The organism is Glaciimonas immobilis, from assembly GCF_011947285.1.
Classification (GTDB): Bacteria; Pseudomonadota; Gammaproteobacteria; order Burkholderiales; family Burkholderiaceae_D; genus Glaciimonas; species Glaciimonas immobilis.
Window position 1 is genome coordinate 57,672 of the sequence record NZ_JAAOZT010000013.1, and the last position, 57,671, is coordinate 115,342.

Annotated in this window: 44 protein-coding genes (2 of these 44 cut by a window edge); 17 read left to right on the forward strand and 27 right to left on the reverse strand. The window is 51.8% G+C overall.

What is annotated here, in order from left to right; translation table 11 throughout:
- Positions 1–918, forward strand: partial view of an ATP-binding protein gene (locus tag HAV38_RS19175; protein ID WP_245182464.1) — the 3' portion only. 411 nt of this gene lie to the left of the window's left edge; the window shows 918 of its 1,329 coding nt (coding positions 412–1,329); its start codon lies beyond the left edge, outside the window; its stop codon occupies positions 916–918.
- Entirely contained in the window at positions 908–1,444 is a 537-nt protein-coding gene (locus HAV38_RS19180; protein ID WP_168057012.1) for a response regulator transcription factor, read from the forward strand. The genes HAV38_RS19175 and HAV38_RS19180 overlap by 11 nt, the downstream gene beginning before the upstream one ends.
- Before the next feature lie 33 nt (positions 1,445–1,477).
- Here HAV38_RS19180 and HAV38_RS19185 read toward each other — a convergent pair whose 3' ends face one another.
- Positions 1,478–2,179, reverse strand: a complete 702-nt coding sequence (locus HAV38_RS19185; protein WP_168057013.1) for an SDR family NAD(P)-dependent oxidoreductase — start codon at positions 2,177–2,179, stop codon at positions 1,478–1,480.
- 315 nt (positions 2,180–2,494) lie between these two features.
- Here HAV38_RS19185 and HAV38_RS19190 point away from each other — a divergent pair, with 315 nt between their 5' ends.
- The 3 genes from HAV38_RS19190 (at position 2,495) to HAV38_RS19200 (ending at position 7,062) form a co-directional block, all read left to right on the forward strand.
- Positions 2,495–3,355 (forward strand): fumarylacetoacetate hydrolase family protein, encoded by an 861-nt coding sequence (locus tag HAV38_RS19190; RefSeq protein WP_168057014.1) that lies wholly within the window; start codon positions 2,495–2,497, stop codon positions 3,353–3,355.
- A 672-nt stretch (positions 3,356–4,027) separates the two neighbouring features.
- Positions 4,028–5,386, forward strand: a complete 1,359-nt coding sequence (locus HAV38_RS19195; RefSeq protein ID WP_168057015.1) for a carbohydrate porin — start codon at positions 4,028–4,030, stop codon at positions 5,384–5,386.
- Between the two features lie 11 nt (positions 5,387–5,397).
- Positions 5,398–7,062: an NRAMP family divalent metal transporter gene (locus tag HAV38_RS19200; RefSeq protein ID WP_168057016.1), complete on the forward strand. Its 1,665-nt coding sequence runs from the start codon at positions 5,398–5,400 to the stop codon at positions 7,060–7,062.
- 267 nt (positions 7,063–7,329) lie between these two features.
- On the opposite strand, the gene HAV38_RS19205 is transcribed toward HAV38_RS19200, so the two are convergent.
- The 6 genes from HAV38_RS19205 to HAV38_RS19230 form a co-directional block, all read right to left on the reverse strand.
- Positions 7,330–9,219, reverse strand: a complete 1,890-nt coding sequence (locus HAV38_RS19205; RefSeq protein WP_168057017.1) for a potassium transporter Kup — start codon at positions 9,217–9,219, stop codon at positions 7,330–7,332.
- Between the two features lie 409 nt (positions 9,220–9,628).
- Positions 9,629–9,940 carry a PepSY domain-containing protein gene (locus HAV38_RS19210; protein WP_168057018.1) on the reverse strand — a complete coding sequence of 104 codons (312 nt, stop codon included), beginning with the start codon at positions 9,938–9,940 and terminating at the stop codon, positions 9,629–9,631.
- Positions 9,941–10,281: 341 nt separating this feature from the next.
- Positions 10,282–10,797 carry a DedA family protein gene (locus HAV38_RS19215; RefSeq protein ID WP_168057019.1) on the reverse strand — a complete coding sequence of 172 codons (516 nt, stop codon included), beginning with the start codon at positions 10,795–10,797 and terminating at the stop codon, positions 10,282–10,284.
- Positions 10,790–13,882: an efflux RND transporter permease subunit gene (locus HAV38_RS19220; protein ID WP_168057020.1), complete on the reverse strand. Its 3,093-nt coding sequence runs from the start codon at positions 13,880–13,882 to the stop codon at positions 10,790–10,792. The genes HAV38_RS19215 and HAV38_RS19220 overlap by 8 nt, the downstream gene beginning before the upstream one ends.
- Positions 13,883–13,965: 83 nt before the next feature.
- Complete coding sequence (locus tag HAV38_RS19225) at positions 13,966–15,072, reverse strand: efflux RND transporter periplasmic adaptor subunit (protein ID WP_168057021.1); 1,107 nt, start codon at positions 15,070–15,072, stop codon at positions 13,966–13,968.
- Positions 15,069–16,403 carry a TolC family protein gene (locus HAV38_RS19230; protein ID WP_245182459.1) on the reverse strand — a complete coding sequence of 445 codons (1,335 nt, stop codon included), beginning with the start codon at positions 16,401–16,403 and terminating at the stop codon, positions 15,069–15,071. The genes HAV38_RS19225 and HAV38_RS19230 overlap by 4 nt, the downstream gene beginning before the upstream one ends.
- A 378-nt stretch (positions 16,404–16,781) precedes the next feature.
- Between HAV38_RS19230 and HAV38_RS19235 the strand changes: the two genes are divergently transcribed.
- The 3 genes from HAV38_RS19235 (at position 16,782) to HAV38_RS19245 (ending at position 20,073) form a co-directional block, all read left to right on the forward strand.
- Complete coding sequence (locus tag HAV38_RS19235) at positions 16,782–17,444, forward strand: response regulator (protein WP_168057023.1); 663 nt, start codon at positions 16,782–16,784, stop codon at positions 17,442–17,444.
- Entirely contained in the window at positions 17,441–18,781 is a 1,341-nt protein-coding gene (locus HAV38_RS19240) for an ATP-binding protein (protein ID WP_245182460.1), read from the forward strand. Before HAV38_RS19235 ends, HAV38_RS19240 begins: the two co-directional genes overlap by 4 nt.
- Before the next feature lie 167 nt (positions 18,782–18,948).
- On the forward strand, positions 18,949–20,073 hold the full coding sequence (locus HAV38_RS19245) for an MFS transporter (RefSeq protein ID WP_245182465.1): 1,125 nt from the start codon (positions 18,949–18,951) through the stop codon (positions 20,071–20,073).
- A gap of 258 nt (positions 20,074–20,331) precedes the next feature.
- Here the strand turns inward: HAV38_RS19245 and HAV38_RS19250 are convergent, their stop codons facing one another.
- From HAV38_RS19250 to HAV38_RS19270, 5 genes are all read right to left on the reverse strand, one after another.
- A complete protein-coding gene (locus tag HAV38_RS19250; RefSeq protein WP_168057025.1) occupies positions 20,332–25,950 on the reverse strand; it encodes an autotransporter domain-containing protein in 5,619 nt (1,872 codons plus the stop codon).
- A 754-nt stretch (positions 25,951–26,704) separates the two neighbouring features.
- A complete protein-coding gene (locus tag HAV38_RS19255; protein ID WP_168057026.1) occupies positions 26,705–27,001 on the reverse strand; it encodes a hypothetical protein in 297 nt (98 codons plus the stop codon).
- A 231-nt stretch (positions 27,002–27,232) separates the two neighbouring features.
- Positions 27,233–28,732 carry a DegQ family serine endoprotease gene (locus tag HAV38_RS19260; protein WP_168057027.1) on the reverse strand — a complete coding sequence of 500 codons (1,500 nt, stop codon included), beginning with the start codon at positions 28,730–28,732 and terminating at the stop codon, positions 27,233–27,235.
- A gap of 204 nt (positions 28,733–28,936) precedes the next feature.
- Positions 28,937–30,361 (reverse strand): sensor histidine kinase, encoded by a 1,425-nt coding sequence (locus HAV38_RS19265; RefSeq protein ID WP_168057028.1) that lies wholly within the window; start codon positions 30,359–30,361, stop codon positions 28,937–28,939.
- Positions 30,362–30,368: 7 nt separating this feature from the next.
- On the reverse strand, positions 30,369–31,025 hold the full coding sequence (locus HAV38_RS19270; RefSeq protein WP_168057029.1) for a response regulator: 657 nt from the start codon (positions 31,023–31,025) through the stop codon (positions 30,369–30,371).
- A 782-nt stretch (positions 31,026–31,807) separates the two neighbouring features.
- Between HAV38_RS19270 and HAV38_RS19275 the strand changes: the two genes are divergently transcribed.
- Positions 31,808–34,042, forward strand: a complete 2,235-nt coding sequence (locus HAV38_RS19275) for an NADP-dependent isocitrate dehydrogenase (RefSeq protein WP_168057030.1) — start codon at positions 31,808–31,810, stop codon at positions 34,040–34,042.
- A gap of 162 nt (positions 34,043–34,204) precedes the next feature.
- On the opposite strand, the gene HAV38_RS19280 is transcribed toward HAV38_RS19275, so the two are convergent.
- From HAV38_RS19280 to pcaH, 11 genes are all read right to left on the reverse strand, one after another.
- Positions 34,205–34,759 carry a DUF2380 domain-containing protein gene (locus tag HAV38_RS19280; protein WP_209216819.1) on the reverse strand — a complete coding sequence of 185 codons (555 nt, stop codon included), beginning with the start codon at positions 34,757–34,759 and terminating at the stop codon, positions 34,205–34,207.
- A gap of 102 nt (positions 34,760–34,861) precedes the next feature.
- A complete protein-coding gene (locus tag HAV38_RS19285) occupies positions 34,862–35,248 on the reverse strand; it encodes a DUF4405 domain-containing protein (RefSeq protein ID WP_245182461.1) in 387 nt (128 codons plus the stop codon).
- A gap of 108 nt (positions 35,249–35,356) precedes the next feature.
- Positions 35,357–36,196, reverse strand: coding sequence for an FAD:protein FMN transferase (locus HAV38_RS19290; RefSeq protein ID WP_168057032.1), 840 nt, complete (start codon positions 36,194–36,196; stop codon positions 35,357–35,359).
- Positions 36,193–36,729 carry an FMN-binding protein gene (locus HAV38_RS19295; protein WP_168057033.1) on the reverse strand — a complete coding sequence of 179 codons (537 nt, stop codon included), beginning with the start codon at positions 36,727–36,729 and terminating at the stop codon, positions 36,193–36,195. The genes HAV38_RS19290 and HAV38_RS19295 overlap by 4 nt, the downstream gene beginning before the upstream one ends.
- 15 nt (positions 36,730–36,744) lie before the next feature.
- Positions 36,745–38,034: a hypothetical protein gene (locus HAV38_RS19300; protein WP_168057034.1), complete on the reverse strand. Its 1,290-nt coding sequence runs from the start codon at positions 38,032–38,034 to the stop codon at positions 36,745–36,747.
- A gap of 503 nt (positions 38,035–38,537) precedes the next feature.
- Positions 38,538–40,670, reverse strand: coding sequence for an EAL domain-containing protein (locus HAV38_RS19305; protein WP_245182462.1), 2,133 nt, complete (start codon positions 40,668–40,670; stop codon positions 38,538–38,540).
- A gap of 1,092 nt (positions 40,671–41,762) precedes the next feature.
- Complete coding sequence (locus HAV38_RS19310; RefSeq protein WP_168057035.1) at positions 41,763–42,029, reverse strand: hypothetical protein; 267 nt, start codon at positions 42,027–42,029, stop codon at positions 41,763–41,765.
- Between the two features lie 62 nt (positions 42,030–42,091).
- Complete coding sequence (pcaCD, locus tag HAV38_RS19315) at positions 42,092–43,354, reverse strand: bifunctional 4-carboxymuconolactone decarboxylase/3-oxoadipate enol-lactonase PcaCD (protein ID WP_168057036.1); 1,263 nt, start codon at positions 43,352–43,354, stop codon at positions 42,092–42,094.
- Positions 43,351–44,763, reverse strand: coding sequence for a lyase family protein (locus HAV38_RS19320; protein ID WP_168057037.1), 1,413 nt, complete (start codon positions 44,761–44,763; stop codon positions 43,351–43,353). Before HAV38_RS19320 ends, pcaCD begins: the two co-directional genes overlap by 4 nt.
- A 36-nt stretch (positions 44,764–44,799) precedes the next feature.
- Entirely contained in the window at positions 44,800–45,318 is a 519-nt protein-coding gene (locus tag HAV38_RS19325; protein WP_168057038.1) for a peptidase associated/transthyretin-like domain-containing protein, read from the reverse strand.
- A 10-nt stretch (positions 45,319–45,328) separates the two neighbouring features.
- Positions 45,329–46,021 carry a protocatechuate 3,4-dioxygenase subunit beta gene (gene pcaH, locus HAV38_RS19330; protein WP_168057039.1) on the reverse strand — a complete coding sequence of 231 codons (693 nt, stop codon included), beginning with the start codon at positions 46,019–46,021 and terminating at the stop codon, positions 45,329–45,331.
- A gap of 375 nt (positions 46,022–46,396) precedes the next feature.
- Here pcaH and HAV38_RS19335 point away from each other — a divergent pair, with 375 nt between their 5' ends.
- Complete coding sequence (locus HAV38_RS19335) at positions 46,397–47,134, forward strand: IclR family transcriptional regulator domain-containing protein (RefSeq protein WP_184013474.1); 738 nt, start codon at positions 46,397–46,399, stop codon at positions 47,132–47,134.
- A 90-nt stretch (positions 47,135–47,224) separates the two neighbouring features.
- Here the strand turns inward: HAV38_RS19335 and HAV38_RS19340 are convergent, their stop codons facing one another.
- Positions 47,225–48,007: an IclR family transcriptional regulator domain-containing protein gene (locus HAV38_RS19340; RefSeq protein WP_168057040.1), complete on the reverse strand. Its 783-nt coding sequence runs from the start codon at positions 48,005–48,007 to the stop codon at positions 47,225–47,227.
- A gap of 130 nt (positions 48,008–48,137) precedes the next feature.
- Between HAV38_RS19340 and HAV38_RS19345 the strand changes: the two genes are divergently transcribed.
- The 6 genes from HAV38_RS19345 to HAV38_RS19370 all read left to right on the forward strand — a co-directional run bounded on the left by HAV38_RS19345 (position 48,138) and on the right by HAV38_RS19370 (position 54,010).
- Positions 48,138–49,022, forward strand: coding sequence for a 4-hydroxyphenylpyruvate dioxygenase (locus HAV38_RS19345; protein ID WP_184013469.1), 885 nt, complete (start codon positions 48,138–48,140; stop codon positions 49,020–49,022).
- Positions 49,015–49,863, forward strand: coding sequence for a shikimate dehydrogenase family protein (locus tag HAV38_RS19350; RefSeq protein ID WP_168057041.1), 849 nt, complete (start codon positions 49,015–49,017; stop codon positions 49,861–49,863). The genes HAV38_RS19345 and HAV38_RS19350 overlap by 8 nt, the downstream gene beginning before the upstream one ends.
- The gene (locus HAV38_RS19355) at positions 49,860–50,747 is read left to right on the forward strand and encodes a sugar phosphate isomerase/epimerase family protein (protein ID WP_168057042.1); all 888 of its coding nucleotides are present in this window, start codon (positions 49,860–49,862) and stop codon (positions 50,745–50,747) included. The genes HAV38_RS19350 and HAV38_RS19355 overlap by 4 nt, the downstream gene beginning before the upstream one ends.
- 74 nt (positions 50,748–50,821) lie before the next feature.
- Positions 50,822–51,289 carry a type II 3-dehydroquinate dehydratase gene (aroQ, locus tag HAV38_RS19360; RefSeq protein ID WP_168057043.1) on the forward strand — a complete coding sequence of 156 codons (468 nt, stop codon included), beginning with the start codon at positions 50,822–50,824 and terminating at the stop codon, positions 51,287–51,289.
- A 179-nt stretch (positions 51,290–51,468) separates the two neighbouring features.
- Positions 51,469–52,590 (forward strand): porin, encoded by a 1,122-nt coding sequence (locus tag HAV38_RS19365; RefSeq protein WP_168057044.1) that lies wholly within the window; start codon positions 51,469–51,471, stop codon positions 52,588–52,590.
- A 76-nt stretch (positions 52,591–52,666) separates the two neighbouring features.
- Complete coding sequence (locus HAV38_RS19370; RefSeq protein WP_168057045.1) at positions 52,667–54,010, forward strand: MFS transporter; 1,344 nt, start codon at positions 52,667–52,669, stop codon at positions 54,008–54,010.
- A gap of 159 nt (positions 54,011–54,169) precedes the next feature.
- Here the strand turns inward: HAV38_RS19370 and HAV38_RS19375 are convergent, their stop codons facing one another.
- The 3 genes from HAV38_RS19375 to HAV38_RS19385 form a co-directional block, all read right to left on the reverse strand.
- A complete protein-coding gene (locus tag HAV38_RS19375) occupies positions 54,170–55,432 on the reverse strand; it encodes an extracellular catalytic domain type 1 short-chain-length polyhydroxyalkanoate depolymerase (protein ID WP_245182463.1) in 1,263 nt (420 codons plus the stop codon).
- A gap of 24 nt (positions 55,433–55,456) precedes the next feature.
- Entirely contained in the window at positions 55,457–55,870 is a 414-nt protein-coding gene (locus HAV38_RS19380; protein ID WP_168057046.1) for a CopG family transcriptional regulator, read from the reverse strand.
- Between the two features lie 124 nt (positions 55,871–55,994).
- Positions 55,995–56,720: an alpha/beta fold hydrolase gene (locus HAV38_RS19385; protein WP_168057047.1), complete on the reverse strand. Its 726-nt coding sequence runs from the start codon at positions 56,718–56,720 to the stop codon at positions 55,995–55,997.
- Between the two features lie 347 nt (positions 56,721–57,067).
- Between HAV38_RS19385 and mdeB the strand changes: the two genes are divergently transcribed.
- Positions 57,068–57,671: the 5' end (the start) of an alpha-ketoglutarate dehydrogenase gene (gene mdeB, locus HAV38_RS19390; RefSeq protein ID WP_184013470.1), read on the forward strand. Its footprint extends 2,081 nt past the window's final position; only the first 604 of its 2,685 coding nucleotides appear in the window; the start codon lies at positions 57,068–57,070; its stop codon lies off the right edge, out of view.

Genomic DNA, 57,671 nt, shown 5'->3' on the forward strand with positions numbered 1-57,671 from the left:
GTTGCTATCACGATTGCGTGTCTGGCAGCTTTGTCGCTATTTTCCGCGCCCTTGACGTTGCCGCCACAGCATGGCAATGGGTTTTCTAATCTTTATGAAGAGGGAATGCTTATTTGCTTTGCGTTGATCGCGGCATTGCTGGTGATCTTTATCACGCGCATCAGTCGCAATCTGCGTTCTGGTTATGCTCAACTGTCCGACTTACGTCAACGCGCAGCAGAGGAAGATCACATCGTGCGGATGGGTTTGCTAGCCTCGGGTGCCGCGCATGAGTTGGGGACGCCGCTCGCGACCCTCTCGGTGATTCTTGGTGATTGGAAAAGAATGCCTGAGTTCAGCCAAAATGCGGAATTACTGGAGGAAATTAGTGAAATGCAGACGCAGTTAACGCGCTGCAAAACCATCGTAAGCGGCATTTTGCTGTCTGCTGGCGAGGCCCGCGGAGAGTCATCGGTAAAGACGACGATCAGCACTTTTTTAAATGATCTCGTCAAAGATTTTCGCGCCACCCGACCGGTCGTAACGTTTATATATAAAAATCATATTGAACACGATATGCCAGTGGTGTTTGATTCTGCACTTAAGCAAATGATTTGTAACGTGCTTGATAATGCGCTGGAGGCATCGCCGCAATGGGTGTGTCTGGAGGCAACGCGTGAAGCCGACGCATTAACGCTATTGGTAACCGATACGGGCCCCGGTTTTGTTCCCGGGATGTTATCGCATATCGGCAAACCTTATCAATCCAGTAAGGGGCGTCCGGGAGGTGGCCTGGGATTGTTCTTCGTCGTAAATGTTGCCCGAAAGTTAGGCGGCACCGTCGATGCCCGCAATCGGGAGGGCGGTGGCGCAGCGGTGCAGCTTACGCTGCCGCTTGCCGCGATCAGTCTGGAAGAGGTTGCCGAACATGTCCAATGAGCGTCTGTTATTGATCATCGAAGATGACGCTGCGTTTGCCCGAACTCTGGCACGCTCGTTTGAACGGCGTGGCTATACGGTGTTGGTGGCAGCCCATCTGACCGACGCCATCGAATTATTGCATCACAAATCGCCCGGTTACGCAGTAGTGGATCTGAAGCTCAGTAACAGCACGTCCGGCCTGGTCTGCGTGCAAATGCTGCATAAGCACGATCCTGCCATGTTGATTGTCGTGCTGACCGGCTTTGCCAGCCTCGCCACAGCGGTGGAAGCCATCAAGCTCGGCGCCTGCCAATACTTGGCCAAGCCGTCTAACACCGACGATATCGAAGCAGCCTTTGGGCATGTCGCAGGCAGTACGGACGTCGCATTGCCTAATCGGGTGACCTCTATTAAAACGCTTGAATGGGAACGTATCCATGAAGTATTGGTGGAGACAGACTTCAACATTTCTGAAACCGCGCGTCGCCTCGGGATGCATCGGCGCACTCTGGCGCGCAAATTGGAAAAGCAACGCATTAAATAACTTGTTTCTTCCTATCACCCTCTGCAAATAACGTCACCAGGGGAGTTTGCTTCCATTGTAGGAGTAAAACTGCCCCGTGTCGTCTGGCCTTAATTGATCAATGACACTCAGCATATCCGTGACCGCTACGTCCGGCGTGCGGCCAATCTGTGCTCCACGAAAAGGCTGGGACAAGCGGGAATTGACCGTTCCCGGATGAAGTGCAATTAACGCTACATTCGGCTTAGTTCTCTTAAGTTCGATGGCGGCAGTTTTTATAAACATGTTCAAGGCTGCCTTTGACGCCCGGTAGCTATACCATCCACCAAGGCGATTGTCCTCGATACTGCCGACTTTGGCAGACAGAATCGCCATCACCCCGCGTTCCCTATCCAGTAATTGGGAAAAATGGCGAATAAGTATTGCCGGGCCAAAGGCGTTTGCCCGGAACGTCTCCATCATTTGGTCGTATTGCAAATCGCCCAGCTTCTTTTCCGGCATGAATTTCGGCGTATGCAGCATTCCCGCCGCATTGATGATCAGATGGAACGGTCCCATGGACGATAGCGTATCGACGGCTTCTGCAATACTGCTTTCATCATCGAAATCAATAGCTGGTTGCGAATGACGATGCAAGGATTCGACCAGAGCGCAATGTGGTTCAGATTCCAGCGCAGCGACAAATGCTGATCCTAATGCACCCGAGCCACCAATGATAATGGCTTTAAAATTTGGTGGAAAGGACTGCATTTTCATGTGTGCTCCATAGGCCTGATACGTAGGTGGGGACTAGTACGAATATTGCTGAAAAGCGGTGAGTGCGTCTCACACTGAGGACGCAAAGAAGCAAGCCAGCCTCGAGTAAGTGTTTTACAACCCATGTAAATATAATAACAGCGTTATTAAAGTTGGGTGTCGGTCGAATAATTGAAACTAAGCAACGTTAATTAAGCTCACATTTAACCAGTATTCTGCTTTGCGATAAGCATCAGCCTCATTTAAGCTTCACTGTTTTTGTACATTAAACAAACGTAGACAAACTTTTTTGCGTCATCCAAACAGGAGATTATTTTGAAATTATTACGTCACGGTCAAAAGGGTCAGGAAAAACCAGCAGTGATGGATGCAAACGGTAAAATTCGCGATCTGTCATCGATCATTAGCGATATCAACCCGGAAGTATTGTCCCCGGCTAACCTGAAAAAATTACAGGCCATCGACCTGTCCACGTTGCCGGAGGTGCCAACGCCGGAGCGCTTTGGAACACCATTTACAGGCCTCGGTAAATTCATCTGCGTTGGACTCAATTATAGTGATCATGCGGCCGAATCCGGCTTGCCGGTTCCTGCCGAACCAGTGCTATTCAATAAATGGACCAGCTGTTTTGGCGGCCCTAACGATCCGATCGTTATGCCTAAAAATTCGGTCAAGACCGATTGGGAAGTTGAACTAGGCGTTATCATCGGCAGCAAAGCGCGTTACGTGACAATAGAAGATGCACTGCGTCACGTTGCTGGCTATACAGTGATTAACGACGTATCCGAGCGTGAATATCAAATTGAGCGCAGCGGCACGTGGGACAAGGGCAAAGGTTGTGATACTTTTGGACCGGTTGGCCCTTGGCTGGTCACAGCCGATGAGGTCGGCGATCCGCAAAATCTTTCCATGTGGCTAGACGTTAATGGCAAACGCTATCAGCACGGCAGCACCAGCACGATGGTTTTTAACGTCGCATTTTTGGTGCATTACATCAGTCAATTCACTACGCTTTACCCAGGTGACATTATCTCAACCGGCACGCCACCTGGCGTGGGTATGGGACAAAAGCCGCCGGTTTTCCTTAAGAACGGCGACGTCGTGAAGCTAGGTATCGAAAAACTGGGTGAGCAACAGCAAACTGTCCATACATGGAACGAAACTCTGCTCGACTAATAATCTGGCTGTCTCTGCGCTCGTGGACGCGTGGAGGTGCCGTTCCCGCCTGTTTTCGACTGGTTCTCGGCGCAGGACTGATCAAGCAGAAATTTACGTCACTAAGATTTGCACGGGCTGTTCAGAAACCGTAGCTCTCCCCGATAGTTGGTTCAGGCTTTAGATTCAGAAATAGGGTAGGAAGACACGCAATAAATGTAGGGCGCGATGTCGAATTGGGAGATTTTTTAGATAAGACGCAGTGGCGGGATTTCCACAATTTATAAAGCTTGACACAACTAAATTGCAGGATTAAAGTTTCGCTGTTTTCATTTTAAGGAGTCCCCGCGTGGGCGCTTGTTCAGATTATTGTAGTTGCCAAACATTCATTTTGGCTCTGTCCCGGTAAGATCACGCAAGAACTCTCTTGCCATCATCTTGCCGCAGGCGGATGGTGGTATCCCGATGTTGACGATACTCGTCGTCAACACTCTGTTTGGCCTCCACTACATATTATTGATTGCTGATTTTTCGATCTATTGGTCGCAGCTTCTGCATGACTCAGCTTTGATACTTCACCGGCATGTGTGATCGCCAGTGTGGATCGTGATGCGGCAAACGCCGCAGGCACGGCTTAGAGCTGCCTGAACAGACGCCCACGCTTGGTTCTTCACTACCATTGCTGAGGTTTCCATGTTTAAAAACCAGAAAAAAATTGTCATCGGATGCCTGTTTGGACCGGTTATTGGTCTGCCAATGATGGCGCACGCTCAAGAAGAAAAAAGTGCGTTAGAGCCAGAAAAAAATATCCCTCAGGAAATGTTGAATGCCAAATTTCAGACGACCTATATCTGGCAACGGAAACCATCATTAAATGCACCATACAGCGGTACCAACAGCCTCTTAACCGAGCGAGAAAAAGCTTACTCTCTTACCGCCACCGGGTATTTTGGTCTCCGGGCATGGGAAGGGGCAGAGCTTTATTTTGATCCGGAAATGGTTCAGGCCGTTCCCTTATCAAACCTGCGCGGTTTGGGAGGATTGACCAACAGCGAACAACAAAAAACCAGTGGAGCCAGTCCAACATTTTATCGGGCACGTTTGTTCCTGAGACAGACGTTTGGTTTTGGTGGCGGCAGCGATACCGTAGAGTCGGGGCCGAACCAACTTGCCGGCATGGCAGATAAGCGGCGTCTCGTTGTCACCTTGGGCAATGTGGGAGTTATCGATATTTTCGATAACAACGCCTATGCCCATGACGCTCGGACCCAGTTCACCAACTGGACATTTCTAACCCACGGCGCGTTCGATTATGTCGGCGACGCGCGGGGTTACACCTGGGGTGCTGCGGCAGAATATTACTATGATGACTGGGTGGTGCGCGCTGGGCGATTCATGGGTCCGGATGAATCAAACGGATTGCGCCTTGATACACGTCTGACCCAGCACTACGGGGATCAGGTCGAAGTAGAGCACGCACACCTCATCGCCGGTCAAGTTGGGAAGGTCAAATTATTAGCTTTTCGCAACCGGGAAGTCATGGGAGGTTTCGGCGACGCGATAGCATATGCGCGCCTAAATGGCGGTACACCGGACGTAGCCAACGTGCGCAAAGAAAGTGCCAAACTTGGTTATGGCATCAGCCTGGAACAAAGCCTTCGATCCGATGTAGGGCTGTTTGCCCGCGCTAGCTGGGCCGACGGCAAAACCGAGACCTATTCATTCACCGAGATAGAAAATTCGATCTCTACCGGCGTAGTGGTAAAAGGTGAACGTTGGGGCAGGGCAAAAGATACCTTTGGCCTGGCTGTGGCCCAAAACGGTCTTAACAAGACGCATCGTGATTATCTGGCGCTGGGAGGGTTAGGGGCATTCATCGGTGACGGCAAAATCAATTATCGGCCGGAAAGGATCATCGAAGCTTATTACAACATGAACGTCTTCCAGCAAACCTCTGTGATGGTCGGATTTCAGCACATTGTTAATCCTGCTTACAACGCCGATCGCGGCCCGGTGAACGTTGTCACGCTACGCGCTCATACTGAATTCTGAGGAGAACACCCATGTCCAGCAACCCAACTTTATCGATAGTTCCTGCTGAACGCGGTGCCGCGCTGGATGCCGAGCACGTCGGTGACATTCACGGCGCTTTTGGATCGATCAGTGCCAACGATCATGCGCCCCGCCATACTTTATGGAGTAAGGTAAAAACCTTGCTTGCGATTATGGGGCCCGGCCTGATTGTCATGGTCGGCGATAATGATGCCGGTGCCTTTGGCACCTATACACAAGCAGGTCAGAACTACGGCACCACTTTGTTGTGGACGCTACTGATGCTGGTGCCCGTGCTGTATATCAATCAGGAAATGGTGCTGCGCCTGGGGGCGGTCACCGGCGTGGGGCACGCGCGTTTGATCTTTGAGCGATTCGGCAAGTTCTGGGGTGCCTTCAGCGTGATTGATTTATTCATCCTCAATGCGCTGACCATCGTCACTGAATTCATCGGCATTAGCCTTGGACTTGATTATTTGGGGGTCTCCAAAATGTGGGGACTGGCAGCGGCAGCCATCATCATCATGGCGGTGGCGACCACGGGTAATTTTCGCAGGTTTGAACGGTTTGCCATGCTGCTCGTTCTCGGCAGTTTGTTCATTGTGCCGGTGGTGATCATGATCCATCCTCCTATGGGCCAGATTGCACATAACTTCTTGATACCAGGCCTGCCAGTCGGCAGCAAGCTCAGTGAAGTGATGCTGTTGATCATCGCCATTGTCGGTACTACTGTCGCGCCGTGGCAATTATTTTTTCAGCAAAGTTATGTCATCGACAAACGCATTACGCCGCGCTTTATTAAGTATGAGCGCATTGACTTATGGCTCGGCATCATCATTGTGGTGGTTGGTGCGGTGGCGATGATGGCTTTTTGCGCGCAGACCTTTGGAGGAAAACCAGAGTTCGGTAATTTCGTGGATGCCGGAGCGGTCGCCAGCGGTATTGAAAAATATTATGGTCGCCTGCCGGGCATCCTGTTTGCGGTGGCGTTAATTGACGCCAGCATTATTGGCGCATCCGCGGTTTCGTTGTCGACGGCATATGCACTGGGAGATGTCCTGGCATTAAAACATTCATTACATCGCAAGGCCAGTGACGCGAAGGGTTTTTACGCGGTCTACTGTGGTCTGATCGCCGTCGCGGCGGCATTGGTGTTGACACCGGGTGTACCGTTAGGCTTGTTGACCAATTTGGTACAGACGCTTGCTGGTGTGTTGCTTCCTAGCGCAACCGTGTTTCTGCTGCTGCTTTGCAATGACAAAGATGTGCTGGGTCCTTGGGTGAACTCACGGCTGGTAAATTATTTGGCCGGTGCCGTTGTTGCAGTGCTGGTAATGATGTCGATAATCCTTACCGCATCGGTTTTATTTCCGAATATTACGGAAGTGCAGATTCTGTGGATTTTGGCGATAGGTGTGCTGGCGACGGTTTTGTCGGCAGTTGGAGTGAAATGGGTTGAACGCGGGCGCGGAACCAACAACGTTGCGAACGTCGCGATCAGCAAGACCTTGCGTGATACGTGGCGCATGCCACCGATCAGCGAACTCCCGCCAGCGAAAATTAGCTTGCTCAATCGGCTCTGGATGATTGTGCTACGTGGTTATCTGGTAGTGGCAGCCGGCATGTTGATTTTTAAGATGGTCCAACTTGCCATTGGCCGAACCACCGGAGTCTAAACGCTTTAGTAATAAGGCACATTGCCCCCCGAATATCCACTGCGTCGCAAGCTCCATCGATAAACTGACCTGCTGTCGGCTTTTGGGGGACGGTCAGTTGCCATGTTCCTGGTTGTCCTTAATAGAATACAGTGGGCGGTTGAATGCCGGTCGAATTTGTCTTTGGTTACAGGGGATAGATGCATTTTTTCTAGGTTGAGAAAGTCTGTGAATGCTGCGTCTAATTGAAATGCAGGGCACTTCAATCTCCGTGAATCTCACCCGCAATCAAATCGCGATCTGTCGCCCGATCAAAATGACGCTGTCTTTAGGCAACCGAAAGAAATCGCTGACATGCATCGAATTGCGCTCCATCAGCGCAAAAACACTTTGTTCCCACGCTGCAAGTCCTTGACCGTCTTCGCGCGGGACCACCTCGATATGGCCCACATAATAGACAGCATCGTCAAAATCCAGCTGATTATTTTGGCGCGAAGCCTGCTGCAACAACGCAGGAATATCAGCCTTCTCCATAAAGCCGAATCGCGCCGTTGCGCACCAGAAATGGGGCTGCACCTCGGTGACCGCCATACGTTCCGATTCTTTAATCCAGGGTATGGACTCCGTCATGGCGTTCACCACGAACAGATTTTCATGCAACGCCCGGTTGTGCTTGACATCCCAAATCATCACCGCCGGTGTACCGCTACTGGTTCTGGATAGAAATACACCAGTGCCGGGTACTCGGGGAATGTTCTGAGACTTGATCGAAGTCATGAACGCATCAATCGGAACCGTCTGTTGATCGAGGTTTTGAATCACTGCGCTGGACCCGCGATGCCATATCAACATCGCCCCATAGACCAGGCTCGCCAGCAATAGCGGGACATAACCGCCATCGGCAACCTTAGAGAGATTGGCGAGGAAAAAGGCTGCGTCGATACAGATAAAAGCGCCCGCAAAAACACCGCTCCTGAGCAATCCCCATCCCCAGATATCGCGCATCGCGATGAAAAGTAATCCGGACGTGAGCAACATGGTCGCTGCGACTGCAATACCGTAAGCAGAAGCCAAATTATCAGACTTGCGGAATGCGAGCGTTAGCGCAACCGTCACGATCATCAGGAGCCAATTGACCACGCCCACATAAATTTGGCCATAGCCTTCTTCTGACGTTTGCCTGATCCGCAATCTGGGTAGCCACCCCAACTGAATTGCCTGGCGAGTCATCGAAAATGCGCCGGTAATAATCGATTGGCTGGCGATGATGGTCGCGATTGTGGCGAGGACTACAAACGGAATCAATAGAAAATCAGGGCATAGCCTAAAGAAAATATTATCGGTCGTTGGGGTACCCTCAAGCACCATGGCGGTCTGACCGCCATAGTTCAGCAGAAGGCTGGGCAGCACCACGCCCGACCAGGCGAAGCGAATCGGGCGTGAGCCAAAATGACCCATGTCGGCATAAAGCGCTTCCGCTCCGGTGACACAGAGAAAAACGCCACCCAAAATCAGAAAGCTCGTATAACCGTTCGAAAAAAGGTAACGTACACCGTAGAGCGGGTTCAAGGCTACCAGCACCGCAGGATGGCGCGAAATGCCGATGATCCCTAGCACTGCAATCGCAACAAACCATAGCAGCATGATGGGGCCAAAGGTTTTACCGATACGCGCGGTGCCAAGCGGCTGGATCGCGAATAAAACAATAAGTATCGCTACTGCAGCCGGCAATATATAAGGCTCGACTGCCGGCGTGGCGATTTTGAGTCCTTCGAGCGCGGAGAGGACCGAAATGGCTGGCGTAATTGCGCCGTCTCCATAGATCAGTGCGGCGCCGAACAGTCCCAACGCCACGATGACGGGCCGCTGATGCTTTTTTACGCCAAGCAAGGACATCAAGGCAAGAATGCCGCCTTCGCCATCATTGTCGATGCTCATCGCAAATGTGACATATTTGACCGAAGTGATAATAATCAGCGTCCAGACGATGAGCGAAAGTACGCCAAGCACAACATCATGAGTCGGCGCGCCGCCGGTCATTCCTAGCACCGTCTTGAGCGTATACAACGGACTTGTACCAATGTCGCCGAAAACAATACCCAGTGCGGATAAGCCTAAAGCGGACAAGCCTGATTTGGGAGGTGAAATATTGGAATCGTTTTGTGGGGTTTCGTTCATAGCGTCAAATTCTTCTTTTAAGAAATGGCCAGTTCAACTAGATACCCCAACGGTCTAATCGTAAACGAGCAATTCATCACGTGCTGCGTGGCAAAAAAGATTTGTGCAGTGTGCTAAATCGCTGGCCCCAAATTTCCCGTAAGTAGCGCTTAATAGTTATAGAGGATGGGCATAACGCAGTGTCAATAACAGCTTGAATAGATATTCTAATAATAAATCAATTTATTGCGTTATTTCGCTTGAGTGACAACAGCAAGAACAGTGAGAACAGCAAGAACAGTGAGAACAACAAGAACAGTGAGAGCGGTGCTTTCATGGCACCGAGCCCACCAGAAGTCGGTGGGCACTTTATGCTTTTAAGCAGAGGCCATTCCTTCTGAGAAAGAAACAGGTTGTATGAGCCTACAGATTAGTCTGGATTCGGGCCTTCGGGAGCATTTTCCAGCAACTTGCCGGTCTTCGCGTCGATTCCGACTTCTTGTGTGACCTTGCCATTCTTAATGTCAAAAGAATAGCGCAGATTGCTGCCTCCTTTCTCCTTTTCCAACTCCTCGTCAGTAATTTTTCCGGGATAGGTCTTAAGGGCAATAGCGCGCGCCTGTTCGATGGTGATTTTGGTTTCACCGGCCAAATTCTGACCGGTGTAGGCGAGTGCATTGACCGCGGCCACGCTCAGTACTAGGCCTATAGATGCTATGGCGTGTTTCTTAAATGATGACATGATGGAACTCCTGGCGAATGATTGATATCCGAAAGGCGCATTCGTGCCTACCGTAATGCTTAAGTTACGCCGTAAAAGTTAGCGCATAATTAGCGCCCGTCTGGACTTGATTTGATGGCCGTGGGGATTGAGCATCGAGAACAAAATTTGATTGAATGTTGATAGATTTGAGATTCCTCTAACAGCAAAAGGGATGCAAGCGAGACGAGATTTTTCATGATAAGTTTTAGAAAAATTGACCGCGTCCGAACCTTCTGGTCCTCCGGCAGAACCAGGACAACCTGCCGCAACTGGCCGTTCTGCGCGACCGGGAGCACTACGGTTTGCGTGCCCGCCGGGAGTTAATCGGAAATTGCCGATGCGCTGGGGAAACTGAGCGTAGTGGCGAGCGTGAAAAGATGCCATGGTCGTAGTAATTTCTCCTCATGAAGCGCGTCATACCAGAGCGTGGCGCTGCCCTGATGGACAAAATCTTCCAGCAGATAATCAGACCGCCGCAGTATTAGTATCATCCGGGACTTAGGTCGGGTCAGATCGAAAGCAACCTTGAGTGAAGCTCTTCTTTTGACGGGCACGACTGGGCGTGCCGGCGCGAAGAACCGTGCGAACAAAATCCTTTTGCCACCGTGTCGTTGCAAAAATTGTTCTCCGCGATCAATCATGGCGACGCTGACAAATTGCCAGGTTCTGATGCGCTTGTCATAGTAACGACCCACTTCGTAACTCAGCCCGTCGCCAGCCACGGCGCCAAGTGCCGCGATAACCAGCGTGAGCCAAACATTAGATGCCCGGTGCCAACCAACGCACCCGCCATAAACATCACGATCCCTGCTGGGACAAACGTGCCAATTACGCATGGCGGGCAATTCCGAATTGCCCGAAGCGTAGCGAGAGTGTGGGAAGCACAATCAGATTGAGTAACGTGGATGTCACTAATCCGCCGAGAATAACTATCGCCATGGGTCCTTCGATTTCGTTGCCGGGCTCTCCGCTCGATAGCGCCAAGGGCAACAACGCTAAAGCGGTGACCAATGCAGTCATCAGGATGGGGATCAAGCGCTCAGCAGCGCCTTGCACTGCGGTCTCAAGATTCCAGGGCCTTCCTTCTACATGGACCAGATTTTCGTAATGACTGATGAGCATGATCGAATTACGCAGAGAAATGCCAAATAGTGTAACGAAACCGACCATGCTACCAATAGTAAGCCTGCCGCCAGTCAGCGCGACGATCAACACGCCGCCGACTAAAGCGAAGGGCAGATTTGCTAACACCAGCGCCACCCCCCGTTGACTCTTGAGCGCCATGAACAGCAGTAGCACGATGCCGAACCCGGCCATTGCGCCATAGACCAAAAGATCTCGCTGCGACTGAATCCGAGCCGCATCTTCACCAGAAAACAGCGCATAGGTTCCCGCAGGCATGACGATATCCCGGTTGACGCGGGTCTGGGCCGCGCTGACGAAATCACTGATAGCGCGTCCTGCTACATTGATTGAGACGGTTTGCATACGCTGGCCGCTGTTATGCGTAATCTGATAGCGCCCTGAGGTTTGAACGATACTCGCCAGGGCAGATAGTGGCACCATCATGCCATCCAGATTGCGCAGCGGCAGCGCACCGATCTGGCTGATATTCGCTCGTGCGCCAGGGCTTAGCATCACCGCTATATCGAATATTCGGTTGTCTTGATACGCTTGCGCGACGGATATCCCTTGGTAGGCGCTTTGGATGGCATCCAATACGTCCACTGGCTTAAACCCCCACCGGCTCAACTGTTCTAATTTTAGCTTTACCGTCAGCGCTGGCGCACCTGGCGGTGCCTCCAGACGCACGTTCGCCGCGCCAGGAATTGTCCTGACTAGCTGGGCTATTTCTTGGGCCTTTCTGTCAATGACATCAAGGTTATCGCCGAACACATTGATCACCACCGGTGCGGTATTACCGGAAATTGTCTCGTTAATGCGCTCGGTCAGAAAAGTGTTGACGGAACTGGAGATTCCCGGAAATTTGGCTAACGTGGAAAGGATCCCTTGTAAGGTAATATTTTGTTCGCGTCCGCTCATCGGCTTAAGATCGATCTCAAATTCACTGCTATTTACGCCGGTAGGGTCGACCACTTCGCTGGCCCGACCCGTATGCTGCGCGACCATGCGAACCCCGGGAACGTCCATCAGCGCCTTGGAGATTGCCGTCCCAATGCGCATCGACTCGGTCAGCGACGAGCCGGGTGCCAACACCATATGAGCGATGTAGTGCCCCTCCTTGAGCTCAGGAATGAAGTTGCTGCTAAAAAATGGCAAGGTCGCCAGAGCACCGATTGACATGATTCCAATAACGACAATGATCAGGCGAGAGCGACGTTCAACAGCCGACAGGAGGCCAATATAGCACCCCTTAATTGACGTTATGAGCCGCGGCTCTTTGGCGTCAGGAAGGGCGGAATTCAGCAAAGCCAGCGCCATTGCCGGCGTCACTGTTAGTGCCACACCCAGCGAGGCTAATACCGCCAGAATGTAAGCCATGCCGAGTGGCGCGAATAGTTTGCCACTCACCCCGGACAACGATAAGATCGGCAGAAACATCAGAACCACAATAAAAGTTGCATACACGACCGCGCTGCGCACCTCAATCGAGGCGCGCAAGACAACTTTGAACGCCGGTAACGGTTGCGGCAGATGACGATTTTGCCGCAATCTTCTTAGTATGTTCTCCACATCAATAATGGCGTCGTCGACAACTTCGCCCAGCGCAATGGCCAGCCCGCCCAAGGTCATGGTGTTGAGCGTGACGTTAAAGGCATGCAACACGATCACTGCGACCAAGAGCGAAAGCGGGATCGCTACAGCGGAAATAATGGCCGTTCTGATATTTTGGAGGAATAGGAACAGTACAATAACCACTAATGCTGCGCCGATCAACAAAGCGGTGCGTAAATGATTGATCGCGGCATCCACAAAACTTGCCGGGCGGAATATGTCGGCATGCAATTCAATACCTTGCCTGGCGAGTATGGGCTTCAACGCAGCCAATTTATCTTCCAGCGCCTTCGTCACGGACTGTGTATTGGTGCCGTACTGACTCTCCAGCATGAGGAGCACGCCCGGTCTTCCCAGAATGGATGCCGCCCCTACCGCTGGCGCTGCTGCAAAGGTGACGGTAGCAACGTCGCCCAGGCGTATGCCGACACCGTTACGCCATTTTAAAAGGACGCCAGCCAGAGCTTCCGGTGTTGCGGCCTGGCCGTCGGTATTGAGTACGATACGTTGATTAGTATTCTCGACGAAGCCAGCGCCGCGCACGCCAGTAGAAGACCGGGCTGCAGTGACCACATCCTGAATCGACAGACCGTAACGTGTCAGCTTTTGAGGATCGATCTGGATTTGCAGCTGCCGGACATCACCCCCAAATACAATCGCGTCAGCAACGCCAGAAATACTCAACAGTTGCGGCCTTACTGTCCATTGGGCTGCGTCGGTTACTGCCATCAACGGCTGGGTGTTGGAGGTCAAACCAATGACGAGGGCGTTACTGGTCGCCGTTGTCAGGGGCAATAATTTGGGTGCCTGCACGCCCTGTGGCAGGGTAGCTGCAACCACGTATACGCGCTCGCTCACCAGTTGACGCGCTTGATAAAGGCTCGAATTATCGCTAAATACAAGCGTTACGACAGACAATCCTTGCAGTGACTTTGAGCGCATGGACTGTATGCCCAAGGTGCCATTCAAGGCGTTTTCTATCGGCTGTGTGACTAGTGTTTCGACCTGTTCGCTGGAAAGGCCGGGCGCCTCGGTCTGGACCACTGCCATCGGGGGAGCGAACTCGGGAAATACATCAAGCTTTGCGTGGGTCAGGGTATAGAACCCATAGGCTGCGACAATGATAGCCAACGAAAAAATAACCCCGCGGAAGCGGAGCGAAAAACGGACGATTGCATTTAGCATGGGCAATAGTTTTTAGATGGTGTAGTGACAGTGGCGCAGTGACAGCGGATTTGTAAAGGTGGCACGTCGCGTAGATCCATTCGTCAGTCATCACATTCCGGTGGGTCCTTGCATTGCTGAGCGGCAATACCTTGCGGACGTAGTTCTTCGGAAAGCAATAACTGCGCGCCACTGATCACAACTTCATCGCCCCTATGAAAACCTTCGGTCGCGACGCGTACGCGCTGCGTTGTCGACGCTACAGGTACCAGCCGCCGCGTAAAGTGATCGATAGTGGTCTTGATGTAGGCCCATGATTGCCCGCCGTACCAAACGATTGCCGTATCAGGGATACTAAAACCGGGTGCTGTTGATTTATTTTTTTCGCGTAACGGCACATGGGCCAGGGTATGTGTGCCAACCGGTAGAACGCTATCGGCGAAGTACAAATACGAATCGCCCTGCATTGCAGGATCAACTACCGGTGATGGCGATAATTTGTTAGCGACGATCATCTGGTCATCGCTGCCCTCTATCGTTATCTGCTCGGGCGCGGGTGTTACGCCGCCGACGGGCAGCGTGACCCGCACTACAGTGGCATGCCCGTTGAGCAAACGGTCTGAAAGCGCGGAGTGGGGCGCCACTACCGCAGTCGCGAGCGCATTGCCGTATTGCTGGCGCAACGCGCTATCGAGACCGCCCAAGGTCGCCTCAACGGCCTGCAATTTGGCCTCATCTGTTTGCTTTATCACTTGGGCGTCCTGGAGGCTCTTCTCGGATACGTTGCGATCATCCAGAAACAAGACATGGGTCCGGTTATATTGCAGTCGCGAAGCGTCGGCATGCGCGCGCGCGCTCTCACGCTCGGCCCGCGCTACGGCATGACGATTGCGCAAGTCGAACAACGGTTGCAGATCAACGACTGTGGCGTAGGCTGTGACTTCTGGGTGGTCCGTTGCCACCGTAACCGGTTGTGTGATGATCTGACTGGCGCGCTGGGCGGCAACGCTTACCGTCACCACTGTTTCCCCATTTATAACTTGGACGCGCTGCAGGTCCTGAGATGGTGGGGTAGCCGTGAACGTAGCAGGGGCGGTAGCAGGGGCGGCAACAGGGGCGGCAACAGGGGCGCGCATTGTGCGATAGCCATACCATCCAGCCCCGGACAGCAGCGCGGCGACAACGGCAAGTATTATTATTTTGGTCTTCATCGTGAGATTTCTTCTTGGGTGTCTACCCGATTAAGGAGATTCGGCAAATTCGTCACTACAAAAGGTCGTTGCATTGCGTCCTCCAACGCACCGACTGCTCGCTGTACCGCCACCACACCATTGAGGTGATCGATCTGGCTGAGATCAAAATCTGCCTGATACCGGGTCAACGTCAGACGGTCGATAGCGCCGATACGAAAACTGTTTGTCTGGTTTTTTAGCTGTTTCTGCGCAAGAGCGAGGCGCGTGGAGGATAAATTCAAAGCCTCTAGACTGGTTTCATAACCGCCCAGCGCATGGTCGAGCGCGTTAATGATCGTGTCTTGCAGTGCGACGGTTCTGGCTGCCGCCTCGGTGCGTTTCGCCTCTGCCAGCGCAATTCCTCCCTGATTTTGATCGAAGAGTGGCAGCGTAATGCCGGGTATGCCTAAGCCAAATTTGTTGGTGCCGACGTCATAGGTATAGCCCAGACCGATATGAAGATCCGGATATTGTTTGGCGATTTCAAGTTGCAGTGCCGCCTGCGTGGCCTCATATTCCGCCAGTGAACTTTGCAGGTCTGCGCGACTATAAATCGCCATCCGACGTACTTCAAACGAAGAAGGGACTGTAACAGTGAGCGCAAATTCGTCAAAATCCAGTTGTATGGACGACAAAGCGCTCAGGGGAAGACCGATCACGTTTGCCAGTTGCGTACTCGCGTCTTTCAATGCTCCCTGCGCGGTGATCAAATCGTTTTGTGCTTGTGTCAGGGCAATTTCTACCAGATGTACGTCCGGCCCCGATGCATCGCCAACTGCCAGGCGCTTCTGCGTCATAGCGAATATCTGCTGTTGTGCAGTGACTTTTTGCGTGAGAAATGTAATCCGCTCACGTGCGTCATACATGCTGAGCGTTGCATCGCGCACCTGGCTCCGCACTTTCCATGTTGCCGTCGCGATGTTCAAACGCGCCGCATCGGACAGGCGTGCGCTTTGATCTACCCGGTAACCGCGTTTGTGCGCGGTTTCAATCGGGATATCGAGCGCCAGGCCGGTCGTATACGGGCGACCTGTTCCTGCCGCGTTGGCGCTGTATTCAAACGGTAGTTGTAATACCGGATTTGGTATGGCACGCGCGACATCAACCCCTGCTTTAGCAGTTCCCCATTGCGCCCGTGCGATATCCAACGCCGGACTGTAATAGAACGCGGCAAGCGTGAGCATGTCACGGTTCCAGCGGTGCAGCGGCCAGGCTAATGTGTTATCGCCTGACTGCTTGAGAAGATAGGCGTGCAACGCGTCACTATCTAGCGACCGCGCTTCAAAAGTTGCTGCTAGTGCCGCTGGCATGATTGGCCGGGGTTGATAAGTCGCGCAACCAGCGAGAAAAACACAAATTAGGCTAGCGAAAGTAATGTTTTTTTGCATATTTTTTGATTAATCGTCGTATTACTCAACGCTGACGCCAGCCTTTATGTAAATAAATAACCAATACAAATTTACAACTGTGGACATACTATCCTGACATAGATGAAGTTTTGCTTAAGGCTGCGGTATTCGAGAGTAGATCACGCAAGACGTACCTGCCTGTAGTGCCGTCTCTTAAGCAAGTTTTAAGCGAAAGTGATCTAATCTCGTCCATACTCCTCCATAACACCCTAATGGATACGATTTGGCTATGTGAGAAAATCCGGGGTTGATGGGTCCCGCTAAAAGGTAAAAAACACGATGCGTTTATTGTTGGCGGAAGACGACTTTTTGATCGGGCAGGGATTGCAACAAGGACTGCGCCAGGAAGGCTTTACGGTGGACTGGGTGCAGGATGGCAACGCAGCTGGGCTGGCGTTGGAGACTACGCCTTACGCAGCGTTATTACTCGATCTCGGCTTGCCACGACAAGACGGCATGACACTGCTTAAAACGTTACGGCAACGCGATAACCCTATGGCAGTAATCATCATCACTGCGCGCGACGCGTTAGCGGACAGACTCCATGGTTTAGACAGCGGGGCAGATGACTACCTAGTGAAACCCTTTGCGTTAGAAGAACTTGTTTCACGGATTCGCGCGGTGAGCCGCCGCCAGACCAAAAATGTACAGCCTGAACTTGCCGCGGGCGCCTTGCGACTTGACCCCATCCGCCATCTTGTTTGGTTGCGAGATGAAGTCATCTCGGTCTCTCCTAAAGAATTCGCATTACTGTATGCGTTGATGTGGGAACCAGACGCCGTCGTTTCACGCGAACAGCTTGAGGATCGCCTATATGGATGGGACGAAGAAATTTCCAGCAACGCGGTAGAAGTTCATATCTATAACCTGCGTAAAAAAATTGGCGCTGAAGTCATTCGGACAATCCGTGGCGTCGGATATCGGATTGGAGACGACGCGTGAAGTCGCTTCGCCGTCGGCTGTTGCTGTGGCTGCTGCCAGCTACTTTCCTGATTGGTGTATTGGCCAGCGTGGGAACCTACTGGGGTGCGTTGATTGAATTAAGTGATTTGCTCAACGATCAAATGCGGTATATCACCGAACAAATTAATGTGGACGGCGAAGGTAAGGTATCTCTCCAGCCCCCGTCAAAACGTATGATGGACCCTTTCGCTGAAGACAATAGTGACGAAGTGCTTCTACAGGTGTGGCGTAACGGAAAAGTGGAATACACCACGAATTCCTCCCTGATTTTGCCGCCGCCAGAGAAATCCGGATTACACGACGTTCTGGCAGGCGACCAGATTTGGCATACGATGTCAAGTCAGCGGGGCGATCGATGGGTGCGGGTTGCACAAGCCAGAGACACGCGCTGGGAGGCGCTGGCAAAGGTATCTGTGCATCTTTTATGGCCAGTAATATCGCTGATTCCAATCGTAGCGTTATTTCTGTGGTACGGCATCGGTTATGGATTAAAGCCATTGCGGCAAATCAAGAACGAGTTGGATCGACGTCACGCCAATAGTATGGAACCTATTGATGCTGTATCAGTACCAAGCGAACTTGCGCCTTTTGCAGGGGCCGTGAATAATTTACTATTGCGCTTAGAGCAGGCTTTCACGATGCAAAAGAATTTTATAGGGGACGCTGCCCATGAATTGCGCACGCCTATTATGGGATTGCGCATTCAGGCCCAACTGGCAGAGCGCGCCACCAATGACGAAGAGCGAAAAACCGCACAAATTCAACTACAAACAGGGATTGATCGACTAGCCCACATAGCCGGGCAATTGCTGGCACTAGCCAGACTCGATCCTCATGAAAATATCGCGCCGCAGCCGGTTGAGCTGGCCGCATTATGCAAGTCGGTGATTATCGATCAGGCCCGCCTGGCAGATATTAAACACATTGACTTGGGGTTGGCTGAGCAAACGCCTGTTCAAATACAGGGAAATATCGATAATCTCCGGATTTTACTTAACAACCTGGTGGATAACGCGATTCGTTACGCTGGCCTCGGAGCGCGCGTTGATATTTCTGTGCGCCAAACATCGCAGGGCGTCGTGTTGGAAGTTTGCGACGATGGTCCAGGCATTCCGGAAGCGGAACGAGCACATGTTACAGAACGATTTTATCGGGGCGGTAATTCCGTCGAATCTGGCAGCGGATTGGGACTGTCTATCGTCAAACGCATTGCTGACCAACACGGCGCACGGGTATTGCTGGGTCCCGGCCCACACAGCAGAGGACTTAACGTTCAGGTGTGGTTTCCACTTGATACCATGGCAGACGCAGTATAAAAAATATTACTCCCTCCGATATGCGTTGAATATTAATGCCGACATCGATTAATCAGAATAGTTTAAGTTTTTATTTTTATTGGAGCAATCAATTGCAGGTTACAGACAAGCCAAAAAGTATCCTGGGTCAAATTCCTGCTGGAGTATGGATACTGGGATGCGTCAGCATGATGATGGATATTTCTTCGGAAATGATCCATAGCTTGCTACCGCTGTTTATGGTGACCACACTCGGCGCCAGTGCCCTGGCTGTCGGACTGGTGGAAGGATTAGCGGAATCGACGGCGCTCATCGTTAAAGTTTTCTCGGGAACATTAAGTGATTACCTTGGCAAGCGCAAAGGTTTGGCTGTCTTTGGGTATGCGTTGGGAGCTTTAAGCAAGCCGCTGTTTGCGATCGCGCCAACGATAGGCCTCGTGCTATCGGCCCGTCTGGTAGATCGCGTCGGCAAAGGCGTGCGTGGTGCGCCAAGAGATGCATTGGTCGCCGACATTACCCCTGCACATTTGCGTGGCGCGGCATTCGGGCTGCGCCAGTCGCTGGATACAGTTGGCGCGTTTCTTGGCCCTTTGCTGGCGGTTGGATTGATGCTCCTTTGGGCGAACGATTTTCGGGCCGTATTTTGGGTAGCCGTGATTCCGGGTGTGATGGCGGTCATGCTGCTACTGGTAGGCTTGCGCGAACCAAAACATGCGCACACCATAAAGCGCATCAATCCGATCAGCCGTGAAAACCTGAAACGGCTTAGTGGTTCTTACTGGGGTGTGGTCAGCATCGGCGCAGTGTTTACATTGGCGCGGTTTAGCGAAGCATTTCTGGTTCTGCGTGCGCAGCAGAGTGGTATTCCGCTAGCGTTAGTGCCGCTCGTCATGGTGGCGATGAATCTCATTTATGCTGTGTCAGCATACCCGTTCGGTAAACTCTCTGACAGAATGAGTCATAGACGGCTACTGGCATTCGGCTTGGTGGTCTTGATCGTGGCCGATCTGGTGTTGGCCGCCAGCAGTCATTGGGGTGTGGTACTGGCAGGTGTCGTACTTTGGGGCCTGCACATGGGTATGACGCAAGGCCTGCTTGCCACGATGGTCGCGCAGACAGCGCCGCCAGATTTGCGCGGTACCGCATATGGCTTCTTTAATCTGGTCAGTGGACTGGCCATGTTGCTGGCAAGCTTAGTCGCTGGTTTGTTATGGGATCGGCTTGGGGCTTCCTTCACCTTTTATGCGGGTGCGGTATTTTGTGCGATAGCGCTTGCAGGTCTTGCCAGGACCGCGAATCGTAGCAACGTTTAGCCCGGACAAATAGCAATGCCGGACATCTCAGGCGACGATAAAATTGTATAGGACGATGCTGTGGTTTGCTATTTTGCAGGCCTTAAATACCAGACTACTCAGCGCCAGCAGATGTCTCAGCCAAAGGAAGGGACAGGGGAACTCCTTAGGGATTGACGCAAGCGGTAAAACTTGCGATCACTCATTGATCATCGGCCACATCGGCCCGAGAGTATTGTTGAGGTCAATTTCAACAGATACGTCGGGCGGCACAATCTGTTAAAAACTAGTTTTCAATCCGATTGATCCTTCAATTGATGACCTGACCTGCGCTTCATCACTGCTGCCCAGCTTGAATAATTTTCCAATTTCACCATACAAGCTGGTCGTCCGAGCAAGCTGCAAGGTTAATCCGAACGCTGTTTCAGTTGAGGTGTAACCGACACTGGTTGATATTGGGGTTATCGCAGCAGGACTCACAAAAGTGGTTATGTCCTCCCCAGAGAACCCATGCCATATATTAACCCGTGCATAAGGCTGTAAATGTCCGATGGACGTTGCCACATCCGTCGTCACACGAACTCCCACACGGCCAAGCGCCTTTGGATTTGCATTCTGCTCAACGGTGGTGCCGGAGATATTTACACTATCTAACTTGATACTGTTATAAATCAACTGCGCCTGAGGCTCCAGCATCCAGCCATGCCCCAGCGGAAAGCTTTTGCCAATTTCAATCGACGCCATGGTGCTGAATCCATCACTGTTCGATTGCGTGGCCGGTGCGGTGACGGAAAGTCGATGAATGCCATACTGGAACACTAAGTCAGTATAAAAGCCGTCGTCCAGATAAGTACCATAAGCACCAATAAACTTACTATCCGAGCGCATTCTGCCAGCGCTTCCAAAAGCGCCACCGACGTTTCCGTTAACACTACCGTCTAGCTCCAGTGCACCCACGTATGCGCCGATGCCCCAGTTGTGACCCGCATAGATATCAACTCCGCTCTGAAAGCCGCCCATGTTGGCATGACTGTTGACGCTGGCTTCGCCTGCCTGAACCATATTGATGTTGCCTCCGACAGCACGTCCCCAGCCACGACGATTTGCATTTATCCAACCGGTATCACTGTCGTCGTCCACCGCAGTCTGCCGATTTTCATCGCCAACACGCCGGTGCAGGGTTGACAACATCGCCAAATCCCCTTGTCGTATGATATTGGGCAGCGCGGCGTATAGGGCCACCTCATTACGATAGGCAGGATTTGGTACGAGGTTAGTGACGGGATCGGGAAGCGCTGCAAAAGTGGTCAGATAACGTGTGCCAGCGGCGCTGGTCAGATGGTACTGATAAGCACCCGCATCGATATGGCCACCAGCGTTTGCAAGCGCAAATGTTCCGACATCCGCTGTCGCTCCATTTTGTACCAGTACCACCGGAATGCCGCTACCGGTGGTCAACGCACCGAGTCCGCCCCGGTTCACGATAAGCAAGTTTGTCGTTCCTTGTGCGATGGCAGCAACGCCACTTAACACTAACGCGTCGGTAGGACTGCTATCGGAGCCCAGCTGAGAGCCTAAAAGTACGGTGCCGCCGTCACCAGCTATCGGGCCGGTGATGGTGAGTTGGGTACCCGTTAGCACTGCGCTATTCGTAGAAAACAGACGCACAGTACCTGCATTATTGAGGCCGCCGATGCTTTGGTCATAACCGCCTAAATCCAGCATCGCCCCTTTATTAACGTTATGCGAGGATGCAGCACTGAAGGTATTGCTGGCGCCAGCGGCCAGCGTCCCCCCAAGGATGGTGGTAGTCCCGCTGTAAGTGTTTGCACCGGTCAGGGTAGTAATGCCGGTCAGATCCCGCGTTATATTACCGCTGCCACTGATCGCACCGCTGTAAGTTTGGCTATCGAGATTATCGAATACGACATTGCCGTTATCCGTAATGTTACGGTTCACTATGCTGCCTGCGGTGGCATCACTACCTCCGACGCGCAATATGGAGGCCGCATCGGCCACCGTCAGGGTAGAAGCGGCATTTTGCATCGCCAGATCGCCAATAATGCGCATATCTGCGCCGTTTGCCAGGGTAATGGCGTTAAAGCTATTGCCGACATTTAGACCACGCGTCATATCGTCGGTAGCAAACGAGCCAAAGCCGCGGCCTGCGCTTTGGGTGCCGGCAAATTTAAGTGTGTTTCCCGTTGTCCCGGCACCTGCTGTGACATGGTTCGTCGTTGAAATATCGACAGCACCAATCAACGCGTGGTTGTTATTTCCTGCGCCCAGGTTGATTTCACCCTTAAGCGTGCCACCGGTCCAGTTAACGGTGTTGGTGCCAGAACCGCCATTAACTTTACCGGTTACTGCTCCGCCCAGAAGATTAATAGTGTCACCGCCATCGCCTCCCAGAATCGCAACGTTTGCGTTGCTTGCTGCGGTTATGATGCCGGAGTTGATAATCGTCTTAGCGGTGTTGCCAGAAGCATCAATGACACCCACTGAACTGATACTCGCCGACGACAGGCTTCCGGTATTGTTGATTGTCGTAGCATGATGGGCCACTAGCGCAGCACCGCCGCTGGTACTGCTGACTGTAATCAGCCCTCCGGTAGTGACATTGCCGGTGGTGTTGGCCCGAACGCCAGTACCATTCGCACCAGATACATTGATCGTGTAGTGTGGGCCGACGACCAGATTGCTGGCAACATCAGCGCCGGTACCATACTGCTGGAACGCAATCCCTGTGCCGCTTCCCAATACGTTCAGTGTAACGATGGAGGTCGGATCAAAGCTGGTGGCTGTGCGAATTGCCGGACCGTTACCGGTATTGATCGTTACATTGCTGAGCTTGACTGCGCCGATTTCAGCCTTATTCTCAATACCTGCACCCGTTCCATTGGCTGTTAAAGTCAGATTGCTCGCGTCGAGCGAAGCGGCATTGGTATCAAGCAGTACGCCATTGGCGGTGCCTGAGGTGGTGATACTGTTATTTGTGCCCGTCAATGTCAAAGCCGCACCATTCAACAATTGCACACCAGCCACTCCGGTATTAACAATCACCGTGCCGAGGTTGGAAATTTTTGCGTCGTTGCCCGAAGCCCGGACGCCTACACCGCCGCCCACGGTGATGGTTCCCGTGTTATTTAACCGTCCGCCCTGCTGGACATCAATTCCAATACTATCGTTACCGGTGAATGCGATGTCACCACTGTTATCCAACTGCCCCAGATTGCGGGTAATATAGCCAACGATATTGTCCATACTGCCGGTAAGCGCTTTTGCGGTAGTGAGTTTGGTAGTCGCGTTGGGGGCTCCCACCAAAGCCCCCGTCAAACTATGCTGCTGTCCATCAACTATGCCACCGATGGCACCCGCGCTATTCAGGCTGATGTTAGTCAGCGCGCTAATGTCGCCAGTTGCACCGCCTTCAATCAGTACAGCAGTGGCACCCGCATTGTTGACGTTAACCGTCGCGTTATTAATTTTGATCGCAGTCCCTGAGCCGGTGCCTAACACCGCAGTACTATTAATCCCGCTAGCGGTCATGGTCAATCCCTGACCATTAAAATTGGCACCATCAGCAATTCGAAACAGCGTCGATCGATCGGTGTTGACATTCAGATTGGCGGCCGCGACATTTATTTTGGCATTAGTCCCATCAATAAAAAATCCGATCTCATCCGTATTTCCAAAATTTCGTAATACGTCAGTACCGACATTAATCACCGCGTTTCCACGCGCCAGCACACCGATAGCGCCCACGCCCGTTAAGCTGATCACAGAATCAATATTTGCCGTGGCAACACCGCTGCCGGTTCCTTCTGCCCAGACACCATAATTGCGCGTCCCGGAGGTCGGATCAATACCGCCGCTTACCGCAATACTGCCCGCGGTCGTGGAGGTTACGACAGACCCGAAGCTGCCGGTATCGATCACCTTAATTCCGACATTATTCGCGCCGACCACTGAAATTGCACCATTGTTGATCGCGCCCGTGCCCGTACCCACAGTCGAGTCCAGCACAAGAATACCGACATTTTGTAGGGGCGCAGCCAAGCCAGCGCCACCGTTGACGTCAATCGCGCCATTATTAGTAACGCTAAAATTAGTCGCACCGAGCAGAGCTATTCCCGCGGCATCCTGGACTAGCGACCCGAGTATTAACGTGCCGTTATTCACGATGGAAGCGCCTGAACCGTTCGCCACAATGGCACCGTTAATCCCATTACCGTTATTAATGGCGACGTCGGCAACCACATCCCCTGCGTGGACCTGCGGTGCGCGCCCGACATAAATAGTACCGCTTGCCTGATTAACAAAGCTGGCCGTTCCCTGCAACAGAACGCCGAAGGCCTGACCATTTACGGAAGATGCATACGTACTCCCCCAACTATCGCTGATATTAATAATCCCGCTGTTGCTGGCAGTAGCACCGCCCTCATTTAGAAATACCCCGATTGTTTGGGCTGGACCGCCTTCTAACGCTGCATTAATGATGCCTGTATTCGTGAAGGCGCCATTGTTGGTCACTTGTACACCATAGCTTTGATACAGATTGCCTTGCGAGAGCGCCCCTTGCTGCACTTTGGTACCGTCGGCATTCAACCATGCTCCGGACGTCACGACGCCACTGTTGAGTGCAGTACTGCCAGCTCCGTCAATCATCATCGCGATTGCCGGAAGCGTGCTGCCACTAGATTGCAACACAGATAGCATCCCATTATTAATTATATGACCGCCTGCATCAGCACGTAACGCACCGTCCGCCGAGCCCGCCACTTCCAATACGCCGCTACTTGTTAGTTTAGCGGTGGCATTGGAACCAGACGCGTGCATCACACTCAGATACTTGACATCTATTGCAGCAGGGTCCGTCGGATTAGCCTGTCCGTTGGTCCACTGAGAGACGTTCACCGTAAACGGTGTCTCCATTCCTAAGGCCTGATTAAAGGCGGCATTGTAGGCCGCCTGAGTGAGGCCGAATGCACCGGTCACCAGGCTGATAAGATAGGCATTGTAAGTTTGCAGGGCCACCGGGTTTGTTACGGTAAACAACTTACCGTCTGGCGCGGTGAGGTTACCTCCAAACTGGGTGGCGACACCCTGGAGTGTCGTCGTCGCAACCGGCGCGATGACGGCCGTGCTATCAAAAATAATACGATTTTTTGACGTCCAGTTGATGTTACTGGCAGCGCTACCCGTGCCATCGGCAAAGGTAATGTCGGTTTGTCTCGCAGCAATACTTAACGCATTTCCAGTGTCTGTCGTATTAATGTTATCGCCAATGTTGACGTTAAGTGTGCCGCCTGTTTTATCGACGTTCGCCATTCCGGCCTGAATATATAAGTTCGCAGTGCCGGGCGTTGCGACCAGAAAAGTAAAATTATTCGCATCACCGATTGTGGAATAGTTGAGGCTACCGTTGGTGTATACCGAAACGGTCCGGTTCACTTTTGTGACCGGATCCACCTGTGTAACCGATCCCTCCTGATTGGTCGGCATAACTGACCAATAATTGTTAAGATTCGACAGAAATGCCGAGGGATTGGTCTGAAGGTTGGGCAGATTTGCTGCATTAGCCGCATTGAGTGAATAGCTATTGGAAATTGCGCCATTTCCTGCCACCGCGCTCGCATTGAACGGGGTGGTGAAGGCTGTGATATTTCCATTGCTTACGGTTGTTACTGTCTGGCTGTAGCTGTTGGTCGGGGGGGCGGCATAAGTTTGGGCGAAACTATTTAAAACCGGAACGCCCATCAGCGTAAAAGCAGCGATCGATAAAATAGCCGACCTTTTATTGCTTCTGCTGTTTTTGACTCTCCCTTTACCGTTCTCAGAGACTGCCACCCAGGAAGCGTTAGATGCATTCCATACCGATTTATAAATCTTATTCACGTTTGTGCCTTATAAAATTAGACATCTTTAGATATTTCTATCTCTGTACAGAAGGGCATTCATATCAGTGACGCATATAAAAATTTTTGAAGGCATTGTTTTTTGAATGCCATTTTCGATGACAAAGTTACATCTTGATATGAGGGGGGGCAATGCGATTGATGACAGCTAGCGGACAGAGAAATCGCAAGAAAATCGGGACAGCATAGGTGAATTTGTTTGGAGTGCCCGATCACCAATTTGGCCTGATTACATCGCAATATCACTGCGTTTTTGTAGTGAAACTTGACGCGATTTGATAGGGGAAATGTCAGCTCGACGGGGGGCTAAAGAACGAGGGGAAAGGGCTGCCGTTTCGTGCAATGAATCCGCCAAAACCCACCGTGAACGCGAAGTAGCGTGCTGTGCGCAGCAATGTAAAACCTGTGGATTTTTACAGGCCGAATTATTGGCTTAACTACCGCAAACTCGACATCGCCGCTTGATCATTTACTGATGCAAGAGCAGACCAACTGAGGATGAATTGGAAGAGGGTTGAAAGGAGTGGTTAAGTATCTGGACAAGGCAAGGCTTGGCTGACGAGAGCAATCTACGATACGCGCAAAAAGACGCAGAATGAATGACGTTAACCCTGCAAACAAAAGGTTTATTTCCAGGAATTAATAGCTTTTTTTGATGTGGTTGCAGTAACAGTACTATCAACGTCACAAGTGAGTATTAAATTATTATGCAGTGCTATTTGGGCCTTTGTGCGTCAAGCAATTACCACGGCCATGAACACAGTGCACAGACTCAGCAAAGTCAGTCCAAAGATGAATGCAGCATCAGCATAATTTTCCAGCCGCGTGCTCCCAGACGAACGCATTGCGGCATACGAGAGCACGCCGCTGACCAAAAATACAAGACTATTCAGCGCCAGCAAATGCCCCAGCCAAAGAGCCAGGCCATTGAATCGGGCTAGTTTAATAATAGACAGGGCGGTGATGCAGACACCAATCATCGTAGCCGAGGAGGGAAGAATGTGTTGCGATAGATTGTTCGAACCCTTCATGCACGCCTTTAACACCTAATTTTCATCGCATTGTTGATAATGCTCACCCGCGCGCTGCCGTTACCCCGCTTAACGGTACGATATCTTCATGCCAGGCGATATTGAGCCGGCAAAAAATTGTCGGGTGATTCAGGCCAGCTTCGCAAGTGGTCCGTTTAGGCAGCGTTACGCGTTACAAGCCAAGACCGCCAAATCATTCAGACCCGGCGGCCGGTTACAAATGCAGACCAGTTACCCTAACGTCAAGGGGACAAAAATTTTCTGTCCGTCGCGCTGAACCAGCAAGGCGACGTTCTTTCCCGCCTTGTTAGCCAACTGACGCAACTGCTCAGCGCTGCTCACGGGTTTGCCATTGATGGACAGAATGACGTCGCCAGCCTGAATTCCCGCCAAAGCTGATGGCCCGGATGCTTCCCCCACCACCAATCCACCGCTTACTCCCGCCTGTTGGCGCTCGTCCTGATTTAGCGGCCGCACTGCTAATCCAAGGCGACCTTGTTCACCATTCGCAGTATCATTGCTTGCGACTTTATTGGGTGTCATTTCACCGACCTTGAACGACAGCGTTTTAGCTGTTCCATGGCGCACTACGTCGACGGTTACGGTGCTACCTGGCTTGGAATCGGCAACAAATTCTGGCAAATCGGCAGAGCGGTTAATTGCCTGTCCATTAAAACGTAAGATCACATCGCCGGTTTCTAATCCGCCTTTTTCAGCTGGGCCATTCTTTTCAACAGATCCTACTAACGCACCTTCTGCCTTTGGTAACCCGAACGACACCGCTAACGCCTGATTGACTTCCTGTACGCTGACGCCGAGGTGGCCGCGTGTCACTTTGCCATGTTGCACCAGCTGTTGTTCTACATGCATGGCGACATCAATTGGAATAGAAAACGACAGTCCCTGATACCCGCCGGTCTGACTGTAAATTTGCGAATTAATGCCGATCACTTGACCCTTGATATTAAATAAAGGACCGCCGGAGTTCCCGGGATTGACTGCGACGTCGGTTTGAATAAACGGCACGTAATTGTCGTCTGGCAGGGAACGCGATTTTGCGCTAACGATACCCGCTGTAGCGGTATTTTCAAAGCCGTACGGTGAGCCAATTGCCAACACCGGCTCACCCACTCTGGTTTGAGCTGGATTGCCGATTTGGACGGTTGGCAGGTTTTTAGCATCAATGCGTATAACGGCAATATCGCTTTGCTTGTCGGAGCCCAGCACCTTGGCCTTAAATTCGCGCCGATCCGTCAATTTAACCGTTACTTCCTGAGCACCATCGACCACATGAGCATTGGTTAAAATCAAACCGTCAGAACTAATAATAAAGCCTGATCCTAGCCCACGCATGATTTGCGGTCCTGGTTGGTGTGGCATTTGCAATTGTGGACCAAAGCGCTTAAAGAATTGCGAAAGTGGATCGTTTGGATCAAGTTGTGGGGTGTTATTTTCGCTTGCCGGAGTAGCCTTGGCGCTGCCGGTGACGCTGATGTTAACGACAGCAGGCCCCGCGCGTTCAACAATCGAAGAAAAATCAGTCGCCGTCGCGGTAATGCCCGAGGTCATTGGTGCCGCGGCGGGCGGTGTCGTCAGGGGTGCGGTTGGGAAAACGGCTGCATTAGCATTGGATATCGGTGTTACGGTCCCGTTAGAATGTACATAAACCCCTGTGACAGCAACCAGAATGGCGACGGCAATAGTGCTACGAGCAAAAGTTTGACGATTCATGCTGAACTCCTTTGTGGTGGATGGTTTGTGCCATTTCCCGTCGTCTGCCGCACCTTAACCATAACGGTACTGCGCTATGAAAGAGTGGAAACAACGGCTAAATGAAACACCCCGTGCAACACAGCATAAAGTCGAAAAATTAAGCCAGACTTAACATTTGAAATAATTCGGTCGGGTAATTCCTTCCGAGTCATTCACTTGAGACTAAATGGCAAACCGTATGCTCGCGCTTAATCCGGCTCCGTGGTTGTGCAACGCAACGGTGGCATGATGCGCATCGGCGATCTGGCGGACGATCGCCAGACCTAAACCGCTACCATGAAATTGTGACTGTGTGCTGGGTACGCGATAGAAGCGATCAAACACCCGGGGGAGATCGGTTTCAGGGATACCTGGCCCGCTATCGCGCACGGTCACGGTCACGAATTTGCCCGTTTGACTGGTTGAAGTTTTCGGCGCGCCGGAAGTAGCTATTGATGCCGCACTGGATAGCGTTAATGAGATAGCATCTGAGCCGGCATCCGAAAGAACAATTAATACGTCAATCACTCCATGCTCTGGCGTATGCCGCAGTGCATTATCGATCAAATTATTAAACAGCACGCGCAATGCATCGACATTGCCAGTGACGCTTACCTCTGCCGCCGCATTGATACACTGATCACTGATACCCAGATCAATGATACCCAGATCAATGTGGCGGGCGAGCGCGGCATTGGAGAAATCGGCCACGACGCTGCGCACGAGCGCCGTTAAATCAATGGGGACGTGCGGTTGTTCAAAGGCACCTGGCTCCTGACGTGTAAGTGTTAGCAACTGGTTTAACAAGTGCGTCGCGCGATCCAGACCTTTTTGTAGATCGGCAAAAGACGCTTGCCGATCCTCAGCGCCCGTTGCGCGTTCTGCAAGCTGGACCTGCAATCGTAAAGCGGTAAGCGGCGTTCGCAGTTCATGCGCCGCGTCGGCAACAAATGCGCGTTGTGCGTCAATTGCGCCACCTAAGCGCGCTAATAAATCGTTCAAGGCCTGCGTCAGAGGTTGGATTTCTTGTGGTAACCCGCCGTCCTCAATCGCCGCCAGTGAATGGAAATCACGCGTCTGGACCTCCGCCGCAGCACGTTTAATGGGTGCCAGCCCATGACCAACCACTACCCAGATCAAGAGGCCCAATAACGGGATGAGTAGAAGCAGAGGCGCAACGGTCTTGATCGCCATCTGCGCCGCGATGATCTGGCGCGCACGCTGCGGCTGCGCGACCTGCACAACGGTATTGCCAATCTGCGCGCTATATACGCGCCAGATACCATTATTTTGCTGGATGTCGGTAAATCCGAGTTCGGCCTGCAACGGCAGCGCGGCCTGCGTGTGAGAGTGATAGATAACCACGCCCGTGTTATTCCAGATCTGAATCATGATGTCATCGCTCATTTCGGGCGCGACATCGCGGTCCGGGTCAATCGGTGAAAACGCCTGACGCGGCAAGGACGCCACGATCTGCTTCATTTGATAGTCAAACAAGGCATTGGCTTCGCTGCGGGCCTGAAAATACAGTGTGATACCTGCCAGCAGGATGGCCCCGGTTAATCCGAGCGCTAGCCAAAAAAGAAGATTCCGTCTGATCGATCTCATGTTGACCTCATTTAGCCACCATGTAGCCGACCCCGCGCACGTTTTTGATAAAGTCGCTACCTAACTTTTTACGTAAGGCATGAATGTGAACTTCTACCGCATTGCTCTCAATACTGTCGTCCCAACCGTATATTTTTTCCTCCAGTTGGGCACGTGAAAGAACTGCACCGGGGCGATCCAGAAAGGCGCGCAATAACGCAAACTCCCGTGCCGACAAGTTGATCTCGTGGCCTCGGAGCAATACTTCATGGGTCGCCGGATCCAGCGTCAAATCGCCGACCTCGATCAATGGCGCCGCCCGTCCGGATTGGCGGCGCAACAAGGCGCGTATCCGTGCCGATAACTCCTCAAGATCGAAGGGCTTGATCAGATAGTCATCCGCGCCAGCATCCAATCCCGTAACCCGATCCTGCACCGCATCACGCGCCGTCAGAATGAGAACAGGGATCCGATTGCCGCGTGCCCGCACCGACTTCAATACTGCGAGGCCATTTATCTTGGGCAATCCTAAATCTAGCAACATTAGCTGATAATCCTCCTGTGCCACCGCAGCCTCGGCAGCTTGTCCATCCTGTACCCAGTCCACAGCAAAGCCCTCTAAATGCAGGCCCTTGCGCACGGCTTTGCCAACCATTAAATCATCTTCGACTAATAGCAAGCGCATGGTGAGTGATCCTTAATTAAAGTGGAAGTGGTCGCAATTCGGTAATGCGGCCATTAATGACGACCGAAAATTAGTTTAACGATAAATAATTAAGGGGCGCTTAAATCTGAGGATTTATGGTCGTTTGCCGATCCTCCGAGTGAAGAAGATCATGTGAGTTAATGCACCTTGATGTATTACTTTAAAGTTTTTACTTTAACTTTTTTACTTAAATTATCACATATAAGTATTTGTTTTTAAACATAAATTTACCTAATATCTTTCCGAAAATATTTTTATGCAACTGACCTCAACCTTGACGGGGTGTTAGAAATCGGGCGGCCTGCACTCTGGACCCTTTTATGAGAGGTCTTACCATACCCAACTTATTGCGCTTTAACCAAGCACCTGTCACTGCAACGTAAATTCCATTAAGTAAATGTAGTGTTGCGCCATATATATTGCTGCATATAAGGATGTTTTCTCCAGAACTTAACGCACCAATTTAGACCAAGGTACAGTTCCTAAAAATAAAGATGCCCAAAATAGGGGGCAAGGCTACGAGCATATAAGATTTCACCTTAAAAATGGTTTTCATTCGCGTTTTGTTAAGCACTGATAGCAAAGTGGGCCTAAAATTACACCTCTGGATGACGAGATGACCATTCCAGGCATTATTCCTGCAGGAACTGGCTATACAAGCCAGTTTAATTTGCCGGTAATAGCGCGTTTTAAATAGATAATCGGGACAACCGATACAATGACGCCGCAAACCTCAATACACCAATAGCTAGGAGTTTATAGTGACCGCAGGCAAATCAACTATCATTTATACCCTTACTGACGAGGCGCCGCTTTTGGCGACTAGTTCTTTTTTGCCTATCATCAGCACTTTCACCGCTCCGGCCGGTATCGATATCGTGACGAGTGACGTGTCCGTCGCAGCACGAATTTTGTCTGTGTTCTCCGATTGCCTCACTGCAGAGCAACAAGTGCCGGACAATCTGGCCGAACTGGGTCGTCTGACGCAGGAACCTGATACCAATATCATCAAATTGCCGAACATCAGCGCTTCGGTCCCGCAACTAATCGCGGCGATCCGCGAATTGCAGGCCCGTGGCTATAACCTTCCTGATTTTCCTGATGCGCCGAAAAACGAAGACGAACAATCAATTCTTGCACGCTATTCAAAGGCGCTAGGTAGTGCGGTTAATCCGGTATTGCGCGAAGGCAATTCGGACCGACGTGCGCCTGCTGCAGTTAAACGATTTGCACGCAAGCACCCGCATTCGATGTCCAAGTGGAGTCCTGCATCGCGGACTCACGTGTCGCATATGCATGGTGGTGATTTTTATGCCAGCGAAAAATGTATGACGCTAGAGAAAGCTTGCGATGTCAAGATGGAACTCGTCACTGGCGATGGCAAGGCAGTCGTTCTGAAGAGTAAAGTTTCGTTGTTGGCCGGTGAGATCATCGACAGCATGTTCATGAGCAAGAAAGCGCTGTGCAAGTTTTACGAAGAGCAGATGGAAGATGCGCGCGAAACCGGCGTGATGTTGTCCTTGCACGTTAAGGCCACGATGATGAAAGTCTCGCATCCTATCGTTTTCGGTCATGCAGTTAAAATCTTTTACAAAGAAGCTTTCGAGAAACATGGCCAACTGTTTGAGCAACTGGGCGTCAACGCCAATAACGGTTTAAGTAGCATCTACGACAAGATCGCGACCTTGCCAGAATCCAAGCGCGATGAAGTCATTCATGACTTGCATGCGTGTCATGAGCATCGCCCAGAATTGGCGATGGTAGATTCCGCCAAGGGTATTTCTAATCTTCACGCGCCAAACGACGTGATTGTGGATGCATCGATGCCAGCCATGATCCGTTTAGGCGGCAAAATGTGGGGCGCAGACGGGCGTCCAAAAGACACCAAGGCGGTTATTCCGGAAAGTACTTTTGCCCGTATTTATCAGGAAATGATTAACTTCTGCAAGACCAACGGTGCATTTGATCCGACCACTATGGGCACTGTACCCAACGTTGGCCTGATGGCGCAAAAGGCTGAAGAATACGGTTCGCATGACAAGACCTTTGAAGTGCCTGCCAATGGCGTCGCGCGCATCGTTGACTTCGATGGCAACGTGTTGCTGGAGCAAAATGTAGAAGAGGGCGACATCTGGCGTATGTGTCAGGTTAAGGATGAACCGATCCGGGATTGGGTCAAGCTGGCGGTTAACCGTGCGCGTCTTTCAGGTATGCCAGCAATTTTCTGGCTCGATGAGTATCGCCCGCATGAAGCCGAATTGATCAAAAAGGTAAAAACTTACCTGAAAGACTACGATTTGGCTGGTCTGGATATTCAGATCATGTCGCAGGTGCGCGCTATGCGTTACACGCTGGAGCGGGTGATCCGCGGCAAGGACACGATCTCGGTCACCGGTAATATTTTGCGCGATTATCTGACTGACTTGTTCCCGATCATGGAACTGGGGACCAGTGCCAAAATGCTGTCGATCGTGCCTTTGATCGCTGGCGGCGGGATGTTCGAAACCGGCGCGGGCGGCTCGGCTCCCAAGCATGTTAAGCAGTTGGTAGAAGAAAACCACTTGCGCTGGGATTCATTGGGCGAGTTTCTGGCATTGGCAGTGTCGCTGGAAGATGTCGGTATCAAGACCGGTAACAATAAAGCCAAAATTTTGGCCAAGACCCTTGATGACGCGACCGGTAAGCTGCTGGACAATAACAAGTCGCCCTCGCCACGCACCGGCGAACTGGATAATCGCGGCAGTCAATTTTACCTCGCCATGTACTGGGCCCAGGCTCTGGCGGAACAAACTGGCGACGTGGAACTGCAGGCGCATTTTGCACCGCTGGCTAAAACGCTGACCGAGAACGAAGAAAAAATTGCGGCAGAATTAAAAGCGGTTCAGGGTCATCCGGTCGATATCGGCGGTTACTTCCTTGTTGACGACGAGAAACTCAAAGCGGTGATGCGCCCAAGTGCTACCTTTAATGCCGCATTAAGCGCTGCGCAAGTCTAACCACGTCAGATGGAACGCGTGCCAGTATCAACGCACGCGTATTTAACTTATTGCGCTAAAAACCACCTCGGCAAGCTTTTGCTTCTCGGGGTGGTTTGACGTCAAATCCAAGGATAGTAGCGTCGGCCCAAAGCATAAAAACCGCCTTAGTGGAGCTAAAGGTTATTTTTCTGCCGGCGCGACGTTTGGGGTGTGACGTATCGTATCGTTGATTTGCTCTGCCAGATGATCAACTCCTTTTGGCGTTAGTTTTTTTTGCTGGCCTTTGACCTCAACCGAGTACAGCCCCACAACCTGTTTGGTTTTAGTGTTGATCAATTGGGCTTTTAAGTAGACGAACAAAAAGCTTCCCTTGTGCACACGCCCGACAACGATCCAGTCTGCGCCGACGCTTCGGCCCAGATCGGCGGCAACGTCGTGATGATCGTAAATATAGCCAAATGCCCCGTTGGCCTGATCTTGTGACTTAGGGGCGACCTCCACAATCTTATATCCGCCTCTTGCCAGTAACGCCTGCTGTAACAGAGATTTGATCTGCGACGTGCGCTCCACCTCATCAGGATTAACCGGATTAGCAGTTAGATTAAGCGTCAGATCATTCAATTCAAAATCGAGAACAGCGATAGACATATCTGCGGCTGAAGCATTAAAAGCAGGAAGAGGTCCTAGTAACATCACTATTAGAGCGTAACGAAGAAAAGAATAGACGGAATTCATTGCATCTGTGCCTTATGCTATCGATGGGAAGTGGTAACACTGTACGGTATTAATGGAATCGGCCACCAGACAATCCATAAGACATTTACATTTCTACTTCATCTATGTGGCAACACCATAAGAAAGCCTTCCAAGATAAATATGCAATATCAACATGATCGGGAATGCGAGACCCAATGTCCAGTGGCCTATTGACCAAGCGGGGCGAGTCGATTCACTTGCAAGGTAATACAGTGCATAACCACTAATCGTCAGCAAAGCCAGCAGGGCCAACATCGTCCAACCCGAATAGCGATTGCGTTGTGCCTTGTTAGCACGCCGGATGTGGCTGTTGAGCAAGCTCCCGATAAAAAACAAGGCTGCCATAGCAGCGGCGCCATGCAGTTTCATCGTCCATGGTTCGATCGGATTGATAGTTTCACCAAACTCGCCTGCGACGTGCATAAAATAATGCGCGACCAGCCACGCGGCGCCGGTAACTAAGAGCAAGCCTGAAATGCCATACACCCAGAATCGGTGCCACCGCTCTAGGCGAAACCGGCTGATTTGAGAGCGAGAGCTGGGGTGATGTAGGCTGGGTTTGGAATGGCGCATCAATCAGATTATAAAAGCAGTAGCGTCAAATTGTTGCAAAATTTCTAGTGTTGGATTGCCGCTCGCCAACACCACCTTGGTCAACGCGTCCGCTAGCATGCAGCTCGGCGCCAGCACTGATGCACTAATTTGCTTAATGATTGGGCTGCCATTGCGACCATCGATTAGCGCCGAGCAAGTCTGGTCACGCACCTGCTTTTGCGTGAAATAGCTGCCAGAGGTTGCCAAAGCGGCATTTTTCAATTCTGTACAAAAACCAGCTACCAACCGCGACCGCGGGTCGCGTATCAGCACCGGGTAAGCAATGTCACCGTAAGCGCGCAAGTCCCCACCGGCATTTACGCAAGCCGAACGAATGCCCATCTCTCGCAATGCAGCGATGGCAATATCTACTGCATAACCTTTGGCGATACCGCCGAGATCAACCCAGACCTTGCCGTTTTTTCTAAGCTGGCATTCTCCCTCCATTACCAGCGCCGCAGGCCCGGAAATATATTCCGGTAGCGCGCCATCGACGGCGGGCAAATAGCCCCATTCAACCAATTTTGAGGCACAACAGATATCAAATACACCTGCCGTTACCACGTGCATCATCAACGCGGTACGCATCACTTGCGCCGTGTGTGAATGAATGGCAATTGAAGTCCCGACAGCCGCGCGATTGATACGCGTCACATCGCTGCCCGGGTTGCTGGCCATATCGTGATAGCTCATCAGTCGATGTATTTCCGCGATGCCAGCGAACGCAGCATCGAAAGCAAGCCCCACCTCTGCATCACCTAACGGGTCAGCAATTGTGACCTCTACCAGCGTACCCAACCAGGGCTGGGCTCTGCGTCTCATTTTTTTAACATGATCTGTGCGATGGCAGCGATACGACGCACGCCGTCAGTTACATGCGTGCACGACAAGGTCGCGCCGCTGATGCTGGCGATACCATTGCCGACGTATAAGCCGGAGGCAGGCGTTTTGCCAATGAATTGCTTGCGCCATGCAGGGCTTTTGATTTCAAAACCATGGCTTTCACGATAAGTCAGAATTTCAATTTGCTTGATGCTGGCGTCAGCATTAACCGCCACCGCATACGATATCAACTCGAACTTGCCGACCACATCATCAAGCACAACGTAGCCCAGCCGGGTGTCACTTTTGTAGGCGGCAAACACCCGCCAGCCCACCGAGCGCGCCGGCAGTCCGGACAGTTTTTCGACCTGCTGCATCTGCTCGCCAGATAACTGCAGATTGGCATCCTTAAACACCGTCGCGTCGGGGAACATGACCTGCTGCGCCTGCTCGACAGTCAGATATTGGGTGGCGAATGCGGCCGAACTTGCACTCGTTGCCACCACCAATGCCGCCAAATTTAACGACTTCATCCTAAATGTCCGTCATTAGAAGTCATAACCGAGCCCCAAATCAAGGCGATCACGCGTCTTATCTTGCTTGAATTTCTGGTAATCGGCTTTTAACACCACGCCTTCGCCGATGTTGAAATTAGTACCGATAGTCCATACGCCTTCATTTGGTCCTGTGGCAATATTCAAACCGGAATAACTATTTCCCGTGTTGTATTTTTCAAAGCGCAAAAACGGTGTCAGCGTGTAGTCAGAGGATTTCCACAACTGATAAGCCGCCTGCGCATACCAGCCATAGAACGAAGATGGGACCGGTGTCGGCTGGCCTGCAAAGGTCTGATTTAGGGCTGTGGTATTGCTAATCGTGCCGCGTGCATAAAGCGCCGACAGATCCCACTTGCCAGGCGTGTAACGTGCATGTAAATCCCATATGGTTATGCGCGCATCCTGCGCAGCAAAATCTGCGGTCTTATGACCAGCCTTACCTGTAAACACAGATCCACCCAGCAGCAATCCGGGTACGCCCCGCCAATTCAGCGCCCCAAATACGCTCAAATCGCGTGACTTGGCCTGTTGCCCCTCCTGATGGATGCTAGACAATGGCGATGTGCGTCCGTCGGTCGATGATGCATCCCACTTGGTCAGGTCGAAACCGGTCGTTAGACCAGTATCCCAGCTCAGGCCGTTATCAAAGGTGGACGACAGGCCCAAACCGGCCTCGCGCCAGGTAGATGGAATGATCGCTGTTTCGACGAAGTTACGAAAGACACCGTAGTAAGCAGTCGGTTCGTGATTGGTATTCAATAACCCTGCCGGAATCAGAAATAAACCACCCTTGGCCCGCAGGCCGTTATTGAATTCTCTTTCGATATACAGTTGTTCTACCGCGGTCTCGCCTTTATCGGTGGCCGAAGTGACCGCATGCTCCCACTCAAATTCGGCCACCATTTTGGTCTTTTCGTCAAAACGATGCGTAATGCCGATCACCGCCCGGGCGACATCAGCTTTTGATCTGCTGGCATCTTTGCTCGGGCGGCTGTAATTGACTTCGCCATAGCTGGACAGCACAGTATTGGGGCCAAGTGACATCGGTGACGCGCTGGCCACCTCAGTCGATGCTACTGGAGCGACCGCCGCAAGTGCATCCTGGCGCTGTTCAACGGTATCGGTTTTTTTTCTGGTGGCGGCCAGTTCTGCTCTAAGCTGTTCCACTTCTTCAGCCATTCTATCGAGTCGCTTCAGCAAATCCGCTTCGCTGGCGGAAGCCATCAATGGCATCGCCATCATAGTCAAAGCGATGGCTTGCGCCTTGAAATTTTTTCTCATGGTAGTTGTCTTCCTCTAAACGAGTTTTTGAGCTAAGTTGCTGTCCTTCAATGTTTCATCAAATTTTACGTGGGCGCGCAAAGAGATTGTCCAAACTGGAGGGACATTCACAAACGTTTTGATTACTGTCATTGATTAGGCGTGACCAGAGCAAAGCAACTCCGGGCCCTTAGTCTTAAAGTTTTGTTCCGAAACACTCGGTTACGAATCATAATAAGAATGATTTCGATTTGCAATCAAATTTTTTGTAATTTTTTTTTGAATCAAAGGTGTCTTGGGGGAGGTCACAATCTCGACCTCGAAAGCGACCTCTAAGAATCCGCTTTTGACGCAATGAGGTTTCGAAGCGAAGAATTCGATCAGTGTCAAAGTCAACAGGACCCGGTTGCGCCCTTGCTAATCAATGACAGCAATGGCACGCGCCCGCAGAACTCCGACAACTCAGCGCACTTGGTACGCGCACAAAATCCCATTCACCCTCGACGCTTACCATTTTCCAATTTTTATTCGTTCTTAAGTCTTTCAACTTGTGACAGCAATGCGTCAAATTCCGTGATTGGTAACGGTTTGCTAAACAAGTGGCCCTGGTAATGTGAACATCCTTTGTCGAGGAGAAATTGGCGTTGCTCTTCCGTTTCTACGCCTTCCGCAATAACGTCTAAGTTTAAACTGTGTGCCATGGCAATGATGGCGCACACGATCGCTTTGTCGCTGCTATCGGTGACGATATCGCGTACGAAAGACTGATCAATCTTCAACTGGGAGATCGGCAGACGTTTGAGGTATTGCAACGACGAGTAGCCAGTGCCAAAGTCGTCGAGAGAAAAGCCGACGCCTATATCTTTTAATGCCGTCATGGTAGTAATGGCATTCTCAATATTTTTCAGTAACGAGCTTTCGGTAATTTCCAGTTTAAGTCGTGCCGGATTGATGGCATGGTGTTGTACAAGTGACTGCACTTGAGCGACAAAATCAACCTGATGGAATTGGACGGCACTAATGTTGACCGCAAGGACGAGGTCACGCATTAGCACGTCTTCTTGCCATAATTTGAGTTGGATACAGGCAGTCTCCAGCACCCAATGCCCGATGGGCAGAATTAATCCGGATTCTTCCGCCAGAGGAATAAATTGTGCGGGATTCACCAAACCGCGATCAGGATGAATCCACCGAATCAATGCTTCTACGCCAAAGCGATGGTGCGAACTGTCTACCTGAATCTGGTAATACAACCGAAACTGCAGGCCTTCAAGTGCCTTGCGTAAATCGCCTTCAAGGGAAATGCGGGCATTAATGACTTCTTGCATCCGGGGGTTAAAGAATCTCAGCGTATCGCGGCCTGCTTTTTTAGCCTGATACATGGCGATGTCGGCGCGTTTTAGCAGTTCTTCAGCAGACCTGCCGTGGTTTTTAAACAGGGCCGCACCGATACTGGCGGTGCTGTGATATTCGTGCGTGGCCAGCAAATAAGGCTGATTAAGCATAGCGAGAATTTTATCGCCGACGGCTTTTGCCTGAAGCCCGGCTTCAATCGGTTGTTTGCTCAAGTCAGCGAGCATCACCACAAACTCATCGCCACCGAGTCGTGCCACGGTGTCGCTATCGCGCGTGCAAGCTTTTAGGCGTTGTGCGGTCTGTTGTAGAAGCAAGTCGCCAAAGTTATGGCCGAGCGTGTCGTTAAGGTCTTTAAACTTATCCAGATCAATGAACATCAACACGCCGTCTTGACCACTCCGTTCACTTGACGCAAAGGCATGATGGAGCCGATCCAGCAAAAGCCGCCGGTTAGGTAAGCCGGTAAGCGTGTCGTAGAAGGCTAGGTTATTGAGCTCGGTTGCAAGTATTCCTTTCTCTTCATTTTGAAAGGCAAGCTCTTGGTTGGCAATGACAAGCTCTGCTACGCGTTTTTCTTTTTCTCCATTCTGAAAGGCCAGTTCTTGGTTGGCGATGACTAGTTCCGCCGCACGCTTTTCTTTCTCTTCGTTTTGAAAGGCGAGTTCTTTGTTGGCAATAGCCAGCTCCGCCGCGCGTTTTTCCTTCTCTTGATTCTGAAAAGCCAGCTCTTTATTGGCAATAACCAGTTCGGCCGCACGCTTTTCTTTTTCTTCGTTCTGAAAAGCCAATTCTTTATTCGCAATGACCAGTTCTGCTGCGCGCTTTTCTTTTTCTTCGTTTTGAAAGGCCAGTTCTTTATTTGCAATGGCGAGTTCTGCCGCACGTTTCTCTTTTTCTTCGTTGTGAACCGCAAGTCCTTTATTGGCGGTAACGAGCTCTGCTACCCGTTTTTCTTTCTCTTGGTTTTGAAAGGCCAGTTCTTTATTGGCAATGTCCAGTTCCGCCGCGCGTTTTTCTTTTTCTTCGTTTTGAAACGCCAGCTCTTTATTGGCAATGACCAGTTCTGCTGCGCGCTTTCCTTTCTCTCCATTTTGAAAGGCAAGTTCGTTGTTGGCAATAGCCAGCTCCGCCGCGCGTTTGCCTTTCTCTTCGTTTTGAAAGGCAAGCTCCTTGTTGGCAACCCCCAGTTCTGCTAATTCCGATAATCGTTTCATATTAAGCCATCCCTTTTTTGGCTGCTGCCCGAGGACGGATGCAGTTGCGTAAATTTTTTTCTTAGCTTCAGTAGCGACGCGGTGCAACGCGAGATGAGACAGGGCACAAAAGAGGGCACAGAAGAGGGCACAGAAGAGGGCACCAAAAGGGTGGCGAAATGTGGAAAAAGTAATACTAAGCGAGCGTTGCTCATTTTTTCACCTGTTCGGGTAACAATGCTGAGCAAATAAAAATACTTAGCAAGTAACAGTGCGGAGGTACAGGCCCGATAGTTTTGACAGCCCACTTCCTATGTGCAGCTAGCGGGCGTCAATGCGATATAAATGTTGCTTAGAAACCCCCGTGGTCTTGATATCTTGAGAATTTTAAGCATCATTTAGCATCAACATTGTTGGATTCTCATCGTTAAATTGCCTAACGAGACCGATGGTAAGCCGATTGGGTTACCGGGAATTATAACGCCCTCTCCGCAGGCATTGCAGGAAAGAAAGCGTATTATCGCTATAGATATAAATAGTCGGGTAAAGGTGCCGATCAGACGTCGTTAATATTTGATAATGGCGTTATCGTTAAGTTTTCCGCACGGCAATTACTCAAACGGTTGGGGCGTATTCGCATTTATCCTGAGGAAGTCCTTGCAGAGCAGCCTCAAACATTCAAGCTCCTTCATAAAATATGCCTATAAAAAGTATCGAAGACGATTCAGGGATGCATTGTGTTGATTTTATGGATCATCCTGACGGAACCTTTAATTTTAGAGTTTTTCGTAAAGACCCCGAGGATCTATGAAGCTGGACGCTGGTTGGCGATTATTCTGGACTTCACTTTCAGAGCGAGAATGATGCTTTTCGCGCAGCGGCCGAAAAGGTTCCGTGGCTAACCGAAGTAATCAACTTGCAGCCTGTTGCTCTCGCAGAAAATCGTTGATACCGTTCGATGCCGTGGCAAAGGCTGACTCTGCTATCGGCATTAAGCCAATCAAGGCAAGAATAACAAGTATTTTTAGCACAGACCCTAGACCCTGGACCCTTGGATGCGCGCGCGTATGCAGGCGCATATCCTTTTTTTTTATTTAATTAAACGGGTGCCATTTTTATAATTTTTGCCCGCGTTCCCATGCATAACAAAATCAACGGTTTCATTTGTTTTCTCCCAAAGGTCGAAAAAATAGATGGGCGTTAAATTGCTTGCTGTTGTTGCTTGCTATTGCCAGCGACGATTAGCCATTCGTCGGATCTGTCGTCCAAGCTGCCTCCTCCTTGATCCCAAAGCGGCTTTGTGTACCGTAATTTGGGAAAGCGCCAACTTTGCTCGCTGAGATTTTTTGGATCGGAGGCGGTCAACTTTAGCGCGTCCGAATGGACTGTGTTGGCAGTGTAGAATGTTCGCTCCTCAGCGCGACCAGCCTGGGCAGACATCGCAACTGAGACAGGTTCGTGGCGCACCTTGCCGCTCAGTTAGCCGGGACGCGGGACAGGGGGATGTCAGCCGACAAGCCCTCATCAAATCACAACTCGCGCAAAAACGCCGTAACCGCCAGCGCAAAAGCTGTCGGTTGCTCAATTGCACTTAAATGCGACGCGTCTTTTAGTACGACGAGTTGCGCCTGCGGAATTTTATCGACCAGCGTTTGCGACATCTCCAGCGGCGTACCTTGATCGCGTTCTCCCGCAATTACAAGGGCCGGAACGCCAATTTGCGCCAGACGCGCAAGCGTATCCACGTGGCCTACCGCGTGACAGCAACCGATGTAGCCGATAGCATCGGTGGTGGTCAGGCGTTGGCGGAAGCGGGTCACGGTGGCGCTGTGTTCGGCGCGGAACTGTTCATGAAAATAGCGTCCCATGACGGCATCGGCGATGGCTTCGATTCCTTGCGCAGAGACAGTCTCCACCCGTTGTTGCCACGCTTCGCGCGCTGCGTCAGGGTAACCATAGGTGGTATTGGCGATGATTAGCGCGGCGACTAGTGATGGATGACGCAACACTAGTTCTTGTCCGACCATGCCACCCATCGACAGCCCGATCCAGACTACCGGGCCCGAGTCCAGTTCACGCAACAGGCGCGCCGCATCGTCGGCCATTTCGGCGATGGTGTAATTGCCGAGCGGCGCATCGGAGCTGCCATGGCCGCGCTGATCGTAGGTAATCACGCGGCAATCCGCGGCCAGCAGGTTCGCCAATCCGTCCCACATCGTTAAATCGCAACCCAATGCATGGCTAAGGACGATGGTTTGGCGCGGCGACTTGCCGTTACGCGGAGCGCGCACGCTGTAATGCAGTGCGGGTTTGCTGGTGGTGATGCCTTCATGTCCAATCCCCGGATGGCAGGTGTTGGCGGGTAATAATGGCGCTAACGGATAACCGATTTGCGCACCGATTTCACGCAGAAGCTGTTGCGCATGGGTGAAGGCGGTGTTGGCTGCCGGTACGCCTGCATAGATCGCCGCTTGCATTAGTACTTCTTTCACTTCGTCTGGCGTTAAACGTGTCTCGGCATAGCCCAATAACGCGGCCCGCAGATGCAGCTCAAACTCTTCCCAGCGGCTGAGGGACATGGTGATGGCGAGCACGATGATGCGGCGTGTTTTGGCGTCCAGGCCCGGGCGTCCCCAAATTTCATTCCAGGCAAACCGGGTGATTAAATGTTGAAATTCTGCGTTGAATTCGGTGGCATTGTTGACCGAGCGGTTGACCCATTCATCCCCGAGTATACGTCGGCGGTTTTCCATGCCGCGTTCAAAATTATGGTCAACAGGGTCATAGCTCATGATATGTTCGCTTTCAATAAAGGGATTGAGGGTAGAGGAGTCAATGTCGCCATAACCTCCCTTATCTTTTGTATTTGTGGACGTGCCAGGGCTTCCGCAGGCGTCGTGGCAGCGACGGGATCGAAAAGGTTCTGCAGCACATCAAGATCGATTTTATCGCGCAGGCGACCGTCCTTTTTCACAGCATCAATGACCACGACATCCAGACCGGAGCCGCTGGAAACAGCCTTTTGCGTAAGTTGTTCCATCAAGCTATGCGCTTGCGGTCGGCCTATCGCGGCAGCCAGGAAAATCGATACGGCCTCCGCGAATACCAAGCCTTGCAGCCCGTCGATATTACGGCGCATGCGTGCGGTATCAACCTGTAATCCGGCCATCGCCTCAGACAGCGCGCTTAATGCTCCATGCGCACTGAGAAATAGTCCCGGCCACTCGGCCAGTTCGGCCTGCCAATTACCTAAACCGCGTTCATGTTGCTGGCCCATGCTTGCCAGTAAAGCCGCAGCGTGATGCGGGGTGCGGGTGGTGGCTGCCAGCGCAATCATGGATGAGACCGGATTGCGTTTATGCGGCATGGCCGATGAACCGCCCCGACCACTGCCGGATGGTTCGGCCAGTTCGGCGATTTCTCCCTGCGATAACAGGCTAAGATCGGTTGCGATCTTACCCAGACTGCCGACCAGCACGGCGACTTCCATTCCTAATCGCATCCATTCGTCGCGTTGGGTATGCCATGCGGCGTCCGCAATCGCTAATCCAAGATCGGCGGCGACCCGGCGCATGACCGCAGGACCTTGTGCGCCCATCACCGCGAGCGTGCCGACTGCGCCGCCCAACTGAAGTTGCAACGCACGTTGCGCGGTCTGCCGCAATTGCACCCGGGCGCGCATTAACGGCGCGGTCCAGCCTGCCAGCTTGAAACCGAAGCTGGTCACCTGCGCCGGTTGCATCAATGTGCGCGCCAATATTGGCGTGAATAGATGAGATTGCGCCAACGTCAGCAAACTTTCTATCAGCATGTCGAGACCGTCGTCCAATAGCTTCAGTGCCTGACGCGTGACCAGCACCATACCGGTATCGATCGCATCCTGACTGGTGCTGCCCCAATGGACAAAGGTCGCGGATTCCTGACTGAAGAGCGCGACGGTCTTGGTCAGCTCCTTGACCAGCGGAATGGCGAGGCTGCCAGAGCGTCTGCTGGCGTGCACGATCGCCGGAATATCATATAACTGTGCGTTACAGACGTTGGCGATGGCACGGGCTGCCGTGTCAGGAATAATCCCTTCAGCGGCCTGCGCGCGTGCCAGAGCGGCCTCGAAACTGAACATGGCTTGCACGACGGAAGCATCGTCAAACACGGCGATCATGTCTGGCGTGGTGAGAAAAGTGTCAAATAGAGAAACGCTCACATGAGCTCCGTTCTACGCGTAGTAGGGGTGAGAAAATTAAACGTAATCGAAAAATACGGTTTCCTGGTCGGACTGCATCCAGATATCCCAATGATATTGACCTTCAGCCTGTTTGCGCGCAATTAAGGTGTCGCGTCGTTCCGCAGGCACCTGTTGGAGGATCTCGGATTGAGCCAGTCCGCTGTCATCGTCAAGAAACACAGCGGTGAATTGATGCTTGCCAAGGCCGCGTGCGAATATGGTCGCATACAACACGGGTTTGCCAGCGGTAGCGGGAGTCGGTAGCGACACTTCGATGCGAAAGCCACCCTGATCGTCGCTGGGAATACGCCGAAATCCGGGTATCTCTTGTGAGGACTCAGCTGCAATAGCATCGGGAAGCCATGCTTCAACCCAACCGTCGTTAATCGGCGTGCCGTCGCCATCGCGCAACACGCCGCTAATGGTGATGATTGGTGCTTTGCTGATCAGTGTTTGGGTGGCGTCAACGGCCCAACGCCATGCTTCGTGCGGGAACGGACCGATGGTCTGGGTGGTGGTGATAAGCGAGGTCATGTGATTTCCTTTAAAGATCCATCGGCGTGGCATCGCGCCCACGCAACACAATATCAAAATAATAGCCGAGCATTTTGTCACTGACCGTCTCGTCCATGCTAAAGCGTGCGATCAGGCGGTGACGTGCGGCCAGATCGGGAATACTCTGAAAAATCGGGTCGTAATCAAACAATGGATCGCTAGGGAAATACATCTGCGTCACTAACCGTTGCGCATAAACGCTACCAAACAACGAGAAGTGGATATGCGCCGGACGCCAGGCCTTGGCGTGGTTGCCCCACGGATAAGGACCGGGTTTGATGGTCACAAACCGATAACGACCATCATCATCAGTCAGCATCTTGCCGGAGCCGAAAAAATTTGGATCGAGCGGCGCGGCGTGTTGGTCGCGCTTGTGCCAATAACGGCCTGCAGCGTTACATTGCCATACTTCGACCAATGAGTTGCGCACGGGTTTGCCGTCTTCATCGAGTACACGTCCGGTAACGACGATCTTTTCACCCAACGGTTCGCCCTGACCTTGCGCGGTCAAATCATTATCGTGCGGCAGGATCAAACAAGTAGACGCGGCGATATTGGTCTGGACCGGTGCCGTAGCGCGAATCCGCAGCGGTTCATGGGTCGGGCCACGTTTATGGGTGGATGTGTAGGGTGGATAGATGAGGGCTGGATAAACCCCCGGTTCTGTTTGGTCGAATCTCATGTATTGTCTCCTTCTGGTAGATAACCGTCATTGGATAGCGCGCTAAATATTTAGCGGAATTTAGTCAAATTTGGCGGACCATATTGTTATGCTGCAAATGCGCAGACTTTGAAATCAGGGCAGCGCAATGACTTAAATTGATGCAGCGCTTAAGCACATTTCATAATGAGTATTCAGATAATAGATGAGGAATTGACGGTAAACAAGGTAGCCCGGTATTGCGATAGCCGCCTATCGCCCTTTTTGTGCGACAATCGCCCAAAAAAGGGGTTTTCTGTGCCAGCATCTATTCCACCAAATAAGAACAGTCAAACCGAAGCAGCATTACCACATGCTGAAGACGCTGCCGTCGATAATGGGCCGCTAAAGCGTGACCTGATCTCCGGTCTGGAAAAAGGTTTGCAGGTCATCGAAGCTTTTGATCAGGAACGATCAAAACTCACCATCAGCGAGGTGGCCCAGCGCGTGGGCCTGACGCGCGCGGCCGCCAGACGATACCTGATCACCCTGGCACATCTGGGCTATATGCGCCATGAGCAAAAGGTATTTTCTCTCACGCCGAAGGTGTTGCGTTTGGGGCAGTCGTATTTACATTCGGCACGCTTACCGCGCATCGTGCAACCACTGTTATACAAACTGGCGTACGCGTTGGAAGAAGCCGCTTCTGCCGGTGTTCTGGATCATGATGAACTGGTGTGCGTCGCTGCCGTCAGCGCTGGTCGGCTGGTATCGGCGACCCTGCAACCGGGAACACGGGTGCCAGCGTTTTATACCGCCAATGGCCGGGTGCTGTTGGCGAATCTGCCTCAGCACCAGATTAACGCGATGTTGGATCGATTGCATTTTGAACCCGTTACTGTGCATACCATCGTGAACAAAGAGCGGCTCTTGTTAGAAATCGCCCGTACGGGTGCCCAAGGTTATGCCGTGGTGGATCAGGAGCTTGAACTGGGTTTGAGGACGATTGCGGTACCGCTCAGAAATTTTCGCGGTGAAACTGTGGCTGCGGTGAACGTCAGCGTGCACGCGGCGCGCATGCCTATTGTGGATATCGTTGAGCGTTGCCTGCCTGCGTTGTTGAAGGTGCAGATAGAACTGGCTGCTTTGTTGTAATTTGGTACGTCCACCTTGCGCTGGGTGCTTATTTTAGAGCGTGTAAATAATTATGTCTTTAGACGCTTATTTATTCATCTATTTATCCACCTATACCCACAACATCAACGTATTGGCCGTCGCCTGCAATGCAGGGACGCAACGGGCGATAGCGTCGGCGCGGGAACAGCTTGAAATCATCATCGACACGCTTAGCGCACCGATCAGCGCACCACGGCGACTCTTAACCGGTACCGAAATGCCACGAAATCCTACTTCATATTGATTTTCCGTTATCCCAAAACCATCTTCGCGGATAGCGATCAGTTCTTTATACAACTGTTCTTTATCCATCACCGTCAAATGGGTGTAGGCGATTAATTCAACCCGCTCCAGATAGGCGCGCAATTCAACATCCGGCTTTGCTGACAATAGCACTCTGCCAGCGGTAGAGGTGTAAGCGGGCAAGCGCGTCCCCGGTTCAAATCCGGTGGTAAGCAGTCTTGGCGCATTGACTCGACTGACATACACAACGTCATCCCCTTCCAACACGGAATAGTTGGTTGATTCTTGCAATTGCAAAGTAAGGCGCTGCAGAAAAGGTACTATCGCTCGTGGCAAACGCGCGGCATCGAGATAGGAGCGGCCTAAATTCAGTACCTTCGGCGTTAGCCAAAAATTGCTGCCATCGGTCGCCGCCAGACCAATATGTACCAGCGTTAACAGATAGCGGCGCGCAGCGCTGCGGCTGATGGTGACTTTTTCAGCCAGCTCGCTGGCCGACATCCGCGCTGTATCATCGTTAAAAGCGGTGATGACATCGATGCCTTTAATCAAGCCATCAATCAGATCGCGCTTCGCTATTTGAATATTGTGCAATTCTGGCTTTTTCATCTGAAAATAATCCTGTTCTTGTGCGCTAATCGCGCGCGTTGAGCGATTAGCGCAGTATAGCGGTTTTTCACGCCTATTTTTTTAATCAATGGCTCCTATACTTGGCTTATCAAATTCGCCAAGGATCATCATGATTGCGCAGGAGCACAACCCAGAACCTAATAACCCACTCGGCATCGACGGGATTGAGTTTATTGAGTACGCAACGGCACAACCGCTGGCCTTTGGCGCATTACTCGAAAAAATGGGTTTTGTGTCCACCGCGCGTCATCGCTCGCGTGAGGTGACGTTATATCGACAAGGTTCGATGAACGTGATTGTAAATGCCGACCCGCGGGCCTTACCGCAATCCGACAGCGAACAGCAACCGACGGTGATCAGCGCGATCGCATTGCGCGTACGTGATGCCGACGTGGCTTACCGCCACGCAATTTCTATGGGGGCCTGGGCCATCGAAACCCGGGCCGGCGTCATGGAACTGAATATCCCCGGCGTGCACGGCGCTGGCGATTCAATTTTGTACTTCGTCGACCGTTTTCAGGATTTCTCAATATACGACGTGGACTTCAAACCTATCCCCAACGCGCCCGTAAATCCGCCTGCGGTGGCAGGTTTGCATTTTTTTGGCGTGGTGCAAACCATCGGGCGTGATCGTTCGCCGGAATGGATCGACTTTTACGAGCAATTGATGGATTTTCGGTTATTGCCGCAAGGCCACTATTTTGGTGTATTGCCAAAGGGAACGTTGCTTGAGAGTCCGTGCCATCAGTTTTATTTGCAATTAGTTGAGCCACCTGACGGCGCAGCCGGTTTGCAATGGGACGAACAACTGATACGCGTTGGCCTCGGTGCGCCGGACGTTCTGGCGGCGGTGCGCGAGTTGAAACAACGCGGGATCATTTTTATCGACCGGGAACCCACCCAGGTCAACGAAAAAGGTGCGTTGACACAACTTTATAAAAGTGGCGTGAGCTTTGAGCTGGTCGTCAGCGATCTGGAGAGTAAAAATGCTTGATATTACCGGTACCACCCGCATTTTTCCTGTGATCGGCTGGCCGGTCGAGCAAGTGAAAGCACCGACATTATTCAATGCCTACTTTGCCCATGCAGGGATAGACGCACGCGTCATTCCGCTTAAAATTGCGCCGCATTTATACAAAGACGCGGTGCGAATGTTAATGTCGATGGAGAATGTTGGCGGCATTTTCGTGTCCATTCCGCACAAGCCCATGAGTATGGAGGCGGTTGACCAGCCGACTTCACGCGCTTTATTAGCGGGTGCCTGTAACGCAATTTATAAAGCCGCTGATGGCCAGACGTTAATCGGTGATTTGATTGATGGCGAAGGGTTTGTACGCGCCTTTGACCGTACCTGCGGCAGCACCTCGTTCAACTGGGCAAATGCGCACGCTTTGGTGGTCGGCAGCGGCGGTGTCGGCTGCGCAGTCGCGGCATCGCTGGCGACCCGCGGTATCGGTCATGTAGCCATTTACGATACCCGCCTGCCCCAGGCAGAAGCGTTGCGCGCACGCCTGCAACAGGCGTTTCCAGAAACCGAAATAGTTATCGGCAAGCCTCAGGCCGAAGGATATGATCTGGTGGTTAATTCCACGCCGTTGGGCATGAATCCGGACGATCCTTTACCACTTGATTTAAGCAATGTGTCGCTTTCCTGCATCGTTGCCGATTGCGGTATGAAAACCGAAATGACGCGCTTGCTAACAGAAGCGCAAGCACATGGCTGTCGAATTCAGAAGGGCCGCGAAATGATGATTGAGCAAGCGCCTCTTTACCTGGAGTTGTTCGGCTGGCCCGGTGTTTCTTCGGATGATTTTCGTGTGCTGGGGGCAATATGAATCTGAGTAATTTTGGCATGGATAGCATCACGCTGGCGGGTCCGCTTGAATCGAAACTGAGTGCCTCCAAAAGCGCAGGTTTTACCCAGATTATGTTGTGGGCCAAGGATCTGGCAGGTCATCCGGGCGGCTTGAACGAAGCAGTCCGTCTGGTGAAGGCTAGTGGCATCCGCGTTACCGGTATTCAGGTCATGCGCGATTTTGAGGGTTTGAGTGGCACTTTGCACGAGTACAAACTAGATATAGCCAAGAATTTGCTGCAAATGTGCAAGGCCGTCGGTGCGCCTTTGTTGATGGTGTGCTCCAGTACCTCTGCACATGCTGTAAATGATCGGCCTTTGATTGCCGCCCAACTGGCTAAATTAGCTACCCTGGCGATACCGCTGGACGTAAAAATTGGGTACGAGGCGTTGTCCTGGGGCCGCCATATTAATCAATACTTGCAATCATGGGAGGTGGTTGAATTAGCCGATCACTCCAACCTTGGCGTGGTCATCGATTCTTTCCACATGCTCGCCAATCAGGCTGATCTGGACGGCCTTGTGGATATTCCAAGCGATAAGATCGCGATGGTGCAGCTGTCCGATTATATGTGGCGCGATATTCGTAGCGCAGAAGAGCGTTTGGAAACAGCACGGCATCTGCGCGTGTTTCCGGGGGAGGGCGCGCACTCGCAAGAACTATCCGATTTGTTGCGTCGATTGGACCGCGGCGGTTATCGCGGTGATTATAGCTTTGAAGTGTTCAATGATGACTATCTGCAATTGTCGCCCGAAATCGTTGCGCGGCGCGCGCATCGCGCTGCAAAATGGGTGACCGATCAAGTGCTGCGCCGTAGTTTGCAGGTGCTTCAGCCAACCGCTGATCACCCGACGATGGCGTAGCGTTAAGAACGATATAAACATAATAATATCAAGCCGAAAAAAAATAATAACGCGGCGAATAAAAGGAGACAAGTATGACCACACGCCTAAAATCCGTTCTCGTTATCAACGGACCCAATTTAAACTTGCTCGGACGCCGTGAACCGGCGGTCTACGGCGCTCAGACGTTGAGCGATGTTGAGACCATCTGTCACGATGCCTGCCATACGCACGGATTTACGCTCGACTTTCGTCAGTCCAATCACGAAGGTGTATTGATCGACTGGATCCATGAGGCAGGGCTGGCACAGGCGGCAGGTACATTAGCCGGGGTGATATTAAACGCCGGTGCTTACACGCATACTTCGATTGCTTTGCACGATGCCATTAAAGGCGCTTCGGTCCATCTTATTGAGCTGCATATTTCCAACGTCCACGCACGCGAAGAATTTCGCCACCACTCTTGGATATCACCGGTCGCACATGGCGTGATAGTAGGTTTGGGAGTGCAAGGATATGCACTGTCAGTGGCTGCGCTCGCTTTTCAGCCTGCGCCGCATTAAATATTTCAAAAAATACCCGATTTAGGTTGGCCCGGCGACGCTATTAATCACTACTTTTAGTGCTGAAAATTGCGCCGGTTTGAATGAAGGTGGTCCTCAGTCTGAGCGCTATCGAGGTGGGAGATGACGCTATGTTTTTGCGGCGTGTCAATCAACATAGTAAAAAATCAGGAGATGTTATGAAAAAAAAATTTGCCGCGGTTTGCGGATTGGCAGCGTTTTGCACCCTTGCACAAGCACAGTCCAATGTGACAATTTACGGAGACGTGGATCAATATATCGGTTACATCCACAGCAGTAGCGGTGAGAGCGTCACCGGCTTGAATGATGGCGCGATTTTGCGCAGTCGCCTTGGCTTTCGCGGGGTCGAAGATCTGGGCAGTGGCTATCAGGCCAAGTTCACATTGGAGCAAGGATTCGGCGCTAATACCGGCGCTCTGGCTGATGCGCCGCGCATCTTTGACCGCCAGGCCTGGATAGGTATCAATACCCCGGGCGGTGAGTTCCGTATCGGGCGCCAGAACACCATCATTTTCTTTATCGGCGGTGCCATTGATTACACCGAACGCACTACCTTCGGCTCAATCATCAATACATTTGGGGTGCCGTCGCGCTACGACAATGACATCTCGTACAAATCACCGCGCATTGCCAATTTTCAGGTCGATCTGCATTACGCGATGACTGAAACCGCCGGTGAGAACATTGGCACACGCGGCGTGTATCAGGCTGGCGTCGATTACACTAACGGGTCGTATCGTGCAGGTTATGCCGGGTTATGGGCTAAGCCGTTGGCCAATGCTGTGTATGCGGACGCCGTGGTGTACCACAACCTGTACGCCGACTACGATTACGGCAAAGGTAAAGTGTACCTGGCCTATGTGCGCAGCAATAATGTGACCGGTAATGCCAACGGTAACAATGCCACCGGTATCCTTAGCAATGTCAGCATCCCAACTAACGCATTTCCAGGGAGTAACCCTGGCGTCTTGCGGATGTATAGCATCTATCAGGTATCGGCTGACTACCGTCTGTCGCCACAGTTACGGATCGGCGCGTTGTATGGCGTAATGAAGGACACTTCCAATAGCGATGCGGGCGCAAAAGGCGGCAACGTCGGTGCTTATTACGAGATGTCAAAGCGAACCACGTTCTATGGTTTTGCCAATTACATGAAGAACGATACCAATGCTGGTTTTCGTTTCAGCGGATCAGCGGGACCTACAGCTAATCTGGCGGGTACGGATATCAATGGCAGACGTCTGGTTGGTTTGCAGGCCGGTGTCTTGCATCGGTTTTAAAGTTTTCTGCACCGGGAATTTCGGGAGTATTCATTCATTCGGAAATCCTGGCTAACTATAATTCATGGAGAACAATATGTCATCATCTGCAATTCCTCATCAAAATCGCGCGCAGCCTGGGGCTGGCGAAGAAAAAAAGTCACTCAGTTCGCCGCGTAAGGCGGCGTTAGCCAGTTGGATCGGCAGTGCGGTAGAGTATTACGATTTCTTTATTTATGGCACCGCAGCAGCGTTGGTGTTCGGGAAGATTTTTTTCCCTTCGTTTGATCCGGTTGCCGGCACCGTTGCCGCCTTCGCCACCTTTGGCGTGGGCTACGTAACACGCCCGATTGGTGCTGTCTTACTCGGTCATATCGGCGATAAATATGGCCGTAAAAAAGTACTGACATTCACGCTGTTGTTGATGGGAATTTCAACATTTCTGGTCGGCCTGTTGCCGACCTACGGCCAAGTCGGTATCGCCGCTCCGATCATGCTGGTCGTCTTACGTATGTTGCAGGGTTTATCGGCAGCAGGGGAACAGGCGGGTGCCAATTCAATGACACTTGAGCATGCGCCAGCGCATCGCCGGGCATTTTTTACCAGCTTTACATTAAGTGGCACGCAGGCTGGTTTGATCCTGGCTACTTTGGTCTTCCTGCCGATTTCAGCCTTACCTGAAGACCAGCTGCTGTCTTGGGGATGGCGGATTCCTTTCTTTCTGAGTGCAATTGTGGTGGCCGTCGGCATGTGGGTCCGTCGGACCTTGCCCGAGACACCGGCCTTTAATGAGGAAGACAAAGCGCACAAGCAATCCAGGTTGCCGGTTGCGGTCCTGTTTCGCAACTATAAAGCCAACCTGTTGCGCGTAGTATTTGCGGCGTTGATATCGGTGGTGAGCACTATCTTCAGCGTCTTCACCTTGTCGTATGCCGTCAATACTGTACACATCCCGCGCGCGACGATGTTGACGGTACTGATTCTGGCAAATGTGGTGGCGCTGGGGGCGATTCCGCTGTTTGCCATGCTATCGGATCGCATCGGTCGCAAGCCGGTGTTTCTTTTCGGTGCGATCGGTTCAGCGATTTTGATATGGCCTTATTTGTGGGCTATTAGTCAGGGCAATATTACTATGATTTTTGCGCTTGGTTTGCTCCTGTCCGGTGTGGTCTATAGCGCCGCGAATGGCGTTTGGCCGTCACTATACGGCGAGATGTTTGACACGCGGGTGCGGCTCTCAGGCATGGCTATTGGCACCCAGGTAGGTTTTGCGCTGGGTGGCTTTGCACCGACCATTAGTGCCGCGATTCTTCGGCCCGGCGTGGACGGCTGGATACCGGTCGCCATTTTTGTCACCACTACCTCGATCATTTCGGCAATTTCTGTGTTGACAGCACGGGAGACTTTCCGGACGCCAATGAATGCGCTAGGCAAGGTATAAAGAGTTTGAGGTAAAAATGTGAAGCAAGGGCGCGCCAACAGTGGAGTACCCGCAAACGGCGCGCCGGTGCATCAAGTGCCGGATATTTTCGGGCGGTGCTTTGGCACCGATCTAGAGATTAGCGGCTCATTGCATTTCCTCGGTGCTTTACGCTTACATTTACGCGCGCGACTGCGTGGAGAAAAAGCGCATCATTTCACGTGTAGCATCAGGACCTCTTCCATCGGTATAAGACCCGGTTTTACTCCCGCCCGCCCAAGCATGTCCTGCGCCATGGATCAGCCAGTGTTCACCCATCGCGCGTCCGTTGCGGTCATGATGCGATGTGCGCGTATAAGTGTGTCCGTTCGGCACTTTACCTTCCTCGACGATGACCACCGGCTTGCCACCTTTGCCGGCTTCGCCTTTTTGAGCCAGTTCGTCGTCCAGATATTCAGGCACGCTTTGCGCCATCAGCGTTTCACTGTTGCGTGGACTGACGGTAGCATCCCGGTCACCGTGAAAAACGATGATAGGAATGGATTTTAGCTGGGCATTTGCCGAGCGTTGATTGAAGGCTGGTGCTGCGCTGCCCTTCATTGCGGCCAATGCAGAAGGTAAATCATGCGCGGCTGCGTACGGCAAACCGGAGTGCACACCGACCGCAGCGTACATGTCGGGATAGGCGGTCCCCATGATAATAGCCATCGCCCCGCCCGCCGAAAGGCCAGCCACATACACTTTACCCGCGTCCAGTTTGTAGTCATCAATGACTGTCTGGGTAATGCCTGCGATGATTGACGGTTCGCCCTGATCGCGTTGCTGATCCACTGATTTGAACCAATTCCAGCACTTGGAAGAATTTGCCGCCTGGGTCTGATTCGGATAGACAACAAAGCACTGCGATTCCTCGGCAACGGCATTCATTCCCGTCCCTTTGGCAAAATCGTCCGCGTTTTGCGTGCAACCGTGCAGCATGACCATTAGCGGCATTGCTTGCCCTTTATAAGTTGAGGGGATGTACAACCGGTAGGTGCGCGTACCAGCCTGATTTGTAAATGATTTGCTCAAAAACTGTCCCGGTACTGTTGTGTCGGAGCGGGCCTTATCGGACGTTGGCGAGTGCTGTTCCGCATCGCCCGATATATCGCTGACGTTGGGCGCGCCTTGTGCCGGAACCCCCAATCGCTGGAGCAAGTCTGTAACAAACTGCGGCAGTTCGGTCTGGGCGCCAGTAATGTCTGGTGTGACATTTTTGTCTGGCATCAGGTCTTTCATAAATTGCTGCATATTTGGGCCGCCAGCACCCGTACCGGCACCGGAGTGAGTGCTTTTTTCTTTAAGGGACTTTTGAATCGCTGCGGTTGCTTCTGCTGCATTGCCCGACATAAATTTGCGGGTAACCTGGCGCATTTGGTCGCGCATAAAATCAGTTATCTTCATGGCTTTCTTTCGATTAAGTTTTAATTAATGGATTCGGTCCGCGAGCGCCGCTTTTACTGCAGCACTCGCATGAAATGCCCCCAGTACAGAAATTGAGGCGATAGTGGCACACGCCAATTCGGCAGACACGTCAAGGGCAATGGTGGCTAACCCCAGTACTTGAATATGGAGTGTTTGTCCGTTGTCGCGCAGGGTCTGCAGCTCCGCACGGGAATAAGTTTGCATTCCCAGCACCAAGCTCTTACGCGCAACGGTTTGCTTCACTGTTTCTGCGTGAACCGTCAATTGATTGCGAATAGCTGTGCGAATCAAATCGGTACGGTTCGAATAAAACCCTTCCTGTACCAGCAAATCAATCTGGCCAAGATCAATTAATCCCAAATTAATGGTGATTTTTTCACTTTCGCTAATTTTTTGTTTTAAGGCTATTACGTTCATAAAACTCCCTTGGGCATCCATATACCATCTGTATGGATGTTATTTTAGGTGAGTAGCCTTATTTGTCAAGCAAAGAAAATCTATCTGAGCGATATCAACCGAACCAACCAAATCGACGCAACAATCAGCAGCGCTTCAAAATGAGTTCAGCGAGTTTAAGCGGTTCGCTAATCATTGCATCGTGACAGGTGTCTAGCGGAATGACGGCATCTACGCCGCCCAAATTGGCGATAAACTGACGCTGGGCTACAGGCTTTAATGCCCGATCGCGCAACGTGAGAATCCAATCCATCGGCACCACAGGCATATCCGACCGATCTACCGGTTCCAGCGTGACCACGGTGCTTTCCGGGCACAAACTTTCGACGACGAACTGCTTTTGATCCGCCGTCATGCCGTTGCCAAACACCCAGCGCGCAATAAAGCCCGGTAATGGCTGTGAAACTTTTTTTCTTCTCGCTTCAAATGACGCGATGATATTCATCGGCGGGTGCAGCGTATCGAGTACGGATTGTCCGTTCGGCGGCACGCAACAGGCAAGAAACATCATCCGTTGTACCGTCGCCGCCCCTAATCGCGCCGCCACGCCGGGAATAGTGATACCGGCCATGGAATGACCGACCAACACAACCCGTTCGGGATTGGTGGCAAGGATTTGACGAGTGACACTATCAACACATTGAGCAATAGTCAGGGTTCCAAGATCGCCCGGTTCATCGCCATGACCCGGCAAATCGACCGCTAGTATTTTTACTGTGCTATCCAGACGAAGCAAGGCAGCTATGGTCGGGTTCCAGCAGGTCTTGCTATGTTGCCCGCCGTGGACGAGCACAATTGTTGGTTTAGTCATTGTTGTGAATGCGCCCGTTGTTATTAAAATCGATCGACCCTTTGCTTTGCTGGGTGACAACTTTTTATTATAACGTGCGTGCTTGTCAGCGACGCATGCTCATTCTGCAGAGATTCTGATGTGAAGATAGTATTGCTCTGCAATTGCGGATGATGTTAATGGTAGCGACAACATCCGTTAAATTGCTTTAACCTGATAAAAAGTCCGATCATTATTGTAATGCCGCTGCAGAATTTCGAATTTTCCGCGGCATGCCTGAGTTGGCATGTGGCGCAATGCTGTCGTTGTATCCCCAGCTATTTTTCTTTCGGTAAACTAATCTACCTATCAAGCGAGGAATGAAGGTCATGGAAATGTCATCCGCCAACAATTTAAATGGTCAGTTCGATAGCGATGTACAGGAAACCAACGAGTGGGTGGACGCATTACAGGGCGTGATTGCCGCCGCCGGTCCTGAGCGTGCGCGTTATTTGCTATCGCGACTGAGTGCAACCGCGCAGAAGTCGGGCATCAAGTGGCGTGACTCGCGCAATACACCGTATACCAACACGATTCGGGTGGAAGACGAGCCACCGTTTCCCGGTGGTTCGGATGCACTCGCGACCGAGCAACATCTCGGCAGTCTGATCCGCTGGAATGCGTTGGCGATGGTGGTGCGGGCTAACCGCGCTTACGGCGAACTGGGCGGTCATATCGCCAGTTATGCCTCGGCGGCGGATTTGTTTGAAGTTGGTTTCAATCATTTTTTCCGTGCCCGGACAGACTCTTTTGGCGGCGATCTGGTGTATTTTCAGGCGCATTCGGCCCCCGGTATTTACGCTCGCGCTTTCCTGGAAGGCACACTGACAGAAAAAGAATTGTCATTCTATCGGCAGGAAATTGAAGGCAAGAAGCGAGGCACGCAAGGGTTGTCCTCGTATCCACATCCGTGGCTGATGGAGAATTTCTGGC

Bases quoted from the DNA above. Each gene is read 5' to 3' on its own strand.
- HAV38_RS19355 (WP_168057042.1), top strand. From the start codon at position 49,860: ATGAATCTGAGTAATTTTGGCATGGATAGCATCACGCTGGCGGGTCCG.
- HAV38_RS19180 (WP_168057012.1), top strand. From the start codon at position 908: ATGTCCAATGAGCGTCTGTTATTGATCATCGAAGATGACGCTGCGTTT.
- pcaH (WP_168057039.1), bottom strand. From the start codon at position 46,021: ATGAGATTCGACCAAACAGAACCGGGGGTTTATCCAGCCCTCATCTAT.
- HAV38_RS19350 (WP_168057041.1), top strand. From the start codon at position 49,015: ATGCTTGATATTACCGGTACCACCCGCATTTTTCCTGTGATCGGCTGG.
- HAV38_RS19245 (WP_245182465.1), top strand. From the start codon at position 18,949: ATGATGATGGATATTTCTTCGGAAATGATCCATAGCTTGCTACCGCTG.
- pcaCD (WP_168057036.1), bottom strand. From the start codon at position 43,354: ATGAGCTATGACCCTGTTGACCATAATTTTGAACGCGGCATGGAAAAC.
- HAV38_RS19375 (WP_245182463.1), bottom strand. From the start codon at position 55,432: ATGAAGATAACTGATTTTATGCGCGACCAAATGCGCCAGGTTACCCGC.
- HAV38_RS19365 (WP_168057044.1), top strand. From the start codon at position 51,469: ATGAAAAAAAAATTTGCCGCGGTTTGCGGATTGGCAGCGTTTTGCACC.
- HAV38_RS19385 (WP_168057047.1), bottom strand. From the start codon at position 56,720: ATGACTAAACCAACAATTGTGCTCGTCCACGGCGGGCAACATAGCAAG.
- aroQ (WP_168057043.1), top strand. From the start codon at position 50,822: ATGACCACACGCCTAAAATCCGTTCTCGTTATCAACGGACCCAATTTA.
- HAV38_RS19205 (WP_168057017.1), bottom strand. From the start codon at position 9,219: ATGAACGAAACCCCACAAAACGATTCCAATATTTCACCTCCCAAATCA.
- HAV38_RS19200 (WP_168057016.1), top strand. From the start codon at position 5,398: ATGTCCAGCAACCCAACTTTATCGATAGTTCCTGCTGAACGCGGTGCC.
- HAV38_RS19295 (WP_168057033.1), bottom strand. From the start codon at position 36,729: ATGAAGTCGTTAAATTTGGCGGCATTGGTGGTGGCAACGAGTGCAAGT.
- HAV38_RS19255 (WP_168057026.1), bottom strand. From the start codon at position 27,001: ATGAAGGGTTCGAACAATCTATCGCAACACATTCTTCCCTCCTCGGCT.
- HAV38_RS19185 (WP_168057013.1), bottom strand. From the start codon at position 2,179: ATGAAAATGCAGTCCTTTCCACCAAATTTTAAAGCCATTATCATTGGT.
- HAV38_RS19380 (WP_168057046.1), bottom strand. From the start codon at position 55,870: ATGAACGTAATAGCCTTAAAACAAAAAATTAGCGAAAGTGAAAAAATC.
- HAV38_RS19195 (WP_168057015.1), top strand. From the start codon at position 4,028: ATGTTTAAAAACCAGAAAAAAATTGTCATCGGATGCCTGTTTGGACCG.
- HAV38_RS19270 (WP_168057029.1), bottom strand. From the start codon at position 31,025: ATGCGCTTGCTATTAGTCGAAGATGATTTAATGGTTGGCAAAGCCGTG.
- HAV38_RS19220 (WP_168057020.1), bottom strand. From the start codon at position 13,882: ATGCTAAATGCAATCGTCCGTTTTTCGCTCCGCTTCCGCGGGGTTATT.
- HAV38_RS19300 (WP_168057034.1), bottom strand. From the start codon at position 38,034: ATGAGAAAAAATTTCAAGGCGCAAGCCATCGCTTTGACTATGATGGCG.
- HAV38_RS19215 (WP_168057019.1), bottom strand. From the start codon at position 10,797: ATGCGTAATTGGCACGTTTGTCCCAGCAGGGATCGTGATGTTTATGGC.
- HAV38_RS19280 (WP_209216819.1), bottom strand. From the start codon at position 34,759: ATGAATTCCGTCTATTCTTTTCTTCGTTACGCTCTAATAGTGATGTTA.
- HAV38_RS19325 (WP_168057038.1), bottom strand. From the start codon at position 45,318: ATGACCTCGCTTATCACCACCACCCAGACCATCGGTCCGTTCCCGCAC.
- HAV38_RS19345 (WP_184013469.1), top strand. From the start codon at position 48,138: ATGATTGCGCAGGAGCACAACCCAGAACCTAATAACCCACTCGGCATC.
- HAV38_RS19265 (WP_168057028.1), bottom strand. From the start codon at position 30,361: ATGAGATCGATCAGACGGAATCTTCTTTTTTGGCTAGCGCTCGGATTA.
- HAV38_RS19235 (WP_168057023.1), top strand. From the start codon at position 16,782: ATGCGTTTATTGTTGGCGGAAGACGACTTTTTGATCGGGCAGGGATTG.
- HAV38_RS19230 (WP_245182459.1), bottom strand. From the start codon at position 16,403: ATGCCAGCGGCACTAGCAGCAACTTTTGAAGCGCGGTCGCTAGATAGT.
- HAV38_RS19340 (WP_168057040.1), bottom strand. From the start codon at position 48,007: ATGAAAAAGCCAGAATTGCACAATATTCAAATAGCGAAGCGCGATCTG.
- HAV38_RS19370 (WP_168057045.1), top strand. From the start codon at position 52,667: ATGTCATCATCTGCAATTCCTCATCAAAATCGCGCGCAGCCTGGGGCT.
- HAV38_RS19210 (WP_168057018.1), bottom strand. From the start codon at position 9,940: ATGTCATCATTTAAGAAACACGCCATAGCATCTATAGGCCTAGTACTG.
- HAV38_RS19290 (WP_168057032.1), bottom strand. From the start codon at position 36,196: ATGAGACGCAGAGCCCAGCCCTGGTTGGGTACGCTGGTAGAGGTCACA.
- HAV38_RS19260 (WP_168057027.1), bottom strand. From the start codon at position 28,732: ATGAATCGTCAAACTTTTGCTCGTAGCACTATTGCCGTCGCCATTCTG.
- HAV38_RS19225 (WP_168057021.1), bottom strand. From the start codon at position 15,072: ATGAAGACCAAAATAATAATACTTGCCGTTGTCGCCGCGCTGCTGTCC.